This window comes from Janthinobacterium sp. SUN211 (assembly GCF_030587315.1).
GTDB lineage: Bacteria > Pseudomonadota > Gammaproteobacteria > Burkholderiales > Burkholderiaceae_D > Janthinobacterium > Janthinobacterium kumbetense.
This window is the reverse complement of the sequence record NZ_JAPWIC010000008.1, coordinates 115,344-173,014: the sequence shown is the minus strand read 5'-3', so window position 1 is coordinate 173,014 and position 57,671 is coordinate 115,344. Positions and strand designations below refer to the sequence as shown.

The 57,671-nt window shown below is 60.2% G+C and carries 47 protein-coding genes, 4 tRNA genes and 3 pseudogenes (2 of these 54 cut by a window edge); 40 read left to right on the top strand and 14 right to left on the bottom strand.

All coding sequences use genetic code 11. From position 1 onward, the window contains the following. From O3301_RS23755 to ahpF, 21 genes and pseudogenes are all read left to right on the top strand, one after another. Positions 1-465 carry the 3' end of a M3 family metallopeptidase gene (locus tag O3301_RS23755; protein ID WP_369812236.1) on the top strand. The gene continues 1,680 nt to the left of window position 1, outside the view, so 465 of the gene's 2,145 nt are visible here — the last part of the coding sequence; its start codon lies off the left edge, out of view; its stop codon occupies positions 463-465. Between the two features lie 223 nt (positions 466-688). Continuing rightward, complete coding sequence (locus O3301_RS23750; protein WP_305057683.1) at positions 689-2,842, top strand: M3 family metallopeptidase; 2,154 nt, start codon at positions 689-691, stop codon at positions 2,840-2,842. A 109-nt stretch (positions 2,843-2,951) separates the two neighbouring features. Then, entirely contained in the window at positions 2,952-3,164 is a 213-nt protein-coding gene (locus O3301_RS23745) for a VF530 family DNA-binding protein (RefSeq protein WP_070219603.1), read from the top strand. Between the two features lie 11 nt (positions 3,165-3,175). Next, on the top strand, positions 3,176-3,454 hold the full coding sequence (locus O3301_RS23740; protein ID WP_034753883.1) for a DUF4404 family protein: 279 nt from the start codon (positions 3,176-3,178) through the stop codon (positions 3,452-3,454). Positions 3,455-3,691: 237 nt separating this feature from the next. Continuing rightward, positions 3,692-5,953, top strand: a complete 2,262-nt coding sequence (locus tag O3301_RS23735) for a YgiQ family radical SAM protein (RefSeq protein ID WP_305057711.1) — start codon at positions 3,692-3,694, stop codon at positions 5,951-5,953. A gap of 282 nt (positions 5,954-6,235) precedes the next feature. Further along, positions 6,236-6,343 (top strand): annotated as a pseudogene (locus O3301_RS28625) (zinc-ribbon domain-containing protein); the annotation flags it as partial. A gap of 252 nt (positions 6,344-6,595) precedes the next feature. After that, positions 6,596-7,264: a hypothetical protein gene (locus tag O3301_RS23725; protein WP_305057681.1), complete on the top strand. Its 669-nt coding sequence runs from the start codon at positions 6,596-6,598 to the stop codon at positions 7,262-7,264. Positions 7,265-7,311: 47 nt separating this feature from the next. Continuing rightward, a complete protein-coding gene (locus O3301_RS23720; RefSeq protein WP_289919867.1) occupies positions 7,312-8,037 on the top strand; it encodes a hypothetical protein in 726 nt (241 codons plus the stop codon). 65 nt (positions 8,038-8,102) lie between these two features. After that, positions 8,103-9,233 (top strand): zinc ribbon domain-containing protein, encoded by a 1,131-nt coding sequence (locus tag O3301_RS23715; RefSeq protein WP_305057680.1) that lies wholly within the window; start codon positions 8,103-8,105, stop codon positions 9,231-9,233. Positions 9,234-9,242: 9 nt separating this feature from the next. Next, the gene (locus O3301_RS23710; protein WP_305057679.1) at positions 9,243-10,331 is read left to right on the top strand and encodes a zinc ribbon domain-containing protein; all 1,089 of its coding nucleotides are present in this window, start codon (positions 9,243-9,245) and stop codon (positions 10,329-10,331) included. A 164-nt stretch (positions 10,332-10,495) separates the two neighbouring features. Then, a complete protein-coding gene (locus tag O3301_RS23705; protein ID WP_289900535.1) occupies positions 10,496-11,377 on the top strand; it encodes an EamA family transporter in 882 nt (293 codons plus the stop codon). 208 nt (positions 11,378-11,585) lie between these two features. Continuing rightward, on the top strand, positions 11,586-12,545 hold the full coding sequence (locus O3301_RS23700; protein WP_369812233.1) for a sugar ABC transporter substrate-binding protein: 960 nt from the start codon (positions 11,586-11,588) through the stop codon (positions 12,543-12,545). An 84-nt stretch (positions 12,546-12,629) separates the two neighbouring features. Next, positions 12,630-14,180 (top strand): sugar ABC transporter ATP-binding protein, encoded by a 1,551-nt coding sequence (locus O3301_RS23695; protein WP_305057678.1) that lies wholly within the window; start codon positions 12,630-12,632, stop codon positions 14,178-14,180. An 18-nt stretch (positions 14,181-14,198) separates the two neighbouring features. Continuing rightward, the gene (locus tag O3301_RS23690; RefSeq protein WP_099666105.1) at positions 14,199-15,170 is read left to right on the top strand and encodes an ABC transporter permease; all 972 of its coding nucleotides are present in this window, start codon (positions 14,199-14,201) and stop codon (positions 15,168-15,170) included. Between the two features lie 14 nt (positions 15,171-15,184). Further along, entirely contained in the window at positions 15,185-16,243 is a 1,059-nt protein-coding gene (locus tag O3301_RS23685) for a LacI family DNA-binding transcriptional regulator (protein WP_305057677.1), read from the top strand. Further along, complete coding sequence (gene rbsK / locus O3301_RS23680) at positions 16,240-17,148, top strand: ribokinase (protein ID WP_305057676.1); 909 nt, start codon at positions 16,240-16,242, stop codon at positions 17,146-17,148. Before O3301_RS23685 ends, rbsK begins: the two co-directional genes overlap by 4 nt. 13 nt (positions 17,149-17,161) lie before the next feature. Beyond that, complete coding sequence (rbsD, locus tag O3301_RS23675; RefSeq protein ID WP_230506466.1) at positions 17,162-17,554, top strand: D-ribose pyranase; 393 nt, start codon at positions 17,162-17,164, stop codon at positions 17,552-17,554. Positions 17,555-17,688: 134 nt separating this feature from the next. Continuing rightward, positions 17,689-20,532 carry an EAL domain-containing protein gene (locus tag O3301_RS23670; RefSeq protein WP_305057675.1) on the top strand — a complete coding sequence of 948 codons (2,844 nt, stop codon included), beginning with the start codon at positions 17,689-17,691 and terminating at the stop codon, positions 20,530-20,532. A 170-nt stretch (positions 20,533-20,702) separates the two neighbouring features. Further along, a complete protein-coding gene (locus tag O3301_RS23665) occupies positions 20,703-21,095 on the top strand; it encodes a DUF3597 domain-containing protein (protein WP_099666109.1) in 393 nt (130 codons plus the stop codon). 195 nt (positions 21,096-21,290) lie between these two features. Next, positions 21,291-21,854 (top strand): alkyl hydroperoxide reductase subunit C, encoded by a 564-nt coding sequence (gene ahpC, locus O3301_RS23660; RefSeq protein WP_077398190.1) that lies wholly within the window; start codon positions 21,291-21,293, stop codon positions 21,852-21,854. 106 nt (positions 21,855-21,960) lie between these two features. Further along, the gene (gene ahpF, locus O3301_RS23655) at positions 21,961-23,556 is read left to right on the top strand and encodes an alkyl hydroperoxide reductase subunit F (protein ID WP_305057674.1); all 1,596 of its coding nucleotides are present in this window, start codon (positions 21,961-21,963) and stop codon (positions 23,554-23,556) included. A gap of 72 nt (positions 23,557-23,628) precedes the next feature. Here ahpF and O3301_RS23650 read toward each other — a convergent pair whose 3' ends face one another. The 8 genes from O3301_RS23650 to O3301_RS23615 form a co-directional block, all read right to left on the bottom strand. After that, positions 23,629-23,967 (bottom strand): CzcE family metal-binding protein, encoded by a 339-nt coding sequence (locus O3301_RS23650; RefSeq protein ID WP_289919880.1) that lies wholly within the window; start codon positions 23,965-23,967, stop codon positions 23,629-23,631. A 136-nt stretch (positions 23,968-24,103) separates the two neighbouring features. Then, positions 24,104-24,730 (bottom strand): ATP-binding cassette domain-containing protein, encoded by a 627-nt coding sequence (locus O3301_RS23645; protein WP_305057673.1) that lies wholly within the window; start codon positions 24,728-24,730, stop codon positions 24,104-24,106. After that, a complete protein-coding gene (locus O3301_RS23640) occupies positions 24,721-25,824 on the bottom strand; it encodes a hypothetical protein (RefSeq protein WP_305057672.1) in 1,104 nt (367 codons plus the stop codon). The genes O3301_RS23645 and O3301_RS23640 overlap by 10 nt, the downstream gene beginning before the upstream one ends. A gap of 105 nt (positions 25,825-25,929) precedes the next feature. Continuing rightward, positions 25,930-26,006, bottom strand: a tRNA-Asp gene (locus O3301_RS23635). A gap of 56 nt (positions 26,007-26,062) precedes the next feature. Continuing rightward, positions 26,063-26,138: transfer RNA gene (locus O3301_RS23630), tRNA-Val, on the bottom strand. A 217-nt stretch (positions 26,139-26,355) separates the two neighbouring features. Beyond that, positions 26,356-26,432 (bottom strand) — tRNA-Asp (locus O3301_RS23625). 54 nt (positions 26,433-26,486) lie between these two features. Further along, a tRNA-Val gene (locus O3301_RS23620) sits at positions 26,487-26,562 on the bottom strand. Between the two features lie 99 nt (positions 26,563-26,661). Beyond that, positions 26,662-28,833: a S9 family peptidase gene (locus O3301_RS23615; RefSeq protein WP_305057671.1), complete on the bottom strand. Its 2,172-nt coding sequence runs from the start codon at positions 28,831-28,833 to the stop codon at positions 26,662-26,664. Positions 28,834-29,014: 181 nt separating this feature from the next. On the opposite strand from O3301_RS23615, the gene dinB reads away from it, so the two are divergent. Both dinB and O3301_RS23605 read left to right on the top strand, forming a co-directional pair. Further along, a complete protein-coding gene (gene dinB, locus O3301_RS23610; protein WP_305057670.1) occupies positions 29,015-30,199 on the top strand; it encodes a DNA polymerase IV in 1,185 nt (394 codons plus the stop codon). A gap of 118 nt (positions 30,200-30,317) precedes the next feature. Next, a complete protein-coding gene (locus tag O3301_RS23605) occupies positions 30,318-31,214 on the top strand; it encodes a recombination-associated protein RdgC (RefSeq protein ID WP_070302999.1) in 897 nt (298 codons plus the stop codon). 141 nt (positions 31,215-31,355) lie between these two features. Here the strand turns inward: O3301_RS23605 and O3301_RS23600 are convergent, their stop codons facing one another. Beyond that, entirely contained in the window at positions 31,356-34,001 is a 2,646-nt protein-coding gene (locus O3301_RS23600; RefSeq protein ID WP_289919890.1) for a TonB-dependent receptor, read from the bottom strand. Between the two features lie 608 nt (positions 34,002-34,609). After that, entirely contained in the window at positions 34,610-35,095 is a 486-nt protein-coding gene (locus O3301_RS23595) for an asparaginase domain-containing protein (protein WP_034781194.1), read from the bottom strand. Positions 35,096-35,273: 178 nt separating this feature from the next. On the opposite strand from O3301_RS23595, the gene O3301_RS23590 reads away from it, so the two are divergent. Continuing rightward, on the top strand, positions 35,274-36,047 hold the full coding sequence (locus O3301_RS23590) for an L-asparaginase (RefSeq protein WP_305057669.1): 774 nt from the start codon (positions 35,274-35,276) through the stop codon (positions 36,045-36,047). On the opposite strand, the gene O3301_RS23585 is transcribed toward O3301_RS23590, so the two are convergent. Beyond that, entirely contained in the window at positions 36,035-37,048 is a 1,014-nt protein-coding gene (locus tag O3301_RS23585; protein WP_305057668.1) for a D-2-hydroxyacid dehydrogenase family protein, read from the bottom strand. The genes O3301_RS23590 and O3301_RS23585 overlap by 13 nt on opposite strands. 328 nt (positions 37,049-37,376) lie before the next feature. Here O3301_RS23585 and O3301_RS23580 point away from each other — a divergent pair, with 328 nt between their 5' ends. After that, a complete protein-coding gene (locus O3301_RS23580; RefSeq protein ID WP_099666117.1) occupies positions 37,377-39,248 on the top strand; it encodes a phosphoenolpyruvate carboxykinase (GTP) in 1,872 nt (623 codons plus the stop codon). 185 nt (positions 39,249-39,433) lie between these two features. Here O3301_RS23580 and O3301_RS23575 read toward each other — a convergent pair whose 3' ends face one another. After that, the gene (locus tag O3301_RS23575) at positions 39,434-40,519 is read right to left on the bottom strand and encodes a hypothetical protein (protein ID WP_305057667.1); all 1,086 of its coding nucleotides are present in this window, start codon (positions 40,517-40,519) and stop codon (positions 39,434-39,436) included. A gap of 197 nt (positions 40,520-40,716) precedes the next feature. Continuing rightward, entirely contained in the window at positions 40,717-43,566 is a 2,850-nt protein-coding gene (gene uvrA / locus O3301_RS23570) for an excinuclease ABC subunit UvrA (protein WP_251351697.1), read from the bottom strand. Positions 43,567-43,947: 381 nt separating this feature from the next. Between uvrA and ssb the strand changes: the two genes are divergently transcribed. The 6 genes from ssb (at position 43,948) to O3301_RS28620 (ending at position 50,430) form a co-directional block, all read left to right on the top strand. Continuing rightward, positions 43,948-44,457 carry a single-stranded DNA-binding protein gene (gene ssb / locus O3301_RS23565; protein ID WP_034781209.1) on the top strand — a complete coding sequence of 170 codons (510 nt, stop codon included), beginning with the start codon at positions 43,948-43,950 and terminating at the stop codon, positions 44,455-44,457. 131 nt (positions 44,458-44,588) lie between these two features. Continuing rightward, positions 44,589-45,878 (top strand): site-specific integrase, encoded by a 1,290-nt coding sequence (locus tag O3301_RS23560; RefSeq protein WP_305057666.1) that lies wholly within the window; start codon positions 44,589-44,591, stop codon positions 45,876-45,878. Then, positions 45,875-47,431 carry a site-specific integrase gene (locus O3301_RS23555; RefSeq protein ID WP_305057665.1) on the top strand — a complete coding sequence of 519 codons (1,557 nt, stop codon included), beginning with the start codon at positions 45,875-45,877 and terminating at the stop codon, positions 47,429-47,431. The genes O3301_RS23560 and O3301_RS23555 overlap by 4 nt, the downstream gene beginning before the upstream one ends. Continuing rightward, positions 47,424-49,496 (top strand): integrase, encoded by a 2,073-nt coding sequence (locus tag O3301_RS23550; protein ID WP_305057664.1) that lies wholly within the window; start codon positions 47,424-47,426, stop codon positions 49,494-49,496. The genes O3301_RS23555 and O3301_RS23550 overlap by 8 nt, the downstream gene beginning before the upstream one ends. After that, on the top strand, positions 49,496-49,936 hold the full coding sequence (locus tag O3301_RS23545; RefSeq protein WP_305057663.1) for a hypothetical protein: 441 nt from the start codon (positions 49,496-49,498) through the stop codon (positions 49,934-49,936). Before O3301_RS23550 ends, O3301_RS23545 begins: the two co-directional genes overlap by 1 nt. A gap of 122 nt (positions 49,937-50,058) precedes the next feature. Further along, entirely contained in the window at positions 50,059-50,430 is a 372-nt protein-coding gene (locus O3301_RS28620; RefSeq protein ID WP_369812232.1) for a cation:dicarboxylate symporter family transporter, read from the top strand. Between the two features lie 239 nt (positions 50,431-50,669). Here O3301_RS28620 and O3301_RS23535 read toward each other — a convergent pair whose 3' ends face one another. Further along, entirely contained in the window at positions 50,670-51,179 is a 510-nt protein-coding gene (locus O3301_RS23535) for an HAD family hydrolase (RefSeq protein ID WP_305057662.1), read from the bottom strand. Positions 51,180-51,353: 174 nt separating this feature from the next. Here O3301_RS23535 and O3301_RS23530 point away from each other — a divergent pair. From O3301_RS23530 to O3301_RS23490, 9 genes and pseudogenes are all read left to right on the top strand, one after another. Beyond that, positions 51,354-51,506, top strand: a pseudogene (locus tag O3301_RS23530) (transposase); the annotation flags it as partial. After that, positions 51,487-51,669, top strand: a pseudogene (locus O3301_RS23525) (IS3 family transposase); the annotation flags it as partial. The pseudogenes O3301_RS23530 and O3301_RS23525, both read left to right, overlap by 20 nt. 814 nt (positions 51,670-52,483) lie before the next feature. Beyond that, the gene (locus tag O3301_RS23520; RefSeq protein WP_369812231.1) at positions 52,484-52,810 is read left to right on the top strand and encodes a helix-turn-helix domain-containing protein; all 327 of its coding nucleotides are present in this window, start codon (positions 52,484-52,486) and stop codon (positions 52,808-52,810) included. 707 nt (positions 52,811-53,517) lie between these two features. Next, complete coding sequence (locus O3301_RS23515) at positions 53,518-53,997, top strand: hypothetical protein (protein WP_305057661.1); 480 nt, start codon at positions 53,518-53,520, stop codon at positions 53,995-53,997. Next, positions 53,990-54,487 (top strand): hypothetical protein, encoded by a 498-nt coding sequence (locus tag O3301_RS23510; protein WP_305057660.1) that lies wholly within the window; start codon positions 53,990-53,992, stop codon positions 54,485-54,487. Before O3301_RS23515 ends, O3301_RS23510 begins: the two co-directional genes overlap by 8 nt. 3 nt (positions 54,488-54,490) lie before the next feature. Then, on the top strand, positions 54,491-56,779 hold the full coding sequence (locus O3301_RS23505; protein WP_305057659.1) for a secretin N-terminal domain-containing protein: 2,289 nt from the start codon (positions 54,491-54,493) through the stop codon (positions 56,777-56,779). Further along, the gene (locus tag O3301_RS23500) at positions 56,776-57,267 is read left to right on the top strand and encodes a type II secretion system protein (RefSeq protein ID WP_305057658.1); all 492 of its coding nucleotides are present in this window, start codon (positions 56,776-56,778) and stop codon (positions 57,265-57,267) included. The genes O3301_RS23505 and O3301_RS23500 overlap by 4 nt, the downstream gene beginning before the upstream one ends. After that, the gene (locus O3301_RS23495; RefSeq protein ID WP_305057657.1) at positions 57,254-57,640 is read left to right on the top strand and encodes a type II secretion system protein; all 387 of its coding nucleotides are present in this window, start codon (positions 57,254-57,256) and stop codon (positions 57,638-57,640) included. The genes O3301_RS23500 and O3301_RS23495 overlap by 14 nt, the downstream gene beginning before the upstream one ends. A 1-nt stretch (position 57,641) precedes the next feature. Then, positions 57,642-57,671, top strand: the 5' portion of a protein-coding gene (locus tag O3301_RS23490) for a type II secretion system protein (RefSeq protein WP_305057656.1). The gene runs 438 nt beyond the window's last position; 30 of the gene's 468 nt are visible here — the first part of the coding sequence; its start codon is at positions 57,642-57,644; its stop codon lies off the right edge, out of view.

Genomic DNA, 57,671 nt, shown 5'->3' with positions numbered 1-57,671 from the left:
CCGGCCGAGCTGCTGGCGAAAGTGACGGCGGCCGACAATTTCAACCAGGGCTATAAAACCACGGAATACCTGGCGTCGGCCCTGCTGGACCAGCGCTGGCACCAGCTGACCCCGGCGCAGATCCCCACCGACGTGCTGGCGTTTGAAAAAACCGCCTTGAGCGACGCGGGCGTCGATTTCGCCCCGGCGCCGCCGCGCTACCGCACCACCTACTTCTCGCACGCATTTGCGGGCGGTTATTCGGCCGGCTACTACGCGTATCTGTGGTCGGAAAAGCTCGACGCCGACACGGTCGAGTGGTTCAAGGAAAACGGTGGCCTGACGCGCAAGAACGGCGACTGGTTCCGCAATAAACTGCTGTCGCGCGGCGGCAGCGCCGATGCGCTCGACATCTACCGCAACTTCCGCGGCCGCGATGCGAAGATCGAGCCGCTGCTGGAACGCCGTGGCTTGAACGCCAAGTAATCCCCCGTCACCGGCCTGGCCGGTGCTGAATATCGATGGCCGCCCCGCAACGGGCGGCCATTTTTATTTGGCGATTCTGCTCGTAAACCGTGGTAAACCGCGCAGTTGGCGTGATGCACCACAGGATCGCCCATGTTGGATGACGCATGTGTGACAGGCTGCTATGATCTGCCACTGGCCCGCGACGCGATCGCGGTTCTTCCCGCGCTTCCTGAAAGATGTCATGATCCGTCCACAACTGCTCGTCATCGCCGCCAGCGTCATGCTGGCCCACGCCGCCCCATCCGCCATGGCTGCCGCCACTGCAAAAACCGCGCCTGCTGCCGCCGTCAGCGCCCAGAACCCCCTGCTCAAAGCGAGCCCGCTGCCATTCCAGATGCCGCAGTTCGGCCTGATCAAGGATGAACACTACGCGCCGGCGTTTGCCGAAGGCATGAAACGCCAGTTGGCCGAAGTCAACGCGATCGCCAGCAACCGCCAGGCGCCCACGTTCGAGAACACCATCGTGGCCCTCGAGCGCACGGGACAATTGCTGCACCGCGTGCAAAGCATCTTCAGCAACATGACGTCGACCAACACGAACAGCGTGCTCGAAGCGGTGGAAGTGGATGTGTCGCCGAAGCTGGCCGCGCATGGCGACGCCATCACCCTGAATCCGAAACTGTTTAACCGCATCGACACCCTGTACGCCAAGCGCGACAAGCTGGGCCTGGATGCCGAATCCTTGCGCCTGCTGGAACGCTATCACACGGATTTCGTGCGCGCCGGCGCCAAGCTGTCCGATGCGGACAAGGAAAAACTGAAAGCCTATAACGCCGAACAGGCGGGCCTGGAAACGGCCTTTGCGCAAAACGTGCTGAAGGAAACGAATGCCAAGAGCATCGTCGTCGACACGCGTCTTGAGCTGGCCGGCATGACGGACAGCGATATCGATACGGCCGCCACGGCAGCCAAGGAGCGTGGCTTGAACGGCAAGTTCGTCATCGCCCTCGTGAACACCAGCGGCCAGCCGCCGCTGGCGGTATTGACGGATCGCAAGACGCGCCAGCGCCTGATGGATGCGTCGCTGAACCGCGGCAGCCAGGGCGGCGAGTTCGACAACCGCGCCATCGTGCTGAAGCTGGCCAAGCTGCGTGCCGAACGGGCCACCCTGCTTGGTTACGCCAACTACGCCGCGTATTCGCTGGAAGACCAGACGGCCAAGACGACCACGGCCGTCAATACCCTGCTGTCGGAATTGGCGAAACCGGCCGTTGCCAATGCGCGCCGCGAAGCGGCCGACCTGCAGCAAATCGTCGATGCCGAGAAGGGCGGTTTCCAGGTGGCAGCAGCCGACTGGGCCATCTACACGGACAAGCTGCGCAAGCAGCGTTTCAATTTCGATGAAAACGAGCTGAAACCGTACCTGGAATTGAATAGCGTGCTGAACAACGGCGTCTTCTTTGCCGCGAACAAGTTGTACGGCATCAGCTTCAAAGAACGCAAGGACTTGCCGGTGTACAACCCGGACGTGCGCGTCTACGACGTGCTGGACGCAAACGGCAAGCCGCTGGCCCTGTTCATCGCCGATTTCTATGCGCGCGGCAACAAGCATGGCGGCGCGTGGATGAATGAATACGTGTCGCAGTCTATGCTGATGGGCACGCATCCCGTCGTCGCCAACCAGCTGAACATTCCGAAGCCGCCCGCCGGCCAGCCGACGCTGTTGACGTTCGATGAAGTGACGACCATGTTCCACGAATTCGGCCATGCGCTGCACGGCATGTTCTCGAACGTGAAATACCCGCGCTTTGCCGGCACCAGCGTGCCGAGCGACTTCGTCGAGTATCCATCGCAAGTCAATGAAATGTGGGCCGTGTGGCCGGAAGTGCTGCAAAACTATGCCAAGCACTACCAGAGCGGCGCGGCCATGCCGCAGGAATTGCTCGACAAGGTGACGGCGGCGAAGAAATTCAACCAGGGTTTCATGACGACGGAATACCTGTCGGCGGCCTTGCTGGACCAGCGCTGGCACCAGCTGGCGCCGAACCAGGTCCCGACCGACGTGCTGGCCTTTGAAGCGGCATCGCTGAAGGACGCGGGCGTCGATTACGCGCCCGTGCCGCCGCGCTACCGCACCAGCTACTTCTCGCACAGTTTCTCCGGCGGCTACTCGGCGGCGTATTACGCCTACCTGTGGTCGGAAAAGCTGGATGCGGAATCGGTCAACTGGTTCAAGGAAAACGGCGGCTTGACGCGCAAGAATGGCGACTGGTTCCGCAGCAAATTGCTGTCGCGCGGCGGCAGCGTCGATGCGCTGCAGCTGTTCCGCGACTTCCGCGGCCGTGATGCCACCGTGGAACCATTGCTGGAACGCCGCGGCTTGAACGCCAAGTAAGACGTCCCCATCAGAAGCTTGCGTTGCGTTGACCTGGCGCACGCAAGCTTTCCGTGCCGGCGGCGTAGAATTGAGTAAGATGTAAACAAGAAGGCAGTCGAAAGAGTATATGAGTCAGCAAGATTTGAATGGCATTACCCTGGAAGGTATCGTGACGCGCCTGCACGCCCACTACGGTTGGGACGGCTTGGCCAAGCACATCGATATCAATTGCTTCATCAGCGATCCCAGCATCAAGTCGAGCCTGAAGTTTTTGCGCAAGACCCCGTGGGCCAGGAGCAAGGTGGAACAATTGTTTCTGGACACGCAATTTACTGACTGACAGGAAAAAACATGGATAGCAAACTCAAGGAATCGCTGCAACAACTGCATTCGACACTGGAAACCAGCGGCCCCGTCGATGAAGAACTGCATGGTTTGCTGCAAAAACTCGATGTCGACATCAAGTTGCTGATGGAAAAGCGCGCCGCGCAGGAACAGGAAGAAGAGTCGACCACCTATGGACTGGCCGAGCGCAGCCAGGAATTGTCGGCCAAGTTTGCCGTCAAGCATCCGAAACTGGAGCCGGCGCTGCGAGAACTTGGTGAGATTCTAGCCAATATGGGTATTTAATTTAACCCTAAAGCAACATCTGGGGTCAGACCCGCCGGGTCTGACCCCAAGGGCCTCTTTCTCCCAAGTAATTGAAAATTAAACGTTTTTTGTACTGAAATCCAACAGTAAAAAGCAGGCCGTCAGGTTGGAAATGGCCAATTCCGGTACAATCCGTACCCTATGAGCTCCCCTACCAATTTATTTGCGACCGTTCCCAAGCGGTCTGCCCGCGCTGCCGTGGCGCCTTTCCTGCCGATGTCGCGTGCCGAGATGGACGCGCTGGGCTGGGACCAGTGCGACGTCATCCTCGTCACGGGCGACGCCTACATCGACCATCCGAGTTTCGGCATGGCTCTGGTTGGCCGCCTGCTCGAAGCGCAGGGTTACCGCGTCGGCATCATCAGCCAGCCGGACTGGCTGTCGGCCGACGCGTTCCGCATCCTCGGCAAGCCGCGCCTGTACTACGGCATTACCGCCGGCAACATGGATTCCATGGTCAACCAGTACACGGCCGACCGCAAGATCCGCTCCGACGACGCCTACACGGCGAACGCGGAACCGAACAAGCGTCCGGACCGCGCCGTCACGGTGTACGCCCAGCGCGCGCGCGAAGCGTATCCCGACGTGCCCATCGTCATCGGCAGCATCGAAGCGTCGCTGCGCCGCATCGCCCATTACGATTACTGGTCGGACAAGGTCCGCCGTTCCGTCTTGCCCGATTCCAAGGCTGATTTGTTGATCTTCGGCAATGCCGAGCGGGCGCTGGTCGACCTGACCCACCGCCTCGCCGCGGGCGAATCGATCAAGGATATCCGCGACTTGCGCGGCACGGCCTTCATGGTGCCGTCCGGCTGGCTGCCTGGCGACGACTGGGGCGTGCACAATTCCACCCGCGTCGACGTGCCCGGCAAGATCGACCCGCACTACAGCCCATACGAGATGGTGCAGGAAGACAAGACCGCCTGCGCGACCGAGAATGCGTCGAAATCGGCCGAAGTCATCAAGCCGATCCGCATCATGAGCCGCGAAGAGCGCCTGGCCATGGCCAAGGAAAAGCACGACAAGACGGTGGTGCGCCTGCCCGCCTACGACGTCGTCAAGGATGACCCCGTCATGTATGCGCACGCTTCGCGCGTGTTCCACCTGGAATCGAATCCCGGCAATGCGCGCGCCATGGTGCAGGCGCACGGCGAACGCGACGTGTGGCTCAACCCGCCGCCGCTGCCGCTGGCCATGGACGAGATGGATGGCGTGTACGACATGAATTATGCGCGCGCCCCGCATCCGAGCTATGGCAAGGCGCATATTCCCGCCTGGGAAATGATCCGCTTTTCCGTCAACATCATGCGCGGCTGCTTCGGCGGCTGCACCTTTTGCTCGATCACGGAGCATGAAGGACGCATCATCCAGAGCCGTTCGGAACCGTCGATTTTGCGCGAGATTGAACATATCCGCGATAAAACCAAAGGCTTTACGGGCACCATTTCCGATATGGGTGGCCCGACGGCGAATATGTACCGCCTCGCTTGCAAGGAAAAAGAGATCGAAGTCTCGTGCCGCCGGCTGTCCTGCGTGTACCCGTCCATCTGCGTCAACCTGGGCACGGACCACAGCAAGCTCATTTCCCTGTACCGCAAGGCGCGCGCCATTCCCGGCATCAAGAAAGTCTTGATCAGCTCAGGCTTGCGCTACGACCTGGCCGTGCGTTCGCCCGAGTACGTGAAGGAACTGGTGACGCACCACGTGGGTGGCCTCTTGAAAATCGCGCCCGAGCATACGGAAGAGGGCACTTTGTCGAAGATGATGAAGCCCGGCATCGGCGCGTATGATGAGTTCAAGGAAATGTTCGACCGTTTCTCCCTGGAAGCAGGCAAGAAGCAGTATTTGATTCCCTACTTCATCGCCGCCCATCCGGGTACGACGGACGTGGACATGCTGAACCTGGCCCTGTGGCTGAAGAAAAACAATTTCAAATTGGATCAGGTGCAAACCTTCATGCCCACGCCGATGGCCATGGCGACGACCATGTATCACACGCGCAAGAATCCTTTGCGCAAGGTCACGGCGGACTCGGAAGTGGTGGAAACGGCGCGCAGCGGCAAGATCCGCCGCACCCATAAAGCGTTCCTGCGCTACCAAGACCCGGCCAACTGGCCGATTCTGCGCGAAGCGCTGGTCAACATGGGCCGTGGCGACTTGATCGGCAATGGCGACAAGCATTTGATTCCTGCCTGGACCTCGTCCGAGTCGGGCGGTCTGGCCGCCGGCGAACGCAGCCGCCAGACGCATGGCGCCGGCACGCCGGATAAGTTCAAGGTTACGCCGGGCAAGAACCGTATCGCCCTGGGCGGCACGGCCGCGGCGCCGAAGGCGACCGCCGTCGAGTCGAAGGTGCGTCCATCGATCTTGTCGACCATCAAGACGAAGGCCAAGCCGGCCGCCGTGCCGATGGGCCGTGGCAGCAAGCCGCCAGCCAAGGGCAGCCATGCCGCGCCGGCACGGGGCGGACGCAAGTAAGCCGTCCTCGGCACCCCGGGCATCGCCTGAAAACCCGGCAACGCACACAGCGTTGCCGGGTTTTTTTGTTATCTGCGCACCAGCATGGGGCGCGACATGCCGTGATGGCGGAATTTTTACCAATATTTAAAAAATGAATAGAGCAAAAGGCAATTTTCCCTTGTGGCAACTTGATGTTTGAAAATATACTCGTTGAATATTTAGCCGTACGGCAACAATGCTGCCATTCTGGCAAGCGCCAGCGTACGCGCCTTCCAGCGTTTAGATGAAAAGAGATGCCAATTGAAATGCCTTTCCTGCCAGGCCGAGAATAAGCCGGGCGCAAAATTCTGCTCTTCCTGCGGCACGACGTTTGCCATTGCTCCTGCCGCCGCCGCTCCCGTGCCGGGCAAATCCTGCGGCCAGTGCGGCCATGATTGCAAGCCGGACGCCAAGTTCTGCCCCAAGTGCGCATTCAGCTTTGCCGTGGCGCCCGTTGCCGCAGCGGTGCCGCCCCCGCTGCCGGAAGCGGTCATCGAGCCGCGCATCGAGCCGGTCATCGAGGCTGCGAGCGCCCCCGTGATCGAGCCGCTTATCGAGCCCGTCACTGAGCCCGTCATTGCATCCATACCCGTGCCTGAGCCGGAACCTGAGCCTGCCCCAGTGCCAGCGCCAGTGCTGGAAAAGCGCCGTGCCGATCCTGGCCCCGCAGCGGAACCTGCTCCCGCACCCGCCAGCGTGCCCGCAGCGGCATCCGACAGCCCGGCCGGTGGCAGCCGCATCAAGCTGATCGTCGCAGCCGTCGCGGCGGTGGTGGTAGTGGGGGCGGCAGGCGGATACTATTACCTGTCAGCCAAGCCTGCGGAACCCGCGCCAGTCCCCACGCCGACGCTTCCCGCCGAAGACACGACGGCTGCCGCCGAGCAGCCGCTGGCCATCAGCGACCCTGCGCTCGATGGCGCCACGACGGCCGACCATGCCGCGACACCTGCTGCCGAGCCTGAGCCTGAGCCAGCGGCAGCTCCTGCACCGGTTCCTGCTCCGGCACCGGCGCCAGCGCCTGCACCGGCACCTGTCGCGGAAAAACCCGCCAAGCCCGTCAAGGTGACGCCACCGGCCGCGCCTGTCAGCAAGCCTTCCGGTCTCGAAAGCGTGATCACGGACAGCCTGTCGGAAGCGAGCCACTGCATGAGCCAGCGCAAATACGACTGTGCCATTGCCAACGCGAATGCCGTGTTGCGCATGGACACGGGCAACCGCTACGCGCTCGACATCAAGCGCAAGGCGAAAGAAGCGCAGGACAAGGCGCTGTCGCAAATCCAGATCGAGTAAGCCGCGCTGCTTGCCTTCCCCCTATTTTGACCTTTCCGGAGAATAACGTGAAAAACCTGAAACAAATGGCCAAGCCCCTGGTGGCGATGCTGGTCGTGTCCTCGATGCTGGCCGGTTGCGCCGCGCCGGGCGGCCCTGGCGCCACCGGCAATACCACTACCGCCGGCACGGACGCGGCCAGCGGCGAATGCAATACGGCCATGCTGGCCGGCATCGGCGCCGTCGTGGGCGGCTTGCTGGGCGGCGGCAACAACACCGTGCGCGGCGCGGCCCTGGGCGCCAGCCTGGGCGCGCTCGCTTGCGTGGCCTTGAATTATCAAAGCCAGCAAGTCAAGACGGCGCAGCAAGTGCAGACCGACTACAAGGTGGCCAACAAGGGCAAGCTGCCCGAGCAGTCGACCCTGGTGAAATACGAGACGGGCTTTACGCCATCCTCCGTGCGTCCGGGCCAGAAGGCGCAGACCAATTCGTATATCGAAGTGGCGGCCGGCACGCGCGATCCGAACCCGCTGGTGGAAGAGGAATTGAGCCTGTACAAGCCAAATGGCGACTTGATCAAAACCGTGCGCAAGGTGGTCAGCAGCAATAACGGCAGCGGCGCCTACAAGGGCGGCTTCTCGATTCCCATGCCGGAAGGCGTGCCGCAGGGCATTTACCCGGTGCGCACGGCCCTGTACCTGAATAGTAAGCGCGTCGGTGGCCAGGACGTCAAGCTGCAGATCGTCCAGCGCCAGGCGCCTGTATCCGAGCTGCAACTGGCGCAGGCCTACTAACACCGTGTTACCACGGGGCGGCCAGGCAGGCCGTCCCCTTCCGATTTCCCCCTTTCAGGCTAGACATGACCATTTCCACAGAAGCAGCTAAACCTCTTCCCTTTTCTTCCGCCGTGGGCTCGCTGATCGAAGCGACCGACGCCATCAGGAACTTCCGCGCGATTGCCTTGCTGGCCCTGACCTTCATCGGTGCCGTGCTCGTCGGTGGCGTGCTGACGATGCTTGCCGGCGGCATGAGCAGTGCGCTGCTGGCCTTCCTGGCCGCCTTGATGGCCTTCCTCGTGATGTTCTACGGTTCCAATGCCGTGGGCATCCTGCTGATGCGCGATGCGCAAGGCCAGCCGGGCATGAGCCTGGTGGATGCCGTGCTCGTTTCGCTGTACACGAGCCACCGCCTGATCGCGGTCGTCTTCCTTGAATTTTTGATCGTGCTGGCGGCCATGATCGCCATCGCCATCATCTTGTTCGTCTGCAAGATCCCCATGCTCGGCCCCGTGCTGTACGCGGTCGTCTTCCCGCTGTCGGCCATCGTGCTGGGCGTGCTGGTCTTTGCGTTGTTCTACGTGATGCTGCCGCTGGCCGGCCCTGCCGCCTGGTCGGGCGCCAGCGTGTTCCAGATCATTGCCCGCCTGAACCAGATCGTGCGCACCAAGCTGGTGTCCGTGATCTTGCTGGAAGTGCTGCTGTTCCTGATCACCGCGTTTGTGGCCCTGCTGATCTTTGGCGTGCTCGGTACCGGCGTGTCGCTCACCACGGGCATGTCGGCTGGCATCCTCAGCCTGGGCGAGATGAATATGTATGCGCTGGCTGCGGGCCTGGGTCGCGGCGGCTCCGGTTCCGGCTACATCGTCGCAGCCGGCCTGGGCGGCGGCTTGCTGATGGCGGCCGCGGCCGTAGTGCCTGGCCTGATCTTTACCAAGGGCGTGTGCATCATTTACTTGGACGCCACGCGCAATGTCGACTTCAGCGCCTCGGAAGCGAGCCTGAACGACGGCCTGGCTACGGTCAAGAAAAAAGCCGAGGAAGCGCGCGAGCGCGCGCGTGCCCTGGCCGAGCAGGCGAGCGCCCCCGCCGCGCCCGCCGCTGCCGCTGCACCGGCCGCCGCGCCGGCTGACAGCCTGCAGTGCCCAAGCTGCAAGGCACCGGTCGCATCCGATGATGTGTTTTGCGGCGAATGCGCGCATAAACTCAAGTAAAGGCACGCCATGGCTCACTTCTGCACCAAATGCGGCACCGCCCATGTTCCCGGCGCGCGTTTTTGCGATGAATGCGGCAAGGCCGTAAACGCCGCGCCGTCGCCCGCACCTGCGCCGTCGCCCGTCGCGCCCGTCAAGCCGACCGGTGTGCAGCGGCGCCACCTCCTCCTTGCCGGCGGCGTGCTGGCGGTGGTCGTCGTGGCCGGTGGCGCACTGGCGTGGTTGCTGGCGCCAGAGGCAGCCTCGTCCAGCAGTTTCAGCCGCGCCATCGATGCCCACCTGGCGGCCGACGAGGCGGCGCGCGACAAGTTGCTGTGCCTTGCCAACTTGCCGTACCAGAAGGAAGAGATCCGCGTGGCGTCGTACGATAGTTCTACTCGGCAATGGCTGGATATCCTTGTGCGTAGCGGGCTGTACAGCGCACCCGTCGAACAAGGCAGCGGCGGCTGGGTTGCGCAATCGCAATTTGTCTACGCGCTGGCCGCGCCGGGCAAGGCGGCCTTGCGCGGCGACAAGCTGTGCGTGGCCAAGGGCGTGAAAGTGGCCAAGGTCAGCGGCTACGATCAGGTGCGCGACCTGGGCGAACAGCAGGTGGCGATGGCCAAGGCCACCCTGGCGTTGACCGATGAGGCGGCGTGGTTCGCCAAGTCGCCGGACCGCGCATTGATCTTGCAGCGCTTGCCGGACGGCGACCTGGAAGTGCGGCTGCCGCTGGCGCTGGTCGACAAGCAGTGGCAAGTCATCGACCAAGCGCAGATGAGCCAGGCGGCCATGACCGGCGTGATGGGCAAAGCGCGGGCAGGGCAGGGCGCGGGCATGCTGGACAAGCTGAAAGGCGTGTTCAGCTTTGGCGGCCACCCGGCGGTGGGAAAATGGCAGGCGGCGATGGGCAATGTCCTGGAATTTACACGCGACAGCGTGATCAATAACGGGACCTCGACCAGGGCCACTTTCACCACCAACGGCAATACCGTGACGATCGCACCGGAAGGCGCGGGCGAAACGGCCATGGACATTATCGTCAGCGACGATGGCAGCACGGCGCAGATCAGCATGGGCGGCATGCGGGTGACGACGCTGCGCCGCATGCGCGATTAAGAGGCTAAGCCGGCGGCGTAGCTTGCCGCCTTGCAGCATTCCAGAAGCCCGGCCATGCCGGGTTTTTTTACGCCGCCGGCCAGGCAAGGGAGGCAGGTATTTATCTTGACATCAAGATAGTTCGCGCCCACACTGGTCTTTTATCTTAATGTCGAGATAGTTTCATGACCTCTTCCTTTGCCCGCCCCGCCTGGGGCGATATTCTGCTCACGGCGCTGGCGCCCCTGATCTGGGGTTCCACGTATATCGTCACGTCCGAACTGCTGCCGCCGCACCGTCCCTTCACGGCGGCCCTGATCCGCGTGCTGCCGGCCGGTCTGCTGTTGCTGCTGCTGATGCGGCGCCTGCCCGCACGGCGCGACTGGGGCCGCGTGCTGATCCTGTCCGCGCTGAATATCGGCGTGTTCCAGGCGCTGCTGTTCGTGGCCGCCTACCGCTTGCCGGGCGGCCTGGCGGCCGTGGTGGGGGCCATCCAGCCGCTGCTGGTGATGGGTCTCGCCTGGGGCGTGGAAGGACGCCGCCCCGCCCGCCTGGCCCTGGGCGCCAGCGTGCTGGGCGTGGCCGGCATGGGCGTCTTGCTGTTGTCGCCACGCACGGTGTGGGAGCCCATCGGCATCGCCGCCGCGCTGGGCGGCACGGCCTGCATGGCGGCCGGCACTTACCTGACGCGGCGCTGGAAGCCGGACTTGCCCGTGCTGGCGCTGACGGGCTGGCAATTGCTGCTCGGCGGCCTGATGCTGGCGCCCGTTGCCTGGCTGGCCGACGCGCCCTTGCCGGCACTGTCCTGGCAGCAAGTGCTGGCCTACGCCTACCTGTGCCTGGCCGGCGCCCTGCTGGCGTATGCCTTGTGGTTCCGCGGCATCGCCCGCCTGTCCCCCGTGGCCGTGTCCTCGCTGGGCTTGCTCAGCCCCCTGATGGCCGTCGTGCTGGGCTGGGCCTTGCTGGGCCAGGCCATGACGGGCTGGTCGATGCTGGGCTTGCTGCTGGTGCTGGCCAGCGTGCTGGCCGTGCAGTGGGCCAGCGCCCGTCCCGCAACAAAGTCCTGACTTCCGCGTATTTCCCTCTGGCAGGCTGATGGCATCAGCCTGCCTGTTTCCCTCTGAACGCTCCCTTTTTGCTGCACCGCACATACAGTTTTGCTTGCACTGATATGGGGCATTGAGGCACTATTCGCTTCGCGCAAACGTTTGCGCGCAACGAATTTCCTAAAAAGCATGCAGTACACGTGCTTGACCAACAACTCTGGAGACGCTCATGACATCCCGTATTCGCCTGAAAATGATTGCCGCCGCTGTCCTGGTGTGTGCCTTGCCCGCCGTGCCGGCGATGGCGCAGACACCTGCCAAACCAAAGGTGGCGCTGGTGATGAAGTCGCTCGCCAATGAATTTTTCCTGACCATGGAAAATGGCGCCAAGGCGCATCAGAAGGCGAATGCCGCCAAGTACGACCTGCTGTCGAACGGCATCAAGGATGAAACGGATACGTCGAGCCAGATCAAGCTGGTCGAGCAAATGATCGTCTCGCGCGTCAACGCGCTGGTGATCGCGCCGGCCGACTCGAAAGCGCTGGTGCCGGTGCTGAAGAAAGCCATCGACGCGGGCATCATCGTCGTCAATATCGATAACAAGCTCGACGCGGGCGCCCTGAAAGAGAAGGGCATCACCGTGCCGTTCGTCGGCCCGGACAACCGCAAGGGCGCCAAGGTCGTCGGCGACTACCTGGCGCAGCAAATCAAGAAGGGCGACCCCGTCGGCATCATCGAAGGCGTGTCCACCACCTACAACGCGCAGCAGCGCACCATGGGTTTCCAGGATGCCATGACGGCTGCCGGCGCCAAGGTGGTCAGCGTGCAGTCGGGCCAGTGGGAAATCGCCCCCGCCAACACGGTGGCGGCCGCCATGCTGAACGCCAATCCGAATATCAAGGCTTTGCTGTGCGGTAACGACAACATGGCCATCGGCGCCATTTCCGCCATCAAGGCGGCCGGCAAGACGGGCAAAGTGCTGGTCGTCGGCTACGACAACATCAACGCCATCAAGCCGATGCTGGCCGATGGCCGCGTGCTGGCTACCGCCGACCAGTTCGGTTCGCAACAAGCCGTGTTCGGCATCGAGACCGTGCTGAAAGCCCTGGCGCAGAAGAAGAAACAGGCCGAGCTTGGTGGCGTCATCGAAACCAAGGTCGAACTGGTCGCCAAGGGCGCCAAGTCCTGATCGTTTGATCCCGCCGGGGCCGGCGCCCGCTTGCTCACCGAGCAGGCGCCGCCGGCCCCGCCGCCACTACCGCGGAGTTTTATCATGCCCACCGACATTCCCCCGGCGCCAGCCGCCATCCCCTTGTTAACGCTCGATAACATCGGCAAGTCCTATGTCGGCCCCGTCCTCGGTGGCGTGGGCCTGCGCTTCGCCCCTGGCCAGGTGCTGGCGCTGACGGGCGAGAACGGCGCGGGCAAGAGCACCTTGTCGAAGATCATCTGCGGCCTGGAGCAAGCCACCACGGGCACGATGCTGCTCGACGGCAAGCCTTACCAGCCCGCCTCGCGCGGCGCCGCCGAGGCGCTGGGCATCCGCATGGTGATGCAGGAACTCAACCTGATTCCCACCCTGTCGATCGCGGAAAACCTGTACCTGAAGAATTTGCCGCAGCGTTTCGGCTTCATCGACCGTACGCGCCTTGAGCGCGACGCGCGCGAACAGATGGAAAAAGTGGGATTGGGCGGCCTCGACCCGTGGACTTTGGTCGGCGAGCTGGGCATCGGCCACCAGCAAATGATCGAGATCGCGCGCAATTTAATTGGCGCTTGCCGCCTGCTGGTGCTCGACGAACCGACGGCCATGCTGACGCACCGCGAAGTGGAATTGCTGTTCCTGCAAATCGAACGCCTGAAAGCCGACGGCGTGTGCATCATCTATATTTCCCACCGACTGGAAGAACTCAAGCGCGTGGCCGACCGCATCGCCGTGCTGCGCGACGGCCAGCTCGTGTGCGACGACGATATCGCGGGCCACTCCGCGGCCGACCTGGTCAGCCTGATGGTGGGCCGCTCGGCCGACGACGCCGTCGACCTGAGCGGCCGCACCATCGGCGCACCGCTGCTGCGCGTGCGGGGCCTGGCGCGCGGCAAGGTCGTCAACCCCACCTCGTTCGACTTGCGCGCCGGCGAAATCCTCGGCATCGCCGGCTTGATCGGCTCGGGCCGCACGGAATTGCTGCGCCTGATTTTCGGCGCCGACCGCGCCGATGCCGGTGACGTGTTCCTCGGCGACAGCGCAACGCCCGCCGCCTTGCACTCGCCGCAGGCCGCCGTGCAAGCGGGCATCGCCATGATCACGGAAGACCGCAAGGGCCAAGGCTTGCTGTTGCGCCAGTCCATCGCCGTCAACACGACCCTGGCGTCGCTCGACACCGTCAGCGGCGCTGGCTGGCTCAACGACGCGGCCGAAGCGACGGTGGCCGACGACTATATCCAGCGCCTGGGCATCCGCTCGCGCAACAGCGCGCAAACGGTGGCCGAATTGTCCGGCGGTAACCAGCAAAAGGTGGTGATCGCCCGCTGGCTGTACCGCGACTGCCCCGTCATGCTGTTCGACGAGCCCACGCGCGGCATCGATATCGGCGCCAAGTTTGATATTTATCAGGTGTTGGCCGAACAGGCGCGCCAGGGCAAGGGCCTCGTCATCGTGTCGAGCGACTTGCGCGAACTGATGCTGATCTGCGACCGCATCGCCGTCATGAGCGCCGGCAGCATCGTCGACACCTTCGAGCGCGGCGCCTGGAGCCAGGACGCGCTGCTGTCGGCCGCCTTCTCCGGCTATTTGACCCCCACTTCCACTTCAGCTGCGGCCTGATCCGCCGGAAAGATTCCCATGACCACCAACTCCTCTCCTTCGTATCTGCAGCGCAGCCTGGCCGACCTGAAAAACTATGCGGGCCTGATCGGCGCCCTGGTCGCCATGTGCGTACTGTTCTCGTTTGCCAGCGAAAACTTCTTCACGCTCGCCACCCTGAGCACCCTGTCGAACAATATCCCCACCCTGGTGGTGATGGCCGTCGGCATGACGTTCGTGCTGATCATCGGCGGCATCGATTTGTCCGTTGGTTCCGTGATGGCGCTGGCCGCGTCCGTGCTGTCGCTGGCCGTCGTGCACTGGGGTTGGCCCGTGTGGAGCGCGGCCCTGCTGGGCATGTTCGTCGCCGCCCTGTGCGGCGCCACCACGGGCCTCATTTCCGTCGGCTGGCGCATTCCCTCGTTCATCGTCTCGCTGGGCGTGCTGGAAATGGCGCGCGGCATGGCGTATCAAGTGACGAACTCGCGCACGGAATACATCGGCAGCGCCGTTGACGGCATCAGCTCGCCGATCGCGTTCGGCCTGTCGCCCGCCTTCATCGCCTCGATCGCCATCGTCGTCATCGGCCACCTGGTGCTCACGCGCACGGTGCTGGGCCGCCACTGGATCGGCATCGGCACGAACGAGGAAGCCGTGCGTTTGTCCGGCATCAATACAAAACCGTCGAAGGTGCTGGTGTTCGCCCTGATGGGCTTTCTGGCCGGCGTGGGCGCGCTGTTCCAGGTCTCGCGCCTGGAAGCGGCCGACCCGAACGGCGGCGTGGGCATGGAATTGCAAGTGATCGCCGCCGTGGTGATTGGCGGCACGAGCCTGATGGGCGGCCGCGGTTCCGTCATCAGCACCTTTATCGGCGTGTTGATCATTTCCGTGCTGGAAGCGGGCCTGGCGCAAGTGGGCGTGTCGGAACCTGTGAAACGTATCGTCACGGGCCTGGTGATCGTCGCCGCCGTGGTGCTCGACACCTACCGCCGCCGCGGCGAACGCGCCTAAGCGCCACATCGCCCATGGCAACCATCAAGCAAGTGGCGCAGGCGGCGGGGGTGTCGTTTACCACCGTGTCGCACGTCCTCAACAATACCCGCCCCGTCAGCGACGAGGCGCGCCGCGCCGTGCTGGCGGCGGCGGAGCAATTGCATTACGTGCCCAGCGCGCTGGCGCGTTCCTTGCGCAGCCGCAGCACGGGCACCATCGGCCTGATCATTCCCAACAATACGAACCCGTATTTTTCGGAAGTGGCGCGCGGCATCGAGGACAGCTGCTACGCGGCCGGCTACAGCGTCATTTTGTGCAATTCCGATGACGACCCCGTCAAGCAGCGCGATTACCTGAACGTGCTGCTGACCAAGCGTTGCGACGGTCTGATTTTGTCCGCGCTGGCCGACAGCGATGGCGAATTGCTGCGCAAGATGAAGGTGCCGGCCGTGCTGCTCGACCGCGCGCCCAGCGACTTGTCCATCGATGCCGTGGCTGTCGACAACCGCGCCGGCGGCGTGCTGGCCGCGCGCCATTTGCTGGGCCTGGGACGCCGGCGCCTCGCCTGCATCGCCGGTCCCCGCGAAGTGAGCATTTCCAACGACCGCATCGCCGGCGTGCGCAGCGCCATGGCGGACGCCGGCGTGGCCTTGGCCGACGCCCTGTGCCGCCATAGCGATTTTACGAGCGCGGGCGGCTATGCGGCCGCGCTGGACTTGCTGGCGCTGCCGCCCGACCAGCGTCCCGACGCCTTGTTCTGCTGCAATGACCTGATGGCCTTTGGCGCCTTGCGCGCTGCCGCCGAGCGGGGCATTGCCGTGCCGGGCGAACTGGCCGTCGTCGGCTTCGACGATATCGACCTGGCCAGCTTCGTGCATCCGGCCCTGACCAGCGTGGCGCAAAATACGCGCGAACTGGGCCGCATCACGGCCGCCTGCCTGCTGGCGCGCATCGCCGACCCCGCCTTGCCGCGCCAGCAGCGCAGCATCGCCCCGGAATTGCACGTGCGCGGCTCCAGCGCGGCCGTTACGCTATCTTCTTCCGCACCTACTTCTTCACCTGCAACTGAACTGATGGGAATGACATCATGATCGTGGTTATCGGCAGCATCAATATGGACCTGGTCTTGCGCGTGCCGCGCATGCCCCTCCCCGGCGAAACCCTGACGGGCGGCGCCTTTCGCACCATTCCTGGCGGCAAGGGCGCCAACCAGGCCGTGGCCTGCGCGCGCCTGAGCGGCAAAGTGGCGGGCGCCCAGCAAGTGGCCATGGTCGGCTGCGTGGGCGACGACGCGTTCGGTGCGACGTTGCGCTCCGCGCTGGTCGGCGACGGCATCATCGACAGCCACATCACCACCTTGCCGGGCGTGGCGTCCGGCATCGCCTCGATTCTTGTCGATGACAATGGCCAGAACAGCATCGTCATCGCCGGCGGCGCCAACGATCTGTTGAGCCCGGCGCACATTGATGCGGCGCAAGGCTTGATCGAACAGGCCGATATCGTCGTGCTGCAGCTGGAAACGCCGATGGCCACCGTCGTGCATGCCATCAAGCTGGCCCGTTCGCTGGGCAAGACCGTGGTGCTGAACCCGGCCCCGGCAGCCAGCCTGCCGGACGGCGTGCTGGAACTGGTCGACTACCTGATTCCGAATGAAATCGAAGCGGCCATGCTGGCCGGCGTCAGCCCGGACGGCGCGGATGCCAGGGCGCTGGCCGCCGCGCTGCAAAAGCTGGGCAGCGACAACGTCATCATCACCCTGGGTTCCAAGGGCGTGCACGCGGCCCTGTACGGCGGCGATTACACCTTCCCTGCCGAAGTGGTGCAAGCCGTCGACACGACGGCCGCCGGCGACACCTTCATCGGCGGTTTTGTGGCGGGCCTGGCGTCCGGCATGGACGAGGCGGAAGCGATCCAGCAAGGCCAGCGCGCGGCCGCCTGGAGCGTCACCAAGCCCGGTGCGCAAACCTCGATCCCCCACTTGCACGAGCTGTTCTAACGACACGACGCCCATGAAAAAATCACCGCTGCTCAATATCGCACTGTCGCAACTGATCGCGTCGCTCGGCCATGGCGACATGCTCGTCATCGGCGACGCGGGCTTGCCGTCGCAGCCGGGCGTGCCCCTGATCGACCTGGCCCTGACGCGCGGCATCCCTGGCTTCATCGATACCGTCAACACGGTATTGACTGAAATGCAGGTGGAATACCATTTGCTCGCCAGCGAATTGCCGCAGCATAATCCGGCCATGGCGGCGCAGGTGGCAGCCCTGGCTTTGCCCGATGCGCGCCAGGTGACGCACGAGGAGTTCAAGCAATTGAGCAAGGGCGCGCGCGCCATCGTGCGCACGGGCGAGTGCAGTCCGTACGCCAACATCATTTTGGTGGCCGGCGTCGTGTTCTAGCGCAAACAATGGCGACATTGTTTGCCAAAAACATCAACGCTATTGTCCTCACTGAAATAGTTATCCATTGGCAAAAGGGGCGGCTACAATAGCCTTACCCCTGCCAGCTCGGCAGCTTCCTGTGGTGTTCCGCCATGCCGATGAAAGCCCGCGACGCTTTCCGCCTTGTCTTGCCGCTCGCCGGCAGGCTGGCGCGCGCCTGGCGTGGCTTTGTCTTCCTGCTGCTGTGCCTGGTCACACCAGCCCGTGCGCTGGAACCCGTTACCCTGCAGCTCAATTTCACGCACCAGTTCCAGTTCGCCGGCTATTACGCGGCCATCGAGCAAGGCTATTACCGCGAGGCGGGGCTGGAAGTCAGGCTGGTCGAAGGCGGCGGCGGGCCGCTGGCCGAGGCGGCCGTGCTGGCGGGCCAGGCCGAGTATGGCGTGGGCAACAGCACCTTGTTGCTCAGCCGCCTGGCCGGCAAGCCCCTAGTGGTGCTGGCCGTCGTGTTCCAGCATTCGCCCAGCGTGCTGCTGATGCGCCAGCAGGGCGGCGCGCCCGACGTGCGCAAGCTGGTGGGGGCGCCCGTGATGATCGGCGCGGCCGGCGACGTGGCCCTTGCCGCCGATGAAGTGTCGCTGTTCCTGGCGAAAATGGGCGTCGCGCCGCAGCAGATGCGCCACTTGCCGCCCAGCTACCGCATCGAGGATTTGATCGATGGCAAGGTCGACGCCATCGCCGCGTATTCCACCAACGAACCGGACTACCTGGACCGGGCGGGCTTTCCCTATTACCAGTTTACGCCGCGCACGGCCGGCATCGATTTCTACGGCGACAACCTGTTTACCAGCGAGCACGAACTGCGCCGCCATCCCGAGCGCGTGAAAGCGTTCCGCGCGGCCAGCCTGCGCGGCTGGCAATACGCGATGGCGCACCGCGAGGAAATGGCGCAACTGATCCACGTCAAATACAGCCAGCGCCACGACCGCGCGCATCTGCTGTACGAGGCGCAGCAGATGGAATTGCTGCTGCAGCCCGTGCTGGTGGAGCTCGGCTACATGAATCCCCAGCGCTGGCAGCACATCGCCGACACGTATGCCAGCATGGGCGTGCTGCCGCGCAATGCCACGGACAGCCGCGCCTACAAGGGTTTTTTGTATCGCCCCGTGCCGGGCGCCGACCTGGGCTGGCTATACCTGTCGCTGGGCCTGGCGGGCAGCTTGCTGGCCGTGTCGGCGGCCTTTCACTTCAACAACCTGGCCCGCGAGCGCCGCCGCACGGAGGAAACCATCCGCCAGGGGGAATTGCGCTTTCGCACCATGTTCGAGGAAGCGCCCATGGGCATCGCCCTGATCGATACCGTGAGCGGACAGTTTCTCGACATCAATCCGCGCTACCTGGCCATCAGCGGGCGCAGCCTGGAACACATGAAGCAAACGAGCTGGATGGAAATCAGCCATCCCGACGATGTGCCCGGCGAGCAGGAGCAGGTGGCGCAGTTGCTGGCGCGTAGCCTGCAGGGCTTTCGCCACGCCAAGCGGATCGTCCGGCCCGATGGCGGCGTGGTGTGGGTCGACGCTTCGGTGACGGCCATCGCCACGGCGCGCCATGGCGGTCCGCACCACCTGTGCATGCTGGAAGACGTGACGGACAAGCGGCAAACGGAAGCGCTGATCTGGCAGCAAGCCAACTTCGATACCCTGACGCAATTGCCGAACCGGCGCATGTTCCACGAACGCCTGCGCCAGGCGCTGGCCCAGGGGCGGCGCGATACGAGCCGCGTGGCCATCCTGTTCATCGACCTCGACCATTTCAAGGAAGTCAACGACACCCTGGGCCACCACCAGGGCGATATCCTGCTGATCGAGGCGGCGCGGCGCATCCGCGTGGGCGTGCGCGAGACGGACACGGTGGCGCGCCTGGGCGGCGATGAATTCACGGTGATCCTGTCCGACCTCGATGATCTGCAGCAAGTCGACCGCATCGCGCGGCAGATACTCGACGGCTTGCTGGCGCCATTCCTGCTGGGGCAGGAGCAGGCGTTCGTCTCGGCCTCGATCGGCATTACCCTGTATCCGGACGACGCGGGCACCATCGAGGAATTGCTCAAGCACGCGGACCAGGCCATGTACGTGTCGAAAGGGGCGGGGCGCAACCGCTACAGCTACTTTACGCCCGCCATGCAGGTGGCGGCCGTCAACCGCATGCGCCTGGGGGCGGACTTGCGCACGGCCCTGCGCGAACAGCAGATGCAGCTGTATTACCAGCCCATCGTCGCGCTGCATGGCGGACGCATCGAGAAGGCGGAAGCCTTGCTGCGCTGGCACCATCCGCAACGGGGCCTCGTGTGTCCGCCGGATTTCCTCGCGCTGGCCGAAAGCAGCGGCCTGATCGTGGAGATCGGCGACTGGGTGCTGTGCACGGCGGCGGCGCAACTGCTGCATTGGCGTGCGCAAGGCCATGCCATCGGCTTGCCGGGGCTGCAACTGTGCCTGAACCAGTCGTCGCTGGAATTGCAGCGCGAAGTCGAGGCGCCCGGCACCTGGCTGCGCCAGCTGGCGGCGCTCGGTGTGCCGGCCTCGGCCATCGTGCTCGACATGCGTGAAGATGTGCTTTTACCTGGCGGCACCAGCATGGCGCCCCGCTTGCAGCACTTGCGCGAAGCGGGCTTGCAGATCGCCCTGGACGACTTCGGCAGCGGCCATGCTTCGCTGACGCAATTGCAGCAATGCGGCGTCGATTACCTGAAGCTCGACGGCGTGCTGGTGCGCAAGCTGGCGCCCGGCGCCAGCGAGCTGGTGCTGTGCGAGGCGATCGTCACCATGGCCCACAAGCTGGGCTTGCGGGTGATTGCCGAAGGGGTGGAGACCGATGAGCAGCGCGCGCGGCTGCTGGAGATCGGCTGCGATTTTGCGCAAGGCGAGCTGTTTGCGCCGCCGCTGGCCATCGAAGCGTTCGACGCGCTGCTGCGCGCACAGCGCCCCTTGCACCCTTGAAACAGGCGTCGCCTGCCACCAGATGGCATGCACGCCTGCGGGACAGGGCTCCCGGCTTGAACGGGCTTATACTCGACGGGCTGGCGCCTGCGCCCGGCTTTGCTGTCACCGGTACCTACACCGGGAGCGCAGGCAGTATTTCTTCCATTCACTCAACTCGAGGTGACCTCATGGGCATTTTCAGCAATATCTACAACAAGATCTTCCACCATTCGTCCGACGCTGCCCCGGCAGCCACGCCAGCCGCCGCTACCGACGCGCCAGCGGCCGCCGCACCGGCCGCTGCACCAGCGGCTGCCGTGCCGGTGGTGGACGTGGAAGTGGTGCTGGTCGACCTGGCCAGCAAGAACGCGGAAAAACTCAATTGGCGCACGTCCATCGTTGACCTGATGAAACTGCTTCAACTGGACAGCAGCCTGGCTTCGCGCAAGGAACTGGCACAAGAGCTGCATTTCACGGGTGACACCAACGATTCGGCCAGCATGAATATCTGGCTGCACCGCCAGGTGATGATCAAGCTGGCGGAAAACGGCGGCAAGGTACCGGAAGAGCTGAAGAATTAAGAACTGAACACCTGGCGGCGGCAGGGGTATCCACTGTCACCGCTATCCAATCCCGTGGGAACTGCCTATCATGGAGTTCCCATGGTGTCATGATAGCTAAAACTAATTGAAACTATTGTGACAATCAATTTTGCATATGGGTTAAAACCCCTTACACTAGAGTCTTACTGATTCACCACACGAGAGGAAATGACTATGTCGCTGATCAATACCCAAGTTAAACCATTCAAGGCAACCGCTTACCACAATGGCAAATTCGTCGACCTGACGGAAGCGTCGCTGAAAGGCAAGTGGTCGGTATTCGTCTTCTACCCAGCCGACTTCACCTTCGTTTGCCCAACCGAACTGGAAGATCTGGCCGATCACCACGCTGAATTCCAGAAACTGGGCGTCGATGTCTACGGTATCTCGACCGATACCCACTTCGCGCACAAAGCCTGGCACGACACCTCGGACGCGATCAAGAAAGTGCAATACGCACTGATCGGCGACCCAACCGGCGCCCTGTCGCGCAACTTCGAAGTCATGATCGAAGAAGAAGGCCTGGCACTGCGCGGTACCTTCGTCATCAATCCTGACGGCTTCATCAAAGTGCTGGAAGTGCATGACAACGGCATCGGCCGTGACGCAGCGGAACTGTTGCGCAAAGTCAAAGCCGCTCAGTACGTGGCGAACCACCCAGGCGAAGTGTGCCCAGCCAAATGGACGGAAGGCGCAGCGACTCTGACCCCATCGCTGGACCTGGTTGGCAAGATCTAAGTCTTGAAGCCTTGCAACATCTAGCAGCAAACAAGTAGTTACCGCGATGCCGGACCGGGTGTCCGGTCCGGCATTCGCCTAAATATTTGTAGAAAAGGAAAACATCATGTTAGACGCCGCCCTCAAAACCCAACTGAAATCCTACCTGGAAAAAGTGGTGTATCCGCTTGAGTTGGTCGCTTCTCTCGATGACAGCGCAAAAGCCCGCGAGATGAAAGACTTGCTCCAGGAAATAGTCCTGTTGAGCGACAAGATCACGCTGGTCGAGCGCACTGACGCTGGCGTACGGACCCCGTCGTTCAGCATCAACCGCCCAGGCACCGATATCGGCGTGCGTTTCGCCGGCGTGCCGCTGGGCCATGAATTTACCTCGCTGGTGCTGGCGCTGCTGCAAGTGGGCGGCCACACCATCAAGTTCGACGATGCCGTGATCGAGCAGATCCGCAACCTCGACGGCGATTACGAATTTGAAACGTTTATTTCGCTCTCCTGCCATAACTGCCCGGAAGTGGTGCAGGCATTGAATGCCATGGCCGTGATCAACCCACGCATCAAGGTCACCACCATCGATGGCGGCGTGTTCCCGCAAGAAGTGGAAGCGCGCCAGATCATGGCCGTGCCGATGATGTTCCTGAACGGTGAACACTTCGGCCAGGGCCGCACGAATGTCGAGGAAATCCTCGCCAAGCTCGACACCAACGCCGGCGCCCGCCAGGCGGAAGCGCTGAACAAGAAAGATGTCTTTGACGTGCTGATCGTCGGCGGCGGCCCTGCCGGCGCGGCAGCGGCCATCTACGCGGCCCGCAAAGGCATCAAGACGGGCGTGCTGGCCGAGCGTTTCGGCGGCCAGGTGCTCGACACCCTTGCCATCGAGAATTTTATTTCCGTCAAGGAAACGGATGGTCCGAAGTTCGCCATGGCGCTGGAACAGCACGTCAAGGAATACGAAGTCGACATCATGAACACCCAGCGCGCCGCGAAATTGACGCCGGGCAAATTGGTGCAGATCGAAACGGCGAATGGCGCGATCCTGAAAGCCAAGACCGTCATCCTGGCCACCGGCGCCCGCTGGCGCGAAATCAACGTGCCGGGCGAGAAGGAATACCGCAACCACGGTGTCGCCTACTGCCCGCACTGCGATGGCCCGCTGTTCAAGGGCAAGCGCGTGGCCGTGATCGGCGGCGGCAATTCGGGCGTGGAAGCGGCGATCGACCTGGCGGGCCTCGTGAAACACGTGACCCTGATCGAGTTCGGCGCGGAACTGCGCGCCGATGCGGTGCTGCAACGCAAGCTGCACAGCTTGCCTAACGTGACCGTGATCACCTCGGCGCAAACCACCGAGATCCACGGCGACGGCAAGATCGTCAATGGCCTGAGCTACACGGACCGGGTCAGCGGCGAATCGAAGAAGGTCGAGCTGGAAGGCGTCTTCGTGCAAATCGGCCTGGTGCCGAACACGGAATGGCTGAAAGGCACGGTAGCGTTGTCGCGCCACGGCGAAATCGAAGTGGACGCCCGCGGCCAGACCTCGATCCCCGGCGTGTTTGCGGCCGGCGACGTCACCACGGTGCCGTACAAGCAGATCATCATCGCCACCGGCGAAGGCGCCAAGGCAGCCCTGTCCGCCTTTGACCACCTGATCCGCTCGGACGACGAGGAAGTGGTCGAAGAGTCTGCCGCCAAGGAAGCACTGACGGCGTAACTATTGAGCCGTATCAAGAAAAAACCGGAACTGCCGCAAGGGGGTTCCGGTTTTTTTATGTATAGAAGAAACTTAGCTGCCCGCGTACAGCGGATTGCCGGCCACATACACTTGAATCCCGTCGACGGGCATGTCCTTCGGCGCGATGTCGGCCAGGGCGAAGACGGTCCTGTTGTTGAAGGTGTGCACGTGCCACGTAAAACGCTGGCCGGCGCGCGCGATGGTGATGGTTTCGCCGTGCGTGACGTTGATGTGGCGGGCGTCGGTCTGCAGCTCGATGGTGCGCTGGGCGGCGGCGTGCGGGGCGCTGCTGCCATAGTCGGCGGCCGTGCCCGTGGGGCCGGCCGCGATGGCCGAGGTGGCGAAGGCGGCGCACAAAATCGCCAGGGCGCGGCGGTGGGTGTTCAACATAATAATCTCCAAGAATAAGCCAGGCGCGGTGAATAAGCGCGCCGTGTTATGGGTAATGGCTGCACCGGGATCGCCGGTTTTTGCAACACGGCATCGTAAGCTGTCCTTGGTCGATCTGCAAAGCTGTATTTCCTGTCTATATTTCCAGCGTCGCCGCCAGCGGCACGTCCGGCGCCAAATGGCTGGTCAGCACGATGCATTGGCGCGCCAGGCGGGATGGCTCGGCCAGGCGCGCGCGCAAGTGGGCCATGGCGGCCGCGTCGAGACCGTTGAACGGTTCGTCGATCAGCAGCAGGCGCACGGGCAAGGCCAGGGCCAGGGCCAGTTGCAGCTTTTTATGCTGGCCCAGCGAGAGGGCGGTGATGCTTTGCTGCAAGGTTGATGTCATGGCAAAGGCGTGCAGTTCCGCGTTCAGCAGCGACTGGTCGCTGCCTGGGTATAGCGCCAGGTGCAGGTCGAGAAACTCGTGCACTTGCAGCCAGGGCAGGGCGGGCGTGTCGCCGCCGCAATAGAAGGTCTGGGCACGGTAGGCCAGCGGCATGGCGACGCTGTCGACGTCATCGAGGCGGATGGCGCCGCGCGCGGGCAGCAGGGCGCCGCCCGCCAGCTTCAGCAGGGTCGTCTTGCCGGCGCCGTTCGCGCCGCGCAGCCAGGTGACGCCGGGGCCGAATTGCTGGTTGTAGCCCTGGAAGACGCTGTGCGTGGGGAAGTGAAAATCGAGGTGCTCGAGGTGCAGCACGGGAGTAGGCTGGTTCAATTCCATAATTCGCTTCCGATGGCGCTCAAGGCAAGGATGGAGAAAACGACGAGGGCGACGCGCCCGCGCGGCGTCAGGCGGGGCAGGCCGACGATGGCCAGCAGGGCCGCGCTGGCGGTGAGGGCATAGACGCCGGTCACGCGCCGCTGCAGGGCGGCTGGATCGATGCAATACAGCAAGATGCCAGCGCCCAGCAGCACGGCAAAGGCGGGGAGCAGGCTGGCGGCGCAGGCCAGGCGCGTCAAAGTCGTGCTGGCCAGGGGCCAGGCATCCAATGCAGGGCGCAGCACGGCGATCTGCTCGCGCACGGCCTTGTCGCCCCGGTCCGTCACGATGACCAGGCTGGCGCTGGCCAGCAAACCGAGCAGCGGAGCGGGCACGAGCGGTGCGCGCAGCAGCCAGGCCAGCATGCTGGCGCCAGCCGTGGCCAGCAGCACGCTTTGCTGCAGGCCGATCACGTTTTCATTGCGCCAGAACGGCAGCCAGAACAGCTGGCGCCACAGAAACATCGTGCGCCAGCGGGGCCGTTGCGGCACATAGGCCGTCATCGTGGGTGGGCGCGCCCTGTGTGCGGGCCGCGGCGCGCGCAGGCGTTGCGCCACGATGCGCGCCGTCAGCAGCCACGCCAGCAGCCAGACGGCGAGGGTGGCGGCCATGCCGGGCGCGGCAACGGGGCGCAGCCAGGGCGGCGACTGCAGCAGCCAGATGGTAGCCGAGACGGCATAGGCGAGGCCCAGCGGCAGCATCAGCAGGCCGGCCACGGCGATGTCGGCTTGCCAGCGCAGGTGGCGCGGCAAGGGCAGTTGGCGCAGCCACGCGGCGGTGGCGGCAGGCAACAATCGCTTGCGCAGCAGCCAGGCGGGCAGGCACGTGAGCAGCACTTGCGCCGCCAGCAAGCCCAGGGCCGCTGGCCAGGGCAGATTCATGGCGAGAAATCCGGGCAGGGCGATGACGCTGAGCAGGCCCAGCAGGACGGGACCGGCCAGGAACACGAGAATTTCCATGGAACTGGCCAGGCTGGCGGCAAATTGCAGCAAAGCATGATGGGCCAGGCGCAAGCGCAGGGCGAGGTAGGGGGAAAAGCTGCGGGGCAGGCGCATCAGGCAGGAGCGGCGGAGTCGGCAAGAGCGCTGATTCTAGTGCATTTGCGCTCCCACAATGGGAAAAGCCCTTCGGTTCCAGGAACCAAAGGGCTTTTCTTTTATTGGCGGAGCGGACGGGACTCGAACCCGCGACCCCCGACGTGACAGGCCGGTATTCTAACCAACTGAACTACCACTCCAAGCTCGTATGATCTGTGTTGCTGATCCATGAAGCACTGGATAATTTTCTGTTTGGTGGTGGGTGCTGAGAGGCTCGAACTCCCGACCTACGCCTTGTAAGGGCGCCGCTCTACCAACTGAGCTAAGCACCCGCATACCCAGAAAACTATCCCGACGTTTGTCACCACGTCTGGAAGAGGCACTATTATAGGGGGCGCTATCGTGCTTGTGCAACTATTCTTGAGGGGGAATGGCAGTTTTTTTGCTGAAAAGCGCAAAAATGTTCAGGCGAGAGGGGATGGACGTGTTTTTGGCTTCTGAAATGGGAAAAGCCCTTCGGTTCCAGGAACCAAAGGGCTTTTCTTTTATTGGCGGAGCGGACGGGACTCGAACCCGCGACCCCCGACGTGACAGGCCGGTATTCTAACCAACTGAACTACCACTCCAAGCTCGTATGATCTGTATTGCTGATCCATGAAGCACTGGACAGTTTTCTGATTTGGTGGGTGCTGAGAGGCTCGAACTCCCGACCTACGCCTTGTAAGGGCGCCGCTCTACCAACTGAGCTAAGCACCCGTTGCTTGTCTCAGAAAACCATCCCGACGTTTGTCACCACGTCTGGAAGAGGCGCTATTATAGGACGGGTAAAATCCTTCTGCAAGCGCTTTTTTCACTTTACTCTGTAATGCCCCATTGCGACAGCATCCACGCCATATTGAACGCGTTTTCGGCGATGGCGTTATAGCGGCCCGACGCGCCGCCGTGGCCGGCACCCATATTCGTTTTCAGCAGCAGGGGATTGCTGTCCGTTTTATAGGCGCGCAGCTTGGCCACATATTTTGCCGGTTCCCAGTACATGACCTGGCTGTCGTTCAGGCCCGTCGTCACCAGCATGGCGGGATAGTTCTTGCGCGCAATGTTGTCGTACGGCGAGTAGCTGAGCATGTAGTCGTACGCGGCCTTCTGGTTCGGGTCGCCCCATTCCAGGTACTCGCCCGTGGTCAGGGGCAGGCTGGCGTCCATCATGGTGTTCATCACGTCGACAAACGGTACGGCCGCGTGCACGGCGTGGAACAGGTCGGGGCGCATGTTGACGACGGCGCCCATCAGCAAGCCGCCCGCGCTGCCGCCCTGGATGATGAGGCGGTTCGGGCTGGTCCATTTTTCGCGCACCAGGTAGTCGGCGCTGTCGATGAAGTCATTGAAGGTGTTTTTCTTCTTCATCAGCATGCCGTCTTCATGCCAGGCTTCGCCCATGTCGGTGCCGCCGCGGATATGCGCCTGCGCATAGATGACGCCCCGTTCCAGCAGGCTGATGCGGCTGATGGAAAAAGTGGCTTCCGTGGAAATGCCGTAGGAGCCGTACGAGTACAGCAGCAGCGGCGCTGAACCGTCGAGCTTGACGCCTTTCTTGTAGACGACCCACAGCGGCACTTGCACGCCATCGCGCGCCTTCACCCACAAGCGCTGCGTGGTGTAGCGGCTGCTGTCGAAGCCGCCGACGATTTCCTGCTGCTTCAGCACCGTGCGCTTGCCGTCCTGCATGCTGACGTCGATGACGGTGGGCGGCGTGACGGGCGACTGGTAGGACATGCGAAATTGCGTGGCGGAAAACTCCGGCGTGCCGGCCGCCGTGGCCAGGTAGACGGGGTCGTCGAACTGCACCGCCTTCCAGTTCTTTTGCGCAAAATCAAAGATGCGGGCGCGGTTCAGGGCGCGTGTCTTTTCCATCACCACCAGGTAGCCCTGGAAGACGTCGATGGACTGGATCACGGCATCCTTGTTGTGCGGCACGACCGGCTTCCAGTGCTTCGGCTGCGGCGCGGAGAATGGCGCGCTGACGACACGGAAATTCTTCGCCCCCTTGTTGGTCAGAATATACAGCTGGCCGTCGCGGTGCTCGATGCCGTAGCGGTGGCCTTTTTCACGTTTCAGCACGGATTGGAACGTGCCTTGCGGCTTGCTCGTTGGCAGCAGCAGCACTTCGCTCGTGTCCGTGCTGCCCGAGGTGAGCACGAAGAATTGCTTGTCGCGCGTGCGGTCCACATGGATGGCGAACTGCTCCACCGGCTCGTGGTAGACCTGTTGCGGTGCACCGCCCAGGGCCAGGCGGAACAAGCGGTCCGAGCGTTTGGTGGTGGCGTCTTCCTGCGCCAGCATCAGGGTGGCGTTATCCGCCGCCCAGGCCAGCGATGTCACGCGCGGCATGCTGTCGCCCAGCAACTTGCCCGTTTTCAAATCCTTGACGTGCAGCTCGTACTGGCGGAAACCCGTCGTGTCGGTGGTGTAGGCCAGCAACTGTTCATTCGGGCTGATGCTAAATGCGCGCACGGCAAAGAATTTGTGGCCTTCGGCCAATTGATTTTGGTCCAGCAAGATTTCCTCGACCGCCTGCGCATCATAGGCGCCGCTGGCGCCGACGGGGCGGCGGCAGTGAATCGGGTATTGCTTGCCCGCTTCCACACGCGTGTAATAGTAGAAATTGCCCTGGCGCGCAGGCACGGACAAGTCCACTTCCTGCATGCGTCCCTTGACTTCTGCATATACCTTGTCGGCCAGCGGCTGGATCGGCGCCGTGACGGCGGCCGTGTAGGCATTTTCCGCATTCAGGTAGTCGATCACCGCAGGATCGGCTTTCTTTTGCAGCCAGCGGTAGTCGTCCGTGACGACCGTGCCGTGGCGCGTTTCCTGCCAGGCCGTCTTGGCGGCGACGGGGGCGACGGCCGTGGCGATGGTGGCGGTGGCGTCGGCGGCCAGCGCGGATGGCGCCAGCGTGGACAGTAGCAGGGCCGGCAGGATGGATGACCAGACGGACCGGCGACGCAAGGCATGATGTGCTGTAGACAAGGCAACTCCTTTGAATAGTTGTGTCAGGATTGTAATCTTGCTATTGAGAAAAGCAACCGCTGATCGTCGCCATCGGGTCCCGTGCGTTTCAACTTGCATCCGCGGTCATTTCCGGTAATACTGTATGCATGCACAGTATCTTGCCGCAATGAAGGCAAGCCGATCCGCCGCGAGGTGTTTTTTGATTTCATCTGCCCCCACACTTGCCGAAGCACCCGCCGCGCGCCGCTGGATCGCCCACCTGGACATGGACGCCTTCTTTGCCTCCGTGGAACTGTTGAAATATCCGGAATTGCGCGGCGAAGCCGTCGTCATCGGCGGCGGGCGCCTGCAGCAGCCCGTGCTGCAGATTGACGGCACGCGGCAATTTGCGCGCATGCGCGATTATGTGGGGCGCGGCGTCGTCACCACGTCGACCTATGCGGCGCGCGCGTTTGGCGTGTTTTCCGCCATGGGCATCATGAAGGCGGCGAAACTGGCGCCCGACAGCATCCTGCTGCCGGCCGATTTCGAGGCCTACCGCGAGTATTCGGCCCGCTTCAAGCAAGCCGTGGCCCAGTTGTGCCCCATCATCCAGAACGTGGGCATCGATGAAATCTATGTCGACCTGACGGAACACGGCGCGCAGGCGCCGGCCATGGCGGCGCGCCTGAAGGCGGCCGTGTTCGAGGCGACGGGCCTGTCGTGCTCGATTGGCCTGGCGCCTAACAAATTGCTGGCGAAAATCTGTTCCGACCTGGAAAAACCCGACGGACTCACCATTTTGTCGCCCGAGGATATCGCCACGCGTGTGTGGCCCTTGCCGGCGAAAAAGATCAACGGCATCGGGCCGAAGGCGACGGCCAAGCTGGAAGCCCTGGGCATCATCACCGTCGGCGAGCTGGCGCAAGCCGACCTGGCCATGCTGCGCACGCAGTTTGGCGACCTGTACACGGGCTGGCTGCGCCAGGCGGCGATGGGCATTGACGAGCGGCCCGTGCAGACGAGCCGGGAAACCAAGTCCGTCAGCCGCGAAACGACGTTCGAGCGCGACTTGCAGGTGGTGCGCGACCGCGCCACGCTGTCGGAAAAGCTGGAAAGCCTGTGCACGCGCGTGGCGGGCGACTTGGATAAACAGTCGCTGGCGGGGCGCACGGTGGGTATCAAGCTGCGTTTCGAGGATTTCAGCACCGTCACGCGCGACATCACCTTGCCCAGCGCCACGGCGGACGCTGCCGCCATCCTGCGGGCCAGCCGCGATTGCTTGCGGCGCGTGCCATTTGAAAAGAAAATCCGCCTGCTGGGCGTGCGTATCTCGACCTTGTCCGATCCGGCCATCGCGATGCGGCAGGCGCCGGCCCAGGCGGAGCTGTTTCCCGCCCTGTAGCGGTATTCCCCACGCATCAACAACACCGCGCCAGTCCGCGCTTTTGACGGCATTCCCGTGTTGAAAGTGTAGAATGGCGTTCCCCTGGCACTACTGAAACAAACGGAAGACAAAAACTATGTGGTTCAAGAATCTTCAGATTTACCGCCTGCCCGCACCATGGGCTTATACGCCAGAACAACTGGAAGAGGCCTTGTCCTCGAACAAATTTACGCCGGCGACCAGCATGGATCTGATGCGCCAGGGCTGGGATACGCCACGCCCGAACGGCGGCCTGGTCCACGTGGTCAACAAGCAGATGCTGATCTTGCTGGGTACGGAAAAGAAACTGTTGCCAGCGACCGTCATCAACCAGGTGGCCAAGGCCCGCGCCGCCGAGATGGAAGAAGCGCAAGGCTTTGCACCAGGCAAGAAAGCCATGAAGGAATTGAAGGAACGCGTGGCCGACGAGCTGTTGCCGCGCGCCTTCAGCATCCGCAGCAATGTCTGGACGTGGATCGATCCCGTCAATGGCTGGCTGGTGATCGATGCCGCCAGCCCGGCGAAAGCCGATGAAGTCATCAAGCTGCTGCTCAAGGCCGTGGACAAGCTGCCGCTGGAAAGCCTGCGCGTGCAGCGCTCGCCCGTGGCGGTGATGACGGAATGGCTGCAGGCGGACGATGCGCCTGCCGGCTTCACGGTCGACATGGATACGGAATTGCGCGCCACGGGCGAGAGCAAGGCCACCGTGCGCTACGTGCGCCACACCCTGGAAGCGGACGACGTGCGCCGCCACATCGCGGCCGGCAAGCAGTGCACGCGCCTGGCCATGACGTGGAACGACAAGATTTCGTTCGTGCTGACGGAATCGCTGGCCATCAAGAGCGTCAAGCCGCTGGACGTGATCAAGGAAACGGAATCGAGCACGAAGAACGACGAAGAGCGTTTCGACGGCGACGTGATGCTGATGACGGGCGAGTTGAGCAAGCTGATGGCCGACGTGGTCGAAGCCCTGGGCGGCGAAGCGACTGCATAAGCGCAGTCATGCCGGTACGAAAAAGGAGCTGCGGCTCCTTTTTTTTCGTCCTTCGCCTGGCATGACGGGCTTTGGACGAAAAAAAAGGGCCTTGCGTTTGCAAGGCCCTCGGTCGGCTCAGCCTAGGTTGACGAGGTCAACTTAGAACTTGTACTGGGCCGTGAAGTAGAACGAACGCATCATTGGATCTGCGTAGCGTGGATCGTAGCCAACCTGGTGACCACGCGAGCTGCGCAGCGACAGCGGCGGTTCACGATCGAACAGGTTTTTGATACCTGCGCGCAAGGTCACTGCTTTGCTGTACGCATAGCGGCCCTGGAAGTCAACCGTCGTGTACGAAGGCACGTGCAGACGGATATTTTCCTTTGCGTTGGTGGCCAGGTTGACCACCTCGGCCGAAGCGTCGGTGTAGCCATTACGGTAGCTCACGATGACCGTGTTGGTCAGCTTGCCCGATTCCAGGCTCATGTTGAGCTTCATCAGGTTACGGAACGTGACGGCATCGGAAATACCGTAGTAGTTCATGTTGTTGGTCCACTGATCCTTGGTGCCTGGTACGGTGTAGTCGGCCTTGAGCATATGCGTACCGCTCAGGTTAGCCGTGAAGTTACCGATATCGAACTTCTTGCGTGCCGTCATGTCCCAGTCGATACCGCGGTTATGCGTCTGGCCAATGTTCATCGACAGCGACTTGAACGCATAGTACGGCTTGCCGGTCGTCGGTTCGATGTAGATGCCGAACAGGTCGCGGTACATGCCTGGGTTGTTGAACGCTTGCGCTTCGCTCACGGACGAAACCGCATCGGTAATTTTCACGTCCCACAGGTCGGCGCCGAAGGAGAATGCCGAGCTAGGCTCGATACGGAAACCGACGGTGAACTGTTTCGATTTTTCCGGTTTCAGGTTTTCGTTACCACCAGCCATTTTATTGTACTGGCTGTTAGGCGCACGGCACAGCGCATCGCCTGGGAATGGGCAATTCCAGGTAGCACCGGTAAAACCGTTGTTGACCAGTGGCTGACCAATGCTCAGCATGTCCGGAGCCTTGAAGCCCGTGCCGTAGGAGCCGCGCAGCAGTACTTGCTGTATCGGCTGCCAGCGTGCCGTGACCTTGTAGGTATTGGCATTGGCATCCTTGCCGATGGTCTTGTTGATGACGCCATTGTCGATCGCCGACACGGAGTCATAACGGCCAGCCAGACTCACTTCTACCGTTTTGGTGATCGGAGCCAGCAATTCGGCGAAGACGCCGTAGGTTGAACGGCTCAGGTCATAGCGTGGCGAGGTGTTGAAGCCGTAGATGGTGCTGGTGTTTGCACCTGCATCTGGCGTCTGGCCGTAGTTGTACTCGCGGTAGTCGGCGCCGATACCGATGTTGGCTTTGCCGCCTGGCAAGGTGAACAGTTCACGGGAACCGTGCGCATCGATGCCGCGCATGGTGGTCGATGCCGTGCGGATCGAGCCTTTGAATTGCGAATTGTTGATCAGCGCTTGCATTTCCGGCGATGGCGTGCCGGCCGGCACGAACGGGTTGAACGCCGGATTTTTCAGCAGGGCCTTCATATCGGCCGTTTTCGCATAGCCGCCGATGTAGCGTTCATCGATGGAATTTTGCGACCAGGTCAGGCCCGCATCGATGTTCCACGCGCCAATTTCGCCTTCGACGCCGACGACGAAGTGCTTGGTCTCGGTGATGGTGTTGGAGTCGCGGGTACCCCAGTCGCTCATGCGATAGTTGGCTGACACGGAGGTGATGTCCTTGACCTGCTCTGGTGTCAGGTAAGGCAGGACATACTTGTTGTACTGCGCACCGTTAAGCGCAATCGGGATTGCCACCGGATTGGCCGAGATGCGCGCGGTCAGGTCATAACGCGAGTAGGCGACTTCGGCAAACGCATTCAGCGAATCGTTGAGTTTGTAGGTGGCGCGGGTAAACAGGCTGTCGCGCTTCGATTCAGGCACGATTTCAACCGTCGAACCGCCATCGTAGCCGCAAGCCAGCTTATTGGCTGCCAGTGGGGCATTGGTCACGGCGCCACAATTATCATTCTTCGCCAGGTATGGATTGAAGAGGTAATCGTCTTTGCCTTTGACGGACACGGTGGCGTTGGCCGGTGCCGTGCCTATGGCGGTCTTGTCGTAGACGTATTGTTTGCCGTTAAAGCTCACTGGAATACGCGACGAACGGGCGAACGTGCGGTCGGTGGCGCGCAAGTTCGATTGCTCGTCATGGCGGTACGATACCAGCACGTTAAAACGGTCTTCGTCGATGTCGCCGACGCCATAGGTCACGCTGGTGTTCCAGGCGTTGCCGCCCTTGTCTTCCGGACCGCCATAGGTGGCTTCCAGGGAGCCGCCTTGCTGGTTCTTCTTCAGAATGAAGTTGATCACGCCGGCGATGGCGTCCGAGCCGTACAGGGCCGAAGCGCCGTCGGTCAGCACTTCGACGCGTTCAACGGCGCTCATCGGAATGGCGTTCAGGTTGACGGAGGTGCCCGAGCCTTGTGGCGCGATGCGGCGGCCGTTCAGCAGGACCAGGGTGTAATCTTCGCCGATGTCATGGATCGACGCGCTGGTGCGGCCGCCCGAATTGGTGCCTGCTGCGGCGGCGCCGACGGTAAAGCCCTGCATGGCGGGCAGTGCCTGGAGCAGGTCGGCAACCGTGGTGGCGCCCGTCTTGGCGATCGCTTCTTGCGTCAGGCGCTGTACAGGCAAGGCGCCTTCGACAGCGATACGCTTGATACTCGAACCGGTAATTTCAACTTTTTGAATTGCTTCGTCCGCCATGGATTGGCCAGAGAACAAGACGCTACCTGCCAGTACGGTCAGGGCCAGGCGTACGCTGCGTACGCCAATTTTTTCTTTAAATGCCATTGTAACAATTACTCCGTAGTAGTTTTAATAACGACAAGCAGTACACGAGCACCGCTCTGGCCATCGGGTAGATGACCAGCGGTGCTCGTGTACGGTAGGCGGAACCACGTCGGTGGGAGGTGGAAGACTACTTAGCGCAATATTGTTATAAATGCACTTTTGACTTGTCGAGGCGAACATTATGTCGTCTCAGCAAGAAAAAATGCATATCAACCGTGTCGGATTTGGCAATAAATTATGGATACAGAAGAATATTTAATTTAATTGTTAAATTGCAGTTTTATATTTAATAATATCGGTGTTTTTAAAAATGATCAATGGCGTTTTTTTACAACATAAAATTATTGTATTGGCAATTTGATGTTTTACCTGCAATAATTCGATGAAATCTGTTGTTTCGCAGAATTTATGAATGGCCAAAAAACGTAAAAAAAGCCCGTTGAAAACGGGCTGGTCGAATTGTGACAAAGGGTCAGTCAGGCCGCGGGCCGGTCTGCTTTTACCCCTGTCCTGGCATCGCCCTACAAGGGCTGGAACACGCCGGCGGCGCGGTTCTTTTGCACGTTGTCCCAGGCGAAGATCTGGCCATTCATGGCCACGTACACGCCGGCTGGCAAGGTTTGCGCCACGCCGCAGGCAAAGCCCAGGTTGAACAGGGCGTCGGAGTTGTCGATTTCGTAGGGAATCATGGCGCCCGTCAAAATGACCGTTTGCTGCAGGTTCGCCGCGCCCAGCACCTGCGCCGTTTCGCGCATGGTGTCGGTGCCGTGGATGATGACGATGGCTTTTTCCTGTGCCGCGCGGCACGAGGCCAGCACGCGCTGGCGGTCCGCATCCTGCATGTCGAGCGAATCGAGCAGGGGCAATTGCTCCAGCGCCACGGGCGCCGTCATGCGCGCGCGGGCAATCGCTGCCGGCAAATGACTGTCGGAAAAGCCCAGGGTACCGTTCAATTCGTTGTAGTGTTTGTCGAAAGTGCCGCCAGTGGCGAGTATGCGCAAAGTCATGATGTGGTCACGATGTCAGTGGAGAATGACGCGCATGATAGCGTGGATTGGCAGCGTTGCGTGAATGCTGCCGCAGATGGGTCAGCGTGCCTGCCGTCCCGCTACCGCGCCGCATCTGGAAAATTTGGCCATCTGTGAGTACACTGGTTTCTTTGTTTGCCTGCCACCCCGACTCCGTATGAAAGCGCTCGCTCCCGGCACCGTCATTTTTCACCGCCACCGCGGTTACGGGGTGATCACGTCCGTCAATTTGCTGACGGGCTGGATCGCCGCCCGTTTCGGCAGCGAAGCGCGGACCCTGGACCTGAACCTGTCGACCGACGACGTGCAGTTTGCCGATGGCGAAGCGATCCTGTTTCGCCGCGCGCCGCCGGACCGCATGCCGCATGCGCGCCTGATGGCCATGGTGCGCGAGCTGCACCAGGCCGGCTATCAGAAGCTGTATCTGTATTCCTGGCCCAAGCCGTCCGGCCTGCACTGGCGCTGGCATTTGTTTACGGGGCCGCGCGACTGGATGCAGCGGCCCTGGCGCGAAGGCTGGTACGGTTCGGGCGCCGATTACAACGTCAACCCCGTGATGGGCTGGGGCGATACGCCGGGCGCCACCACGGGCGAGCTGATCGATGCCCTGGCCCGTTTCGACCCGCAGGGCCTGGCGCAGGCGCTGGGACGCGACGACGACCATAGCGACTGGTTTGGCCGCGTCTGCGATGCTTTATTACCCAATTACATGTACAGCCTGGACATGCAGCGCACGCCAGGCGAGCCCTTGCCCGACATGCCGCCCGTGCCGGTCGTTGCCGTGCGCGCCGGCGTGGCGCCGTACGCCGGACCGGATATCGCCTGGCCACCCGGCTGGGCCGGCCTGTGGCGCGGCCGCCACGTGCTGCCCGCGCCCGCCATCCGCATCACGGGCGAGCCGGACTTGTTGAAGGGCTTTCAGCGTTCCTGAGGAGCTTGCCGCGCATGCGCCAGCGCCTCGGGATTGAGCAGGCGCGTGCATTGACCTTGCGCAAAATCAACGATGTTTTGCAAGGCGTAGCGGAAATACAGTTCATAGCTGTCACGCTCGACGTAGCCCAGGTGTGGCGTGGCCAGCACGTTCGGCAGCAGCAGCAATGGCGAGCCTGGCGGCAGCGGCTCGTCCGTAAACACATCCAGCGCGGCGGCGCCCGGGCGCCCCTGCGGCAGCGCCGCTTCCAGCGCGCCCTCCATCACCAGCTCGGCGCGGCTCGTGTTGACGAGCAGGGACGTCGGCTTCATGCGCGCCAGGTCCTCGGCTGTTACCAGGCCGCGCGTCGCATCGGACAGGCGCAGGTGCAGGGTCAAGACGTCGGCCTGTTCAAAGAAGGCTTCCCGCGACGTGGCCGCCGTATCGCCGGCCGCCACGGCCGCCGCGCGGCTCGCTTCGCTGCCCCACACGAGGATGTTCATGCCGAAGGCGCGGCCATAGCCGGCGATCAATTGCCCGATCTTGCCGTAGCCCCAGATCGCCAGGGTGCGCCCTTTCAATACCGTGCCAAGCGTATTGCGCTGCGGCTCCAGCGACGATGTCTGCCACAGCCCTTCCTGTAAATGTTGCGCGTATGGCACGATCTTGCGCTGCGCCGCCATGACCAGCGCCCACGTCAGTTCGGCCGGCGCCGTGGGCGAGCCGATGCCTTCCGCGATGGCGATGCCCAGCTCGGTGGCGGCCGGCACGTCGATGTGCCCGCTGACTTTGCCCGTTTGCGAAATCAGTTTCAGGTTCGGCAATTTCGACAGCAAGGCGCGGTTGAAACTGCTGCGTTCGCGGATCAGCACCAGCGCGTCGTATGGCGCCAGGCGGATCGCCAGCTGGCCCAGGCCCCGCGCCGTGTTGCTGAACACCTTGACCTCGTGGCCATCGAGCAACTGGAAGCAATCGAGGCCGCGCACGGCATCCTGGTAATCATCGAGTATGGCAATTTTCATGGTGGATGGCCGATTTTAGTGAGGATTTGGTAGGGAAATAACAGGATACGGGAAATGCTGAATAGCCTACTACATTAGTCAAGCTATTCTCCTACATTTTTGCGAGAATAGCCGTTACGCGGGTGTACAATCGCCGGCACTTTTGAAGCTTCCTGATTATAGTTATAGCGCAAACTGTTCCTGCAGCCTGGGTGCATGATCCAGGTAAACGACACCAGAGCCCTGCCCGCGTGAGCATACCGCCCGCAGTGAGCCGCAGCCACCTCTCAACGATGCTGCCTGTCTTGCCGGAATGACCAGAATTTCTTTTATTGGTATTGGAGGTAATATGAATCAGCCCGTCATGGGTGGCGTCGCCGCACTCAACGTCCCAGCTTATATTAAACAACAGAAACTGATCAACTGGGTGGCCGACATTGCTGCGCTGACCAAGCCAGAGCGTATTTACTGGTGCGATGGTTCGCAAGAAGAGTATGAGCGCTTGTGCGCTGAAATGGTTGCCAGCGGCACCATGAAAAAATTGAATGCGCAAAAGCGCCCGAATTCCTACCTGGCCTGCTCCGATCCGAGCGACGTGGCCCGCGTCGAAGACCGCACGTATATCTGCTCGGCAACGAAAGAAGCGGCCGGCCCGACGAACAACTGGACCGAGCCTGGCGAAATGCGCCACACCTTGAACGGCCTGTTCGATGGTTGCATGCGCGGCCGCACCATGTACGTCGTGCCCTTCTCGATGGGCCCGCTGGGTTCGCCGATCGCGCACATCGGCGTGGAACTGTCCGATTCGCCATATGTCGCCGTCAACATGAAGATCATGACCCGCATGGGCCGTGCCGTGTACGACGTGCTGGGTACGGATGGCGAGTTCGTGCCGTGCGTGCACAGCGTGGGCGCACCGCTGGCCGCCGGCCAGGCCGACGTGAAATGGCCGTGCAACAGCACCAAATACATCGTGCACTTCCCGGAAACGCGCGAAATCTGGTCCTTCGGTTCGGGTTACGGCGGCAACGCCTTGCTGGGCAAGAAATGTTTCGCCCTGCGCATCGCCTCGAACATGGGTTACCAGGAAGCGCAAGCATCGGACAGCAACCCGGGCTGGTTGGCCGAACACATGCTGATCCTCGGCGTGGAATCGCCGGAAGGCAAGAAACACTACGTGGCGGCAGCGTTCCCGTCCGCTTGCGGCAAGACCAACTTCGCCATGCTGATTCCGCCGGCAAGTTTTAACGGCTGGAAAGTGACGACCATCGGTGACGATATCGCCTGGATCAAGCCGGGCGCCGACGGCCGTTTGTACGCCATCAACCCGGAAGCCGGTTATTTTGGCGTGGCGCCGGGCACCAACGAAAAAACCAATTACAACTGCATGGCGTCCATGCGCGACAACACGATCTTCACCAACGTGGCGCTGACGGACGACGGCGACGTCTGGTGGGAAGGTTTGACGAAAGAAGCACCAAGCCACCTGATCGACTGGCAGGGCAAGGACTGGACGCCAGCGTCCGGCACCAAGGCGGCGCACCCGAATGCGCGCTTCACGGTTGCGGCAACGCAAAACCCAGTGATCGACGCTGCCTGGGACGATCCGGCCGGCGTGCCGATCTCGGCCTTCATCTTCGGCGGCCGCCGCTCCACCACCGTGCCGCTGGTGACGGAAGCGCGCAACTGGGTCGAGGGCGTCTACATGGCCGCCACCATGGGCTCGGAAACGACGGCCGCGGCCGTGGGCCAGATGGGCGTCGTGCGCCGCGATCCATTTGCCATGTTGCCGTTTATCGGCTATAACATGAGCGATTACTTCCAGCACTGGCTGGACATGGGCGTCAAGGTGGGCAAGGTCAACCCGGCTGCCCTGCCGAAGATCTATTGCGTCAACTGGTTCCGTACGGACGAGGCTGGCAAATTCGTCTGGCCTGGCTTTGGCGACAACATGCGCGTGCTCAAATGGATGCTGGAGCGTATCGAAGGCAAGGCGGGCGGCGTGGAAAACCTGTTCGGCACGACGCCGCAGTATGGCGACCTGAACTGGGATGGCTTGCCATTCACGCAAGAACAGTTCGACACCATCACCTCGATCGACAAGGCCGCGTGGGTGGAAGAATTGAAATTGCATACGGAGTTGTTCGAAAAACTCGCGTATCATCTGCCGCAGGAATTGGCAGGTCACAAGGCGGCGCTGGAAAAGCGGCTGAGTGCGTAAGTTAGCGTCAAGCGGCGCCTGACAAGCTTGTCAGGTGTGAAGAGTTGTAGTGGGGGAGAAACACGCCGGCAAAGACTGGCGTGAGATAAATGACACGCCGGCAATGACTGGGGTGCTAGCAAAAAGAGAAACGGCGCGGATTGCATGAGCAATCCGCGCCGTTTTTTATGGCGCGTTTGAGGCGTCTAGCCTGTCTGGGCCGGCACGAGATAAATCGGATAGACCTCGTCCATCATTGCTGGACACTCATCCGGCTTTGCCTTTGGAAATGTGACGGACAGGGGCGCTGTCTCATGCAAGCGGTCTTCCACTTCCAGCACGCCTGCGTAGGCCTTGACCTCGCGTGGGGCAGGCGCCTGGCAATCGCCGACCGCCAGTTCGCGGCCATTGCCATGAAAGCTGCTGCCATGGGCGATGTCGGTACACAGGGACGGCCAGTATTGGAATGAAAAAAAGCGTCCTGGCGGCGCGGTTTGCTGCCTGTCTTCCTGATGTAATTTGTGCCGCATGAAGTACATCACAAGCGACTCATACGCGTCGTAGGCTGGTGGCCAAGCCAGTTGCAAGGGCTGGCTGGCCAGCTTGGCGGTCCTGGAGCAAGTGCCACCCTGCGCCATCTGCAAACGCTCACGCCGCGGTGCGCCGTCTGTGCGAATGGAAAATTGGCCTGGGGCATTGATGCGCAAGGGCGTGGTGCCCATGCGCAGCACCGCTGTTAGCTTGCGCTCTGTAGAGCGATAGCTGATGTCGTACAGCTTGCCAGGCTTGAAGCCTTCGCGCGCCTCGATCCTGTATAAGCCATAGGAGGCATCGATTTCCTCGCTGACCTCACGCAAGCCCTGCTGCATGGCGAAGCGCTTGACGGCATCGCTCGGCCCCTCCGGTTCCGGTTTGTCCCAGCTCCGTTCCATGGCTTTCACTCCGCGGCATATCGGCATGGACGCGTTCTTCTCTTCGGCGCATTGCTGCATTTCCGGGCTGGCCAGATAGTAAATATAGGGCTGTACTCCCATCTGTTTTTCCACGCGCAATCGTACCGCCACCGGTGTCAGCTTGCGCCCCGTACCGCGTTCGATAATACGAAACCGCTTGGTGGAAAGGGGGACTGGCGGGCCGACAAGGATATGGCCATCCTGATCCCTGAGCAGGAAATCGGGAGATTGATTTGGAAGAAACAGGATGCCGCGTGCATTGGCAGGCACCGTGACCACGGCCGGCTTGCCGGATGCGGCCGGTGCCGCATGGAGGAACTCGCCGGATATCCCCTGCATGCAGGAACACGCCACCGCCACGCTGGACGACAGCAACCATGACGTGGTTACGCAATGGCGAACCCAGCTGGATAAACGTGAAGGGAAGTGCGGCATGTTTTCTCTGAAAGCCGGTGCTGTGACCAGAGAAAATAGTTTCCCATAGAAAAATCCCCCGGACAAGATCATTCGCCGGGGGATCGAGCGGGAGGCGCGGCTTATTGCTTGAGCAGCGGCCCCAGGTATTTACCCGTCACGCTGGCCGGATTCAGGGCCACGTCTTCCGGCGTGCCCGTGGCGATGATCTGGCCGCCGCCGGCGCCCCCTTCGGGACCCAGGTCGACGATCCAGTCGGCCGTCTTGATGACGTCCAGGTTGTGCTCGATGATGACGAGGGTGTTGCCCTGGTCGCGCAGGCGGTGGATGACCTTTAACAGTAAATCGATGTCGTGGAAGTGCAAGCCCGTCGTCGGTTCATCGAGGATGTACAGGGTGCGGCCCGTGTCGCGCTTGGACAATTCCAGCGACAGTTTCACGCGTTGCGCCTCGCCGCCGGACAGGGTGGTGGCGCTTTGCCCCAGCTTGATGTAGCCCAGGCCCACGTCGAGCAGGGTTTGCAGCTTGCGCGCGATCAAGGGGACCGGTTTGAAGAATTCATGCGCCTCTTCCACCGTCATGCCCAGCACTTCCGTGATGTTCTTGCCCTTGTATTGCACTTCCAGCGTTTCGCGGTTGTAGCGCTTGCCGTGGCACACGTCGCATGGCACGTAGACGTCGGGCAAGAAATGCATCTCGACCTTGATCACGCCATCGCCCTGGCAGGCTTCGCAACGTCCGCCCTTCACGTTGAACGAGAAGCGGCCCGCGCTGTAACCGCGTTCCTTGGCCGTCGGCACGGTGGAGAACAAATCGCGGATCGGCGTAAACAAGCCCGTGTAGGTGGCGGGATTCGAGCGCGGCGTGCGGCCGATCGGCGCCTGGTCGACGGAAATGACCTTGTCGAAGTGTTCCAGGCCGCTGATCGAGTCGTGCGGCGCCGGTTCCGTCTGCGAACCATACAAATGGCGCGACAGGGCAGGATACAAGGTATCGTTGACGAGCGACGACTTGCCCGAGCCGGACACGCCCGTGACGCACGTCATCAAGCCCACCGGCAAGCTCAGCGACACCTTCTTCAGGTTGTTGCCTGTCGCGCCAGTAATGAGCAACTGCTTTTCCGGATTGCTGGCGTGGCGCTTGGCCGGCACGGCGATTTTCAGCTTGCCGTTCAGGTACTGCGCCGTCAGCGATTTCTTGTTTTTCAGAATCTCGGGCAAGGTGCCTTCGGCGATGATTTCGCCGCCGTGCACGCCCGCGCCGATGCCCATGTCGACGATATAGTCGGCCGTGCGGATGGCGTCTTCGTCATGCTCGACCACCAGCACGCTGTTGCCGATGTCGCGCAAGTGTTTCAAGGTTTCGATCAAGCGGTCATTATCGCGCTGATGCAAGCCGATCGACGGTTCATCGAGCACATACATGACGCCCGTCAAACCGGAGCCGATCTGCGACGCCAGGCGGATGCGTTGTGCTTCGCCGCCGGACAGCGTGTCGGCGCTACGGTCCAGCGACAGGTAATCGAGGCCCACATTGTTGAGGAATTTCAGGCGAGAAATGATTTCCTTGACCACGCGGTCGGCGATCTCTTTCTTGGCGCCCGTCAGTTTCAGTTTTTCAAAGAATTCCAGCGTCTCGCGCAGCGGTTTTTCCGCCACTTCATAGATGGCGCGCTGCTGCTTGCCCGTGCCGACCTTGACGAAGCGCGCCTCCACGCGCAGGCGCGCGCCATCGCATGAGGGGCAGCATTTTTCATTGATGAACTTGGCCAGCTCCTCCTTGACGGCCATCGAGTCCGTTTCGCGGTAGCGGCGCTGCAGATTGTTGACCACGCCTTCGAACGTGTGTTCCTTGATGACGGTGCGGCCCCGTTCATTGACATAGGTAAACGGAATCACTTGCTTGCCGGAACCGTACAGCACGGCTTGCTGGGCATTCAGTGCCAGCTGTTCGAACGGCATGTCCAGGTCGAACTCGTAATACGCGGCCAGGTTCGACAGCATCTGGAAGTAAAACTGGTTGCGGCGGTCCCAGCCCTTGACGGCGCCCGAGGCGAGCGACAGGTTCGGGAACGCGACGATGCGTTTCGGGTCAAAGAATTCAATGTGTCCCAGGCCGTCGCATTCGGGGCAGGCGCCCATGGGGTTGTTGAACGAGAACAGCCGCGGTTCCAGTTCCTGCAGGGAATAGCCGCACACATTGCAGGCGAACTTGTTGGAATACACGTGTTCCTGGGCCGTATCCATTTCGTAGGCAATGGCGCGGCCGTCGGCCAGGCGCAGGGCCGTCTCGAAACTTTCCGCCAGGCGTTGCTTGATCTCCTGGTTCACCTTGACGCGGTCGATGACGACGTCGATCGTGTGTTTTTCCGTTTTCTTTAATTTCGGGAGGTCATCGACTTCATAGATTTTCGCCGCGTGCGTGCCGCTCTGCACGCGGAAACGCACGAAGCCCTGCGCCTGCATCTGCTCGAACAGGTCGACGTGTTCGCCCTTGCGGTTGGCGACGACGGGCGCCAGGATCATCAGCTTGGTGTCTTCCGGCATGGCCAGCACGGCGTCGACCATTTGCGAGACGGACTGGGCGGCCAGCGCGTTTTCCGGATGATCGGGGCAGTAGGGCGTACCCACGCGCGCATACAGCAGGCGCAAATAGTCGTGGATTTCCGTCACGGTGCCCACCGTCGAGCGCGGGTTGTGCGAAGTTGCCTTCTGTTCGATGGAGATGGCGGGAGATAATCCCTCGATCAGGTCGACATCCGGTTTTTCCATCAGCTGCAGGAACTGGCGCGCATACGCCGACAGCGACTCGACATAGCGGCGCTGGCCTTCTGCGTACAGGGTGTCGAAGGCCAGCGAAGACTTGCCGGAGCCGGACAAGCCGGTAATCACGATCAGTTTATTGCGCGGCAAATCGAGATTGATATTCTTGAGGTTATGCGTGCGAGCGCCGCGAATGCGGATCTGTTCCATGTGATTGCCTTGCTTTCAGTGAGTGGTGCGGCCGGCGCATTGTGCCTGGGTGCAGATGAGGAGCCACAACGGGTCAACCTGTTACTATAGCCGGGTTTTGCTCTGCATGCCTGAGGCAGCCATGGGCGGATTGCGCCGCCAGGCGAACGTGCCCTGACAAAGTTTGATACAGATGCGTGCAGACGTTCAAACACTGTATATAATACCAGTATTCAAGTTTCTTGTTTTCACCTGCCGTGAAAAAAACGTGCTGCCGCACGGGAGAGGGCGTCCGCCAGAAAGCGGGTGCTTTGCGCCGCGTGGTCGCTTATAATCCTCGTTTAGTACACTAAACTAACGCGCGGGACACCGGCTCCCGCTGCAGTTCATCAGGAGTTATTCATGGCATCAGTCAACAAAGTCATCATCGTCGGCAATCTGGGCCGTGACCCGGAAATCCGCTACATGCCTAGCGGCGACGCGATCGCCAACATCGCCGTGGCCACTTCGTACAAATCGAAGGACCGCAACACGGGCGAACAAAAAGAATTGACAGAGTGGCACCGTATCTCGTTCTTCGGCCGCCTGGCGGAAATCGTCGGCCAATACCTGAAAAAAGGTTCGTCCGTCTACGTGGAAGGCCGCCTGCAAACCCGTAAATACACGGACAAGGACGGCGTCGAGAAGTACGCAACCGACATCATCGCGGAACAGATGCAAATGCTGGGCGGCCGTTCCGGCATGGGCGGCGACGCCGGCGGTGGCGATGACAGCTACGGCGGTGGCGGCGGCTACGAAGCCCCAGCCCCACGTCAGGCACCGGCCCCGCGTCCGGCACCAGCCCCGGCGCCACGTCCGGCACCGAAGCCGGCGCCGAACTTCTCGGACATGGATGACGATATTCCGTTCTGAACCATAGGTTTTTAGGAATGTAAACATTGACCCGCTTTTCTCTAGGAATAGCGGGTTTTTTTTGTTTACAAAGAAGTTGATGTTTGAATTATGATAATGACTTATCTATTAATTATCTTTAGAGTAAACAAGTGCCAGGCAATCAAGCTCTTCAGGTTCGTAATCTCGTCTTTGTTTCCGGCGAAAGGTTCCCTGCACTAATTAACAGGGACACGGGAGTTCCTGACTTCGAGGTCACTCTCTATGTCCTGACTCAGCTCAGGACTAGAAACCTTTCCGCCTCCACCTTGACTGCTTCTACCCGTTCCGTGATGTTCGGGTTACAGGTGTTGGAGTATATGGGGGTCGATCTTCAAAATCGGATCAATCAGGGAAAGTTGCTTGAGCCGGGAGAGTTTGATTGCCTCATAAACAGTTTCTTTTGGACTCAGGAAAAGCTTCGTCAGGCTTTGAGTCAGTCGACTGAGAAACCTGCTCCGAATCGTGTGCTGAGCCTTGAGTCGGTTCGTCAGTCGGCTCCTGCTGTGGATAACTCACACACCATCAATGCAGATACAGCAGCAACCCGGTTGCTGTACTTTCGTGATTTCTTGAAGTGGAAGGTCGACCGCAGTCTGTTTGCATTGGCAGCAACCCACGAAAACTACCAAGGCTTGACTTCGGCCAAGGAGTTCATGGTAGGTGCCATTAATGCCCGAATGCCCAAGGGCTCTGCCAAGAACGATTTGGATGCGCGCCAAGGACTGTCTTCCGAAGAAACGGTATTACTGCTGGAATCGGTCAAGCTCGACTCAGATCAGAATCCGTGGAAATCTGAATTCATTCGCATACGCAACCGTCTGATCGTTCATTTGCTGCTGAACCTGGGGTTGCGCAAGGGGGAGTTGCTTGGGATTAAGGTAGGTAACATGAACCTTGAGAGGAACGAATTGACCGTTCACCGAAGGGCCGATGACTTCGAGGATCCCAGATCCATTCAGCCCAACGCAAAGACCAATGCAAGGATGCTGTATGTCGATCAAGAGTTGGCTTCTGCCTTGCATGCTTATGTGGTGAAGTATCGACAGGCAGTGAGCGGGGCTCGGCGTCATCCTTTTCTGTTTGTTGCCAATGGAAGTGGTGCCCCCATGTCGATTGCCGCATTGGATGTGGTGTTCTCTGACATCAAAGATAAACTCCCTTCGAAGTTCGAGCGCCTATCCGCTCACATTCTTCGTCACACGTGGAATGACAAATTCTCCGAGGTAATGGACAAGCATGGGGTCGGGGAGGCAAAAGAGGAGGAGGCACGCTCTTATGCAATGGGCTGGAAGTCCGGCTCGGGCACAGCGAAGGTCTACACGCGAAGGCATGTGCGCAAAAAGGCCAATGAAGTATCTCTTGAGTTGCAGGCGCGTTTTTCTTCACTGGACAAGCAATGAACAAGCAACCATTGTTTTTAGATTCAATTACGGAAGGGCAGTCACTGCCATCACAGGCTCGGACACGCAGTGGCGTTGTTTTTGATCCGAGTCAGGATCGGTGGAAATTTCGAGATGGCGTTAAAAACGTCCATTTGGTATTTGATGGTTGGGGACTTGAAAATTCAGAATTAAAAGATGGATTTAAGCGGGCTTTGGCATGGCAAATTAGAAGTATGTCGCCTTCGCATGCAGTCAATATGCATGCGAAGACGAAGCATCTTTTTAAATTTCTGATGAATAATTTTTCTGGTTTGCCGACAGAGATTTCCGGAGAACATTTGATTTCTTATGCTGCTGACCCGATGGTCCTCAAAAAAGGGTATCTCAGTTGCCTCTCTGGCTTTCTGAAGAAGTGGCATGAGTTGGGCTATCCAGGTGTGTCAAAAGGGGCGGTGGACTATCTGAAGTCGGTAAGACTTCAGGGGCATGAAAAGGGGGCCGCTGTCAGGACGATGGACCCCATTTGGGGGCCACTGACGGTCATGGAAACCGAAGCACTGTTGGATGCGCTTTCGGATGCGTTTCGGGATCAAAAGGTCAGCATACAAGATTACCTATTGGTGTGGTTGGTGATCGCCATTGGGATGCGACCTGTCCAGTACGCGAGCTTGAAGGTGTGTGACCTCAAGGTTCTGCAAACTCAAGGTGGTGACGAAACCTTTATGCTTTCGATCCCGCGAGCTAAGCAGCGAGGAGTGGTTGACATGCGATCCATTAAGAAGAATCGAGCTATTCTTCCTGAAGTTGGCAAGCTCATGCTGCTTCACATCCAAGAGGTGAAGTTGCGGTTCGCAGCTCTTTTACCTGATCTTGAGTGGGCGCCGATGTTTCCCGCGATGTCGACTCAGCGCACTGCCGCGGGATATGAGTTCCACAACGGTTCGGCTGCTTTGGCGAACAGAGTCAAACGGGTGCTGGAATCATTGAGCGTGCGCTCACATCGGACGGGTGAGCAAATTCACATTGCTGCGACGCGATTTCGCCGAACGATTGGAACGCGGGCGGCGGAAGAAGGACATGGACCGTTGATCATCGCCGAGATTCTTGACCACACGGACACACAGAGCGTCGGCGTGTACATCGAGGCAACCCCTGCCATCAACGAGCGCATTGACAGGGCGATTGCCATCCAAATGGCGCCGCTTGCTCAAGCTTTTGTGGGCAAGCTCATTAAAAGTGAAGCTGATGCTACGCGAGGTACTGCCCCATCCAGTCGAATCATCGATTTGCGGATTGATCGCAGTGGGCAGGCTATGGGATCTTGTGGCCAGTACAGCCACTGCGGCTTCAGTGCTCCGATTGCCTGCTACAGGTGTTCGTGCTTTGAGCCTTGGCTCGATGGGCCACACGAGGCGGTACTGGCTTATTTGCTCGATAGGCGCGAGAAATTGCTGGTAACCACCGATGAGCGCGTGGCGTCCATCAATGATTTGGCCATTCTCGCTGTCGCTGAAGTGGTGCGACGCTGTGACGAGGTGAAGTTGTCAAAGTTGGAGCGCGCTAATGTCTGATGTTGTGCTGTTCACGCCGCTGGCTGAAAAGACCGCGCAGGAAAATCTGGACGCCTTCATCGGCTTGTGCAAGAGCAAGCTGGCTGTCTTTGGAAAGGATTTGCCTTTTGATGATTTTGTATGGGATATCACTGATACCGTACAAGACAAGGGGAAGAGGTCACGTAAACGAATTTATTTTAGCAACTGGGATACGGTAAACGACCTTGATCCGAAGTCAATGCCTGAGCCATTTGTGTCTTTTGCCAAGGCGTATGTCCGGTATCAGCATGGTCTTAAACCGATTATTGATCAGAGTACGAGGGTAGTGCCGTTGCGCGCCATCTGTAAAGCGCTGCACGAGGTCGGAAAAGCATCTCCGTTGGATGTCGATGGTCATGTGCTGAACCGTGCCGCCCAACTTATTGAAGAGAAGAGCTCGGCAAAGAGCGCGTACAGATTTGGGTGGCAGCTACAGAGTATTTCTGAGTTTTTGACGGAGAAGCGGCTCACCAAAACTGCGCTGAGCTGGAAAAGTCACATCAAACGTCCGGCCGATACCCAGCGAGTGGGTAAAGAGTTCGATGACCGCAGGCGAGAGAGGTTGCCCTCGGCAGCAGATTTGAATGCCGTTGCTGAGGCTTACAGGCTGGCCAAAGAGCCGGAGGATGTAATCATCACATCGATTACGGCCATCATGTTTTCAACACCGGATCGAATCGCTGAAATTCTGACATTGCGAGCAGATTGTGAACACCACGACCGGTTGCCGGATGGGCGAGAGGTCTATGGCTTGCGTTACTGGCCGGCCAAGGGGGCGGATCCCATGATCAAGTACGTCATTCCATCTATGACGGACCTTGTCAAAGATGCGATTGCGAGAATCCGGCAGTACACAGAGAGCTCCAGAGCCTTGGCGCGGTGGTATGAAGCCAATCCAACCTTGCTGTACTTACCCGAACGTCTGAAGCATCTACGCGGCGTAGGTCTGACGCTAGAGCAGGTTTCCGAAATTATTTTTGGTGTACCGGAACTCACGCAAGAGGCAATGACTTGGCTTCGCTACAGAGGGCTGAGAAAACTGGGGGGGCGTTTAAAAGATATGGGGATTCCGTTTGCCGACCTTGAGAAAGCTGTTATCGAGAGCTTGCCCCATAATTTCCCTTATCTGGATAAAGCACTGGGCTTGAAGTATTCGGAGGCGCTCTGTGTGGTTCCCTTACTTACCTTCCATCAGCGGAAGCGGACAAAGTTATATGGTCTCGAGTCGGTTACGCATGGAGTCGTGAGCGACGGATTGGGTGGCCGCGTTGTGCATGGGACATCATCCGTATTTACGCGTGCCGGCATCTCAGGTGTGGATGGGGAGCCTGTCCGGCTCAATACCCATAAGTTTCGGCATTACCTGAACACACTGGCGATGCAGGGTGGCCTGAACGATCTTGACATTGCGAAGTGGTCGGGTCGTAAGGATGTTCGTCAGAACCGCGTGTACGACCATGTCTCTGCGCGTGACAAGCTTGCGTTGATTCGCGATGCGGTTGGGGACCAGTCCAAGATGTTTGGCCCTATGGGACATGCACCAAGCTTGCCGTCCATCAAGCGAGATGAGTTTGCGAATCTTAAGGTCATGAATGCGCACACGACTGAGTTCGGTTACTGCACGCACGATTACGCATCCACGCCGTGCCAGAAGTACCTTGATTGCCTCAACTGTAATGAGCTGGTGTGCATCAAAGGCGACGAGGTTCGAGAAGCCAACATTCGTCGACAAATAGAGGAAACCCGGGGGTTGCTGGTAGCTGCTCGCAAGGGAGTTGAGGAGGGTGCATACGGGGCTGATCGCTGGCTGCAACACCAGACCCAGACCTTGCAGCGTCTTGATGAGTTGAGTGTGATTTTAGATAACCCGATGATCCAGCGCGGAGCCGTGATTCAACTCAAGCATCTGCCGTCGGCGTCTAGGCTGTCCCAAGCCGGGCAGGCGCTGGGCAAGGACTTGTCTAGTACGAGTGATTTGTCGCAAGGCGCTGCCTTGCTGGCTTCGGTGGGCGTTAATGGGTCATTGTTTGGAGATCACGAGTGATGGTTAAGCGGTCCAAAAATTTGGATGACCAGTTGATTCGGGAAATCGTGGAGATTCTGGATGGCTGGTCAGAAGATCTAACGTGGGATGGGCTGGTGGAGGCCGTAGATCGACGCCTAGGGCAGAGATACACCCGACAGGCACTCAACAAGCACGAACGTATCAAACAAGCTTTCACAGTCCGGAAAATGGCCTTGGCGAGTGGGCGTGGCGTGGTGAAGAAGGTCGCCGACCCTGTGCTGCAGATGTCGTTGGATCGACTGGCGCGGGTGGAGGCTGAAAACGAACGCCTCAAAAGAGAGAATGCGGCGCTGCTCGAGCAGTTCGTGCGGTGGACTTATAACGCTGGTCTGAAGGGCCTGACGCTGGACGTACTCAACCTGCCGCTGCCGGCTGTTAACCGTGGGCAGAGTGACCGGGGAGTCAAGCGCATCATGTGATCCCAGCGAAACCCACACTGTGCGGCAAGTGCCGGCCTTTCAAGGGCAACCTTGGCCGCCATTATGCGACAGCTGATGGAAAGCTCGAAGCCTAGGCGTGCCACGGCGCATCGTTAAGCTTCGTGGTGCCGGTCGGCTATACGTTCAACCTGGACGGGGCGGCCATTTTCCTTGGTGTGGCGACTATCTTTATCGTGCAACTGTATGGCATCGATCCGTCGGTGACGTATCCGGACGGATTGGCAAAGTACACCGCGGCTTTCCTGAATATTCTCACCGTCGCCGCCACTCATTCTCAAAACTCGCCGCCATCCATTCTCATAATTTGCCGCCACCACTGGCATAGTCAGTGGCAGGTTCGATATGAATGCTCAGATAGGGAGCAAAATTCTATGTGTCCATGGTCAGTCGCGTCAGGAACGGGGATGGGCAAAAAATGGCAATGTCCACAGTGGGGCAGTATAAGAAGTATCGTCTTGCTTCCCAGCCGATGAGTTCAAGACGGCGCTGAGACGACGCTTACGTTGGAGGCCCGCATGCTCCCTTAAAAGGTCACTGTATTTGTTCTCTGGAGGCGCTACTTCTATCTAATTGTTCCTTTTTCATGCAATACGAAGCAAAAACAGTGTGTCTTGGGGCAATAATAGGCGCAGAAAACAATTTCAGTGACTTTGTCGATGGTTGCGCGGCCCGATGCTGACAGACAGCTTTCGCCCCATTTCAGATATTCGCGTCAGGCCGTCGGTGACTGCATTTCCGCCATCGCCTTAACGCGTTCGATAACGCCAAGAAGTTCCGTATCACACGGATCACCTGTGAACTCAGTTAGCCAAAGATGCCGCGTGGGTTGTCGCTGGAGCTTTTCGGGACTGTCATCGATTATGATGATCTCGTCTGCGGAATACCCGTGCTTCAACGCCTTGCGCAGGTCCTTTATGTACACATAACCGTTACTTTTCGGATCAACCTTCTGAACACACTTTGATACCGCCCATGAAAATGCAACGGGATAGGAAGTTCCAAACAGCTCCTCGGTAACTATCTCAACATAGCGTTCGCTCGATGAAGACCAGACTGCCATATCGAAGTGCGACGCACAGAACCTGATCAGGTCAGACGCAAACGGTCGTACATAGACAAAATATGGGCCAATGCGAAAGGAGTGAGCACAAGGCAAGGCAACCTCAGTCGCATGCACCAAGGTTTCATCTAAGTCGAAGACAATCAGTCGGACCTGCGCCATGTTCTTGCCTTTCGTTGTCGCTTGTGACCGAACCCAGCCGTTCGCGCTAGCATATCAGGTTGTAAAGGTATAAATTTAGCGACTGCATCGGCAGGCTGAATTCGGCCAGGTGTAGTGATTTAATGTACCCGGACACTGATTTAGGCGAGAATGCTCGCCATGGAGAGGTGTTTGATGAGCAAGCAAAGACGTACATTTTCCTCTGAGTTCAAGCAGCAGGCAGCATGCTTGGTATTGGATCAGGGATACAGCCACGTGGAGGCCAGCTGGTCGATCGGCGTCGGAGAATCGCTAATGCGCCGCTGGGTTCAGCAGCTTCAAAACGAAGTGGCTGCCGTCAACCAGTTAAATGACGGCACGAGAGGGACAACGAGACATCAGCTATTACCTGATGCACTGGTATAACTGGATACGACCGCATCAGTTCAACCAAGGACTGGCACCGGCCGTCGTCGAAGAAAAACTTAATATAGTGTTCGGGATGGGTTGACCACTACAGCTTCAGCCTAGTAAGGAACATTTGAAAGTACTACGGAAGAACCGATATGGTGCATGTATTCAGGTCGAGACCCAACCCATAGAGAACGCAGCCGAACTGGCTGATAACTGTGCTGATTCTAGAATAGGCAGGCGATTGGCCGCAGCCATGGCATAGGCATTCTAAGAATGAAAACCATCGTCTGCTTAGACGATCTTATCCCACATATAGCGACAAACTTCGAACGAGATGTGAGTTTTTGTTATTGAAATAAACGAAAAAACAGGCCAACTTCCATATGTAACTTCCTTTTTTGGGGAGCTTATTACATCGACGACGCTGACAGAAAGTATTGCACTTCGTGCCTGTTTCATCAATTCTAGGACTTGTAGTACGGGGGTATTAACGTCAAGTCCTGAAAAATTACAGAAGTCAGCTATCAACATACTGTGGAGGTGGGTTTGCTTGTTTTGTTCAGCATATTTAACTGCAGCATGCATTACTGTTTTCGCTTGAGGCGAAATGCCTGAAGTATAAAATTTATATGTTGTTTTTGTGGTCATTGTTGCAACTTGCTCGGCCCATTGTCCATATCTAGTTGAGCTGTAGCAGGTGCTTCTATGGCTTAGAATTTTCGACCTTAACGTTAAGGTACCTCCCTGCTAGGACTGTTGATAAATACAACGACTTTTGCTGAATGCCTCGCCGCTAGAGTTTAGGTATGCGTTGATAGATCAAAGCGCGTCCGAATTGAAAAATGAAATATCAATTCTACGTTTTTCGTAGAGATTTTTCAAGCCGATCCTACGAATATCGTAGGATGGTAATGAAGCAACCGTCGACAGTATTCGGCAAACGATTGAAAAGTGCACGGCAGAGACTCGGTATCCCCCAGGACCGGCTTGGATGGGCGATTGGGTTGGATGAGCACACAGCTAGCGCTCGTATGAGCCGGTACGAAACTGGCATCCATGAGCCACCCTACTCCTTGGCGCAAAAATTGGCAGAAGCTTTGGGCTTGCAGGTTGCGTATTTTTATGCGGATGATGATGAACTTGCTGAGTTAATTTTGAGGTGGGGGACGTTAAGGCAGATTGAGCGTACGCGACTGATGAGTTTGCTCAACACAGAGTTTGGAGACTGTGATGATTAACTGGCTTGCTTTCGACTCTCGCGAGACCGCTCTGCGTTTTTATCTATAACTCTTGCATTTAATGCATTTCAAGCGATCAGCAGCGATCATCTTTAACAACCTCTTGCCCCCATCATTGCTGGTTATCTTCTGGTGTATACCGGAGCGTACATTAGCCTGGGCGGCCAATCGGGCCGCCAAGCTGGCACCCCCTCCATCGTCCCAGTCTTACTCCGTTGACCCTGGCAGCCCAACAGGGCGATTTACCCGCCAAAGTACTCAGAACGAAATCCACGCGTTCCGGCACGCTGGCCTTGGGCAGCAAGGACACCTCGTACCAAGCGCAGGATATCGTCAAAGGCATATTCAGGCTTGGCCACCCATTCCAACATGGGACGGTACACCAAGCGGTTCGGCCCATCCATGTGTTCAAGCAAGTCGCCGAGCAACGCGCGACGGTTAGGCTTTAAGTCAGAAAATTCTGCTCTTCCATTGGTGACTATTTCTCGGAGAAATTGCCAAGTACTTTAGGTGAAGATCGAAGAATCAGCGTGCTGGGAGTTGGTTCGATGGTAAGTGATATTGTGTGAGATTTTGAAATATTTCCCAAGTTATAATCATCTGTCTGGAGAATATTTCTCCGCTGAACCTTTCGTATTGCGTGGGAATCGACGAGCGTGCTGGATCTATGGGCTTTTTACATGATGGGCCTATGGCGCCGCCGGCCCATGGTATCCCTGTCGCTACTATTGACGGTATTGTGCGCTGGTGTAGCGGTCGCCACGATGGCCTACTGGGACTGTCGTGGACGGGAAACACGTGCTGAACTTTCCGATTTGCTCAATACCACTCCGGGGCTGCACCAAGCGAAGTCCACACCACCGCCTCCTGGCACTGACCTCCCAGCATTCGACAGTGCCCGCTTTACCTCTAAGTTCCAGGCTACCGCGCGTGAGCTGGGCGTCCGCCCCGATGAAATTTTCTATGTGCTCGAAGGCGCGGTGGACCAACCATACCTCCGCTACCGCATCGAGTTTGAGATGAAGTCGGGTTACTTGGAAGTGCGCAAACTGTTGGCTGCCCTGTCAGTGGAGCAGCCGCATGTCGTGCTTGATACCATCCGCTGCCAGCGCGAGAATGCTGGCGTGAGTATCCTGGGTTGCCAATTGGCATTCTCCGCTTTTTTTAGGAAGGCATCCCGTGGATAAGCCGGTTCGCCGGCGCTGGGCCGTGCTGACTGCATTGTTGACGGCAACCATTGCTGCCGTCTTGTATCCGGTTGAGGAGGAGCTTGTCGTGGTTGCGCAGTCTCCCGGCAAGCCCCCATTAAAGTCTGCGGCTGCACCGGCCAGCATGCCCGCTGAGTCAACGCAGTGGCTGTCAGCCGAGGAAAATCCGTTCGCACCACGCATGTGGGCGCCCGCGCCGGCTCCGGTTGAGACGCGCACGGTGGGGCCGGTGATGGCAGCAGAGGCGCCACCGCCACTGCCGCTGCCATTCCGCTACTTGGGGCAGTTGACCGACGCCAGCGACCGGGTGGTCTACCTCGGCATAGGCGAGGAACTGTTGCCGGCGCGGCTCGGCGATACGCTGGACGGCCGCTATAAAGTCGTGGCGCTGACGTCAACCCAGATCGAATTTGAAACCATCAGCTCCGGCTTGCGCCAAGTGCTCGCCTTGCCAGCACAGGACAGCTAATCTATGCCTTTATTTTCTTTACGCAAGGTGGCCAGTGTCACTGTCCTGGTGGCTCTCGGCGGCTGCGCAGGGTATCAGCAGCACCGCGATGGTATGGCCGCTGCCGGACGGCAAGACTACCCCACTGCCATTGGTAAGCTGGCAGAGGCGTCTGCGCTGACCCCCGGCGACCTCACTTACCGGCGCGATTACTTGCGTGTGCGGGAGGAGGCGAGCAGCAAGCTGCTGGCGGCTGCCGTCAGCGCCCAAGTCAGTGGCGACATTAAACTTGCCGAGGACAGATACCGCACTATTTTGAAATTCGATGGTGAAAATTCGCGTGCGCTGGCGGGGCTGGCTCGTTTGGCCGAAAACGCCCAGGCGGACGAGGATGTTGCTGCGGCGCGCAGGGAGCTCAAGCAGGGGAATAGCGCACGCGCTGCCGAGCTGACGGCCGGCGCCCTGCGGCGTATGCCAGGCCATGCACCGGCGCTGGCGCTCCGTGCAAAGCTCGATACACAGGAAGCGCAGCAGCTTGCCGTGGTGCCGCGTCTGAGCAGTCTGTACCGCAAACCCGTTAATCTAGAGTTTCGTGATACCAGCATCAAGATGGTGTTCGATGCCTTGTCGCGCACCACCGGCATCAATTTCATCTTCGACCGCGACGTTCGGCCTGAACAGCGTACGACTGTGTTCCTTAAACGGACCTCGTTGGAAGACGCCATCGATGTCATTCTCTCTACAGGCCAATTGGAAAAGAAGGTCCTTAATGCCAGCAGCGTTTTGATCTACCCGAACACCCAGGCTAAGCAACGCGAATACCAGGATCTGATGGTGCGGGCCTTCTATCTTGCCAACGTCGAGGCCAAGCAGACTGCGGCCATGCTCAAGACCGTGCTCAAGCTCAAAGATATTCACGTGGAAGACAAATCCAATATGTTGCTGCTGCGCGAGAGTCCGGAAACTATCGCACTGGCTGAACGGCTGATTCGCCTGCAGGACTCGGAAGAGCCGGAAGTAATGCTGGAAGTGGAAGTGCTGGAAATTAACCGGTCGCGCCTGATCAACGCGGGGGTGCAGTGGAACAGCCAGTTGACCCTGACGCCGTTGGGTATATCGGGCGATAGTGCGTCGACAATGACGCTGCGCGAACTACGTAACCTGAATTCCGACAGGATTGGCATTACTGTGCCGTCGGCCACTATCCACCTGCAGAAAACTGACGGGGAAGCTAATCTGCTGGCCAATCCCCGTATCCGTGTGCGCGACCGCGAGAAGGCCAAGATCATGATCGGTGACAAAGTTCCTGTGGTGACCACGACAAGCACCAATAACTTTGTCACCGAGAACATCCAGTATCTGGACGTTGGCCTCAAGCTCGAAGTGGAGCCAGACATCCACCTACACGACGAGATCGGCTTGAAACTAACGCTGGAAGTGAGCTCGCTGGTATCGTCTGTGAAAACCAATAATGGCTCGCAGGCGTACCAGATTGGTACGCGTAACGTCACCACCGCGCTGCGCCTGAAAGACGGCGAAACCCAGGTGCTGGCCGGATTGATCAACGACGAAGACCGATCGTCCGGTAACCGCCTCCCCTTGCTGGGCGACTTCCCAATCCTGGGACGCCTGTTCGGCAGCCAGAATGATAGCCGCCAGAAGACCGAGATCGTGCTATCCATCACGCCGCGACTGGTGCGTAATCTGCAGCGCCAGGGACCTGTGGCGGAATCGTTCTGGTCGGGAACGGAGACGACGCTGCGCGACCGCCCGCTGCTGCTCCGTAGCGTGGACGACAAGGTTCAGCCAGCACCAGCCGGCGCTAATGGTGCGGCTGAAATCATTAATACGGCAGCACCACAGGTGCTCAAGCCAGCAACCCTAGCCAGCGCGCCCAACGCTCCCAAGATCAGCTGGTACGGGCCGGCCAGTATCAAGCCTGGTGACAACTTCGCACTGATCCTGAACCTCGACAGCGCGGAGCCACTGCGGGCCGGTTCCGCCCAGCTGGCCTATAACGCCGCCGAGTTCGAAGTGGTCGGCATCGATGACGGCGGTTACTTCAACGCGGGTGGTAAGGGCTCGATGAGCAAGTCGGTCGATGCGGCCAGCGGACGGATTTCGCTGGGATTCGACACCGGCGCTGGTGTACCGGCCAACGGTGCCAAGCCGCTGTTGACCCTGCATTTGAAAGCACGAGGGCAGTCGGCCGATGCCGCCGTCTCGCTGATCGGATTCACGCCGATCGGCGCACAAAGCACGGTTGGCCGTCCGGGCTTGCCCGTGACGCACTCAGTGATGATCGCGCCATGAGGCACTGGCGCCTGCTGGGCGCCAGCCGCGGCTTCAGCCTGATCGAGCTGTTGGCCGCAGCTGCCATTTTGGGCGTGCTGGCGACGGTCGCCGTGCCGGTGGTGCAAACCACCATGCGGCGCGAAAAGGAGCGCGAGCTGCGCCAGGCGCTACGCGACATCCGTCGTGGCATCGATGCGTACCACTCGGCGGTCGTGCGCCGCAGCATCATCGTCAAGATCGAGGATTCTGGATATCCGCCACGCCTGGAGACGCTGACCGAGGGCATCGTCGACGAGAATAACCGGACCGGACCGAAGCTGTACTTCCTGCGGCGGCTGCCACGCGATCCATTCTATCCCGATCGCAAGGCGCCCGCCGTCAGCACTTGGGGCAAGCGCGCTTATGACTCGTCGGAAGAAGCGCCGCGCGAAGGCGCCGATGTTTTCGATGTCTACTCCCGCTCGGCCCAGATGGGACTCAACGGGGTGCCCTATGCGCAGTGGTGAACGCGGCCAGCGCGGCTTTACGTTGATCGAGTTGCTGGTCACGCTGGCCATCCTCGGTCTGCTGGTTTCCGTGGCTGCGCCGCGCTACTTCGGCAACCTCGACCGGGCCAAGGAAGACGTGCTGCGGGAAGATTTATACGTGATGCGCGATGCAATCGACAAGTTTTATTCCGACCATAACCGTTACCCGGATGACCTGGTAGAACTGGTGACGGCGCGCTACCTGCGCAAGTTGCCGGTCGATCCGTTCACGCAGAGCGCCAAGACCTGGGTGCCGGTAGCGCCCGACGATGCAGCGCAGGGTGTCGTTGCGGATGTGCACAGCGGCGCAAGCAATGCCGCCCGCGACGGCAGCTGGCTCAGGGAGTGGTGATATGCGCAGACAAGAGGGATTCAGCTATGTG

Bases quoted from the DNA above. Each gene is read 5' to 3' on its own strand.
- O3301_RS23750 (WP_305057683.1), top strand. From the start codon at position 689: ATGATCCGTCCACAACTGCTCGTCATCGCCGCCAGCGTCATGCTGGCC.
- O3301_RS23745 (WP_070219603.1), top strand. From the start codon at position 2,952: ATGAGTCAGCAAGATTTGAATGGCATTACCCTGGAAGGTATCGTGACG.
- O3301_RS23740 (WP_034753883.1), top strand. From the start codon at position 3,176: ATGGATAGCAAACTCAAGGAATCGCTGCAACAACTGCATTCGACACTG.
- O3301_RS23735 (WP_305057711.1), top strand. From the start codon at position 3,692: ATGTCGCGTGCCGAGATGGACGCGCTGGGCTGGGACCAGTGCGACGTC.
- O3301_RS23715 (WP_305057680.1), top strand. From the start codon at position 8,103: ATGACCATTTCCACAGAAGCAGCTAAACCTCTTCCCTTTTCTTCCGCC.
- O3301_RS23710 (WP_305057679.1), top strand. From the start codon at position 9,243: ATGGCTCACTTCTGCACCAAATGCGGCACCGCCCATGTTCCCGGCGCG.
- O3301_RS23705 (WP_289900535.1), top strand. From the start codon at position 10,496: ATGACCTCTTCCTTTGCCCGCCCCGCCTGGGGCGATATTCTGCTCACG.
- O3301_RS23700 (WP_369812233.1), top strand. From the start codon at position 11,586: ATGACATCCCGTATTCGCCTGAAAATGATTGCCGCCGCTGTCCTGGTG.
- O3301_RS23695 (WP_305057678.1), top strand. From the start codon at position 12,630: ATGCCCACCGACATTCCCCCGGCGCCAGCCGCCATCCCCTTGTTAACG.
- O3301_RS23690 (WP_099666105.1), top strand. From the start codon at position 14,199: ATGACCACCAACTCCTCTCCTTCGTATCTGCAGCGCAGCCTGGCCGAC.
- O3301_RS23685 (WP_305057677.1), top strand. From the start codon at position 15,185: ATGGCAACCATCAAGCAAGTGGCGCAGGCGGCGGGGGTGTCGTTTACC.
- rbsK (WP_305057676.1), top strand. From the start codon at position 16,240: ATGATCGTGGTTATCGGCAGCATCAATATGGACCTGGTCTTGCGCGTG.
- rbsD (WP_230506466.1), top strand. From the start codon at position 17,162: ATGAAAAAATCACCGCTGCTCAATATCGCACTGTCGCAACTGATCGCG.
- O3301_RS23670 (WP_305057675.1), top strand. From the start codon at position 17,689: ATGCCGATGAAAGCCCGCGACGCTTTCCGCCTTGTCTTGCCGCTCGCC.
- O3301_RS23665 (WP_099666109.1), top strand. From the start codon at position 20,703: ATGGGCATTTTCAGCAATATCTACAACAAGATCTTCCACCATTCGTCC.
- ahpC (WP_077398190.1), top strand. From the start codon at position 21,291: ATGTCGCTGATCAATACCCAAGTTAAACCATTCAAGGCAACCGCTTAC.
- ahpF (WP_305057674.1), top strand. From the start codon at position 21,961: ATGTTAGACGCCGCCCTCAAAACCCAACTGAAATCCTACCTGGAAAAA.
- O3301_RS23650 (WP_289919880.1), bottom strand. From the start codon at position 23,967: ATGTTGAACACCCACCGCCGCGCCCTGGCGATTTTGTGCGCCGCCTTC.
- O3301_RS23645 (WP_305057673.1), bottom strand. From the start codon at position 24,730: ATGGAATTGAACCAGCCTACTCCCGTGCTGCACCTCGAGCACCTCGAT.
- O3301_RS23640 (WP_305057672.1), bottom strand. From the start codon at position 25,824: ATGCGCCTGCCCCGCAGCTTTTCCCCCTACCTCGCCCTGCGCTTGCGC.
- O3301_RS23605 (WP_070302999.1), top strand. From the start codon at position 30,318: ATGTGGTTCAAGAATCTTCAGATTTACCGCCTGCCCGCACCATGGGCT.
- O3301_RS23600 (WP_289919890.1), bottom strand. From the start codon at position 34,001: ATGGCGGACGAAGCAATTCAAAAAGTTGAAATTACCGGTTCGAGTATC.
- O3301_RS23595 (WP_034781194.1), bottom strand. From the start codon at position 35,095: ATGACTTTGCGCATACTCGCCACTGGCGGCACTTTCGACAAACACTAC.
- O3301_RS23590 (WP_305057669.1), top strand. From the start codon at position 35,274: ATGAAAGCGCTCGCTCCCGGCACCGTCATTTTTCACCGCCACCGCGGT.
- O3301_RS23585 (WP_305057668.1), bottom strand. From the start codon at position 37,048: ATGAAAATTGCCATACTCGATGATTACCAGGATGCCGTGCGCGGCCTC.
- O3301_RS23580 (WP_099666117.1), top strand. From the start codon at position 37,377: ATGAATCAGCCCGTCATGGGTGGCGTCGCCGCACTCAACGTCCCAGCT.
- O3301_RS23575 (WP_305057667.1), bottom strand. From the start codon at position 40,519: ATGCAGGGGATATCCGGCGAGTTCCTCCATGCGGCACCGGCCGCATCC.
- uvrA (WP_251351697.1), bottom strand. From the start codon at position 43,566: ATGGAACAGATCCGCATTCGCGGCGCTCGCACGCATAACCTCAAGAAT.
- ssb (WP_034781209.1), top strand. From the start codon at position 43,948: ATGGCATCAGTCAACAAAGTCATCATCGTCGGCAATCTGGGCCGTGAC.
- O3301_RS23555 (WP_305057665.1), top strand. From the start codon at position 45,875: ATGAACAAGCAACCATTGTTTTTAGATTCAATTACGGAAGGGCAGTCA.
- O3301_RS23550 (WP_305057664.1), top strand. From the start codon at position 47,424: ATGTCTGATGTTGTGCTGTTCACGCCGCTGGCTGAAAAGACCGCGCAG.
- O3301_RS23545 (WP_305057663.1), top strand. From the start codon at position 49,496: ATGGTTAAGCGGTCCAAAAATTTGGATGACCAGTTGATTCGGGAAATC.
- O3301_RS23535 (WP_305057662.1), bottom strand. From the start codon at position 51,179: ATGGCGCAGGTCCGACTGATTGTCTTCGACTTAGATGAAACCTTGGTG.
- O3301_RS23520 (WP_369812231.1), top strand. From the start codon at position 52,484: ATGAAGCAACCGTCGACAGTATTCGGCAAACGATTGAAAAGTGCACGG.
- O3301_RS23515 (WP_305057661.1), top strand. From the start codon at position 53,518: ATGGTATCCCTGTCGCTACTATTGACGGTATTGTGCGCTGGTGTAGCG.
- O3301_RS23505 (WP_305057659.1), top strand. From the start codon at position 54,491: ATGCCTTTATTTTCTTTACGCAAGGTGGCCAGTGTCACTGTCCTGGTG.
- O3301_RS23500 (WP_305057658.1), top strand. From the start codon at position 56,776: ATGAGGCACTGGCGCCTGCTGGGCGCCAGCCGCGGCTTCAGCCTGATC.
- O3301_RS23495 (WP_305057657.1), top strand. From the start codon at position 57,254: ATGCGCAGTGGTGAACGCGGCCAGCGCGGCTTTACGTTGATCGAGTTG.